At 51.3% G+C, this 53,612-nt stretch carries 72 protein-coding genes, 1 tRNA gene, 3 rRNA genes and 1 pseudogene (1 of these 77 cut by a window edge); 20 read left to right on the plus strand and 57 right to left on the minus strand.

The window, feature by feature from the left end:
• Positions 1–185 (plus strand): annotated as a pseudogene (locus tag L383_RS25235) (amino acid ABC transporter ATP-binding protein); the annotation flags it as partial.
• A gap of 106 nt (positions 186–291) precedes the next feature.
• Here L383_RS25235 and rrf read toward each other — a convergent pair.
• The 4 genes from rrf to L383_RS07685 form a co-directional block, all read right to left on the minus strand.
• Positions 292–407 (minus strand): 5S ribosomal RNA (gene rrf / locus L383_RS07700).
• A 66-nt stretch (positions 408–473) separates the two neighbouring features.
• Positions 474–3,378, minus strand: a 23S ribosomal RNA gene (locus L383_RS07695).
• A 192-nt stretch (positions 3,379–3,570) separates the two neighbouring features.
• Positions 3,571–3,646, minus strand: a tRNA-Glu gene (locus tag L383_RS07690).
• A gap of 85 nt (positions 3,647–3,731) precedes the next feature.
• A 16S ribosomal RNA gene (locus L383_RS07685) occupies positions 3,732–5,271 on the minus strand.
• The 16S, 23S and 5S rRNA genes sit together here with 1 tRNA gene alongside, the layout of an rRNA operon.
• Before the next feature lie 471 nt (positions 5,272–5,742).
• Here L383_RS07685 and L383_RS07680 point away from each other — a divergent pair.
• Complete coding sequence (locus tag L383_RS07680; RefSeq protein ID WP_023331434.1) at positions 5,743–6,297, plus strand: gamma carbonic anhydrase family protein; 555 nt, start codon at positions 5,743–5,745, stop codon at positions 6,295–6,297.
• Here L383_RS07680 and L383_RS07675 read toward each other — a convergent pair.
• From L383_RS07675 to dprA, 6 genes are read right to left on the minus strand one after another with little or no spacing between them, the layout of a single operon-like run.
• Positions 6,273–6,521 (minus strand): DUF1488 family protein, encoded by a 249-nt coding sequence (locus tag L383_RS07675; protein WP_014885456.1) that lies wholly within the window; start codon positions 6,519–6,521, stop codon positions 6,273–6,275. The two genes, L383_RS07680 and L383_RS07675, sit on opposite strands and share 25 nt — an antisense overlap.
• Complete coding sequence (aroE, locus tag L383_RS07670) at positions 6,518–7,336, minus strand: shikimate dehydrogenase (protein ID WP_014885457.1); 819 nt, start codon at positions 7,334–7,336, stop codon at positions 6,518–6,520. Before aroE ends, L383_RS07675 begins: the two co-directional genes overlap by 4 nt.
• Before the next feature lie 4 nt (positions 7,337–7,340).
• The gene (gene tsaC / locus L383_RS07665; protein ID WP_014885458.1) at positions 7,341–7,913 is read right to left on the minus strand and encodes an L-threonylcarbamoyladenylate synthase type 1 TsaC; all 573 of its coding nucleotides are present in this window, start codon (positions 7,911–7,913) and stop codon (positions 7,341–7,343) included.
• A complete protein-coding gene (locus tag L383_RS07660; RefSeq protein ID WP_023331435.1) occupies positions 7,906–8,460 on the minus strand; it encodes a DNA topoisomerase family protein in 555 nt (184 codons plus the stop codon). Before L383_RS07660 ends, tsaC begins: the two co-directional genes overlap by 8 nt.
• Positions 8,461–8,487: 27 nt before the next feature.
• Entirely contained in the window at positions 8,488–8,961 is a 474-nt protein-coding gene (gene smg, locus L383_RS07655; protein WP_008503477.1) for a DUF494 family protein Smg, read from the minus strand.
• Positions 8,933–10,057 carry a DNA-protecting protein DprA gene (gene dprA / locus L383_RS07650; protein WP_023331436.1) on the minus strand — a complete coding sequence of 375 codons (1,125 nt, stop codon included), beginning with the start codon at positions 10,055–10,057 and terminating at the stop codon, positions 8,933–8,935. The genes smg and dprA overlap by 29 nt, the downstream gene beginning before the upstream one ends.
• 128 nt (positions 10,058–10,185) lie before the next feature.
• On the opposite strand from dprA, the gene def reads away from it, so the two are divergent.
• The 5 genes from def (at position 10,186) to mscL (ending at position 14,962) form a co-directional block, all read left to right on the plus strand.
• Entirely contained in the window at positions 10,186–10,695 is a 510-nt protein-coding gene (def, locus tag L383_RS07645) for a peptide deformylase (RefSeq protein ID WP_006812188.1), read from the plus strand.
• A 25-nt stretch (positions 10,696–10,720) separates the two neighbouring features.
• Positions 10,721–11,668, plus strand: a complete 948-nt coding sequence (gene fmt, locus L383_RS07640) for a methionyl-tRNA formyltransferase (protein ID WP_023331437.1) — start codon at positions 10,721–10,723, stop codon at positions 11,666–11,668.
• Between the two features lie 51 nt (positions 11,669–11,719).
• Positions 11,720–13,006: a 16S rRNA (cytosine(967)-C(5))-methyltransferase RsmB gene (rsmB, locus tag L383_RS07635; protein ID WP_032629545.1), complete on the plus strand. Its 1,287-nt coding sequence runs from the start codon at positions 11,720–11,722 to the stop codon at positions 13,004–13,006.
• A 22-nt stretch (positions 13,007–13,028) separates the two neighbouring features.
• On the plus strand, positions 13,029–14,405 hold the full coding sequence (trkA, locus tag L383_RS07630; RefSeq protein ID WP_014885463.1) for a Trk system potassium transporter TrkA: 1,377 nt from the start codon (positions 13,029–13,031) through the stop codon (positions 14,403–14,405).
• Positions 14,406–14,551: 146 nt separating this feature from the next.
• A complete protein-coding gene (gene mscL / locus L383_RS07625; RefSeq protein ID WP_014833515.1) occupies positions 14,552–14,962 on the plus strand; it encodes a large-conductance mechanosensitive channel protein MscL in 411 nt (136 codons plus the stop codon).
• Here the strand turns inward: mscL and L383_RS07620 are convergent, their stop codons facing one another.
• The 33 genes from L383_RS07620 to L383_RS24565 all read right to left on the minus strand — a co-directional run bounded on the left by L383_RS07620 (position 14,963) and on the right by L383_RS24565 (position 31,823).
• Complete coding sequence (locus tag L383_RS07620) at positions 14,963–15,178, minus strand: alternative ribosome-rescue factor A (RefSeq protein ID WP_014885464.1); 216 nt, start codon at positions 15,176–15,178, stop codon at positions 14,963–14,965. It lies immediately after the preceding gene.
• A 57-nt stretch (positions 15,179–15,235) separates the two neighbouring features.
• Positions 15,236–15,661 (minus strand): Zn(2+)-responsive transcriptional regulator, encoded by a 426-nt coding sequence (gene zntR, locus L383_RS07615; RefSeq protein ID WP_014885465.1) that lies wholly within the window; start codon positions 15,659–15,661, stop codon positions 15,236–15,238.
• A 2-nt stretch (positions 15,662–15,663) separates the two neighbouring features.
• Entirely contained in the window at positions 15,664–16,032 is a 369-nt protein-coding gene (locus L383_RS07610) for a DnaJ family domain-containing protein (RefSeq protein ID WP_014885466.1), read from the minus strand.
• Positions 16,033–16,139: 107 nt separating this feature from the next.
• A complete protein-coding gene (rplQ, locus tag L383_RS07605) occupies positions 16,140–16,523 on the minus strand; it encodes a 50S ribosomal protein L17 (protein WP_001216368.1) in 384 nt (127 codons plus the stop codon).
• 40 nt (positions 16,524–16,563) lie between these two features.
• Positions 16,564–17,553, minus strand: coding sequence for a DNA-directed RNA polymerase subunit alpha (gene rpoA, locus L383_RS07600; RefSeq protein ID WP_002919219.1), 990 nt, complete (start codon positions 17,551–17,553; stop codon positions 16,564–16,566).
• Positions 17,554–17,578: 25 nt separating this feature from the next.
• On the minus strand, positions 17,579–18,199 hold the full coding sequence (gene rpsD, locus L383_RS07595) for a 30S ribosomal protein S4 (RefSeq protein ID WP_003863314.1): 621 nt from the start codon (positions 18,197–18,199) through the stop codon (positions 17,579–17,581).
• A gap of 32 nt (positions 18,200–18,231) precedes the next feature.
• Positions 18,232–18,621, minus strand: coding sequence for a 30S ribosomal protein S11 (rpsK, locus tag L383_RS0124175; RefSeq protein ID WP_003863312.1), 390 nt, complete (start codon positions 18,619–18,621; stop codon positions 18,232–18,234).
• Between the two features lie 16 nt (positions 18,622–18,637).
• Positions 18,638–18,994, minus strand: coding sequence for a 30S ribosomal protein S13 (gene rpsM / locus L383_RS07590; RefSeq protein WP_003863308.1), 357 nt, complete (start codon positions 18,992–18,994; stop codon positions 18,638–18,640).
• A gap of 146 nt (positions 18,995–19,140) precedes the next feature.
• Positions 19,141–19,257, minus strand: a complete 117-nt coding sequence (gene rpmJ / locus L383_RS0124180) for a 50S ribosomal protein L36 (protein ID WP_000868187.1) — start codon at positions 19,255–19,257, stop codon at positions 19,141–19,143.
• 31 nt (positions 19,258–19,288) lie between these two features.
• The gene (gene secY / locus L383_RS07585) at positions 19,289–20,620 is read right to left on the minus strand and encodes a preprotein translocase subunit SecY (protein WP_003863305.1); all 1,332 of its coding nucleotides are present in this window, start codon (positions 20,618–20,620) and stop codon (positions 19,289–19,291) included.
• A gap of 7 nt (positions 20,621–20,627) precedes the next feature.
• Positions 20,628–21,062 carry a 50S ribosomal protein L15 gene (rplO, locus tag L383_RS07580; protein WP_014885468.1) on the minus strand — a complete coding sequence of 145 codons (435 nt, stop codon included), beginning with the start codon at positions 21,060–21,062 and terminating at the stop codon, positions 20,628–20,630.
• A gap of 3 nt (positions 21,063–21,065) precedes the next feature.
• Positions 21,066–21,245, minus strand: a complete 180-nt coding sequence (gene rpmD, locus L383_RS07575) for a 50S ribosomal protein L30 (RefSeq protein ID WP_003863301.1) — start codon at positions 21,243–21,245, stop codon at positions 21,066–21,068.
• A 6-nt stretch (positions 21,246–21,251) separates the two neighbouring features.
• A complete protein-coding gene (rpsE, locus tag L383_RS07570; protein ID WP_003863299.1) occupies positions 21,252–21,752 on the minus strand; it encodes a 30S ribosomal protein S5 in 501 nt (166 codons plus the stop codon).
• Between the two features lie 14 nt (positions 21,753–21,766).
• Positions 21,767–22,120, minus strand: a complete 354-nt coding sequence (gene rplR / locus L383_RS07565; RefSeq protein ID WP_003863297.1) for a 50S ribosomal protein L18 — start codon at positions 22,118–22,120, stop codon at positions 21,767–21,769.
• 9 nt (positions 22,121–22,129) lie between these two features.
• Complete coding sequence (gene rplF, locus L383_RS07560; RefSeq protein ID WP_003863296.1) at positions 22,130–22,663, minus strand: 50S ribosomal protein L6; 534 nt, start codon at positions 22,661–22,663, stop codon at positions 22,130–22,132.
• A 12-nt stretch (positions 22,664–22,675) separates the two neighbouring features.
• Positions 22,676–23,068, minus strand: a complete 393-nt coding sequence (gene rpsH / locus L383_RS07555) for a 30S ribosomal protein S8 (protein WP_006178918.1) — start codon at positions 23,066–23,068, stop codon at positions 22,676–22,678.
• Between the two features lie 30 nt (positions 23,069–23,098).
• Positions 23,099–23,404 carry a 30S ribosomal protein S14 gene (gene rpsN, locus L383_RS07550; RefSeq protein ID WP_003863291.1) on the minus strand — a complete coding sequence of 102 codons (306 nt, stop codon included), beginning with the start codon at positions 23,402–23,404 and terminating at the stop codon, positions 23,099–23,101.
• 14 nt (positions 23,405–23,418) lie between these two features.
• Entirely contained in the window at positions 23,419–23,958 is a 540-nt protein-coding gene (rplE, locus tag L383_RS07545; protein ID WP_001096206.1) for a 50S ribosomal protein L5, read from the minus strand.
• Between the two features lie 14 nt (positions 23,959–23,972).
• Positions 23,973–24,287 (minus strand): 50S ribosomal protein L24, encoded by a 315-nt coding sequence (gene rplX / locus L383_RS07540; RefSeq protein WP_003863287.1) that lies wholly within the window; start codon positions 24,285–24,287, stop codon positions 23,973–23,975.
• 10 nt (positions 24,288–24,297) lie between these two features.
• Positions 24,298–24,669 carry a 50S ribosomal protein L14 gene (rplN, locus tag L383_RS07535; protein WP_002919748.1) on the minus strand — a complete coding sequence of 124 codons (372 nt, stop codon included), beginning with the start codon at positions 24,667–24,669 and terminating at the stop codon, positions 24,298–24,300.
• A gap of 166 nt (positions 24,670–24,835) precedes the next feature.
• Positions 24,836–25,090 carry a 30S ribosomal protein S17 gene (gene rpsQ / locus L383_RS07530; protein WP_008503489.1) on the minus strand — a complete coding sequence of 85 codons (255 nt, stop codon included), beginning with the start codon at positions 25,088–25,090 and terminating at the stop codon, positions 24,836–24,838.
• Positions 25,090–25,281, minus strand: a complete 192-nt coding sequence (rpmC, locus tag L383_RS07525; protein WP_003863282.1) for a 50S ribosomal protein L29 — start codon at positions 25,279–25,281, stop codon at positions 25,090–25,092. The genes rpsQ and rpmC overlap by 1 nt, the downstream gene beginning before the upstream one ends.
• Positions 25,281–25,691 carry a 50S ribosomal protein L16 gene (gene rplP, locus L383_RS07520; RefSeq protein WP_002919759.1) on the minus strand — a complete coding sequence of 137 codons (411 nt, stop codon included), beginning with the start codon at positions 25,689–25,691 and terminating at the stop codon, positions 25,281–25,283. The genes rpmC and rplP overlap by 1 nt, the downstream gene beginning before the upstream one ends.
• Positions 25,692–25,703: 12 nt before the next feature.
• A complete protein-coding gene (rpsC, locus tag L383_RS07515) occupies positions 25,704–26,405 on the minus strand; it encodes a 30S ribosomal protein S3 (protein WP_000529945.1) in 702 nt (233 codons plus the stop codon).
• A 17-nt stretch (positions 26,406–26,422) separates the two neighbouring features.
• Complete coding sequence (rplV, locus tag L383_RS07510; RefSeq protein WP_002919773.1) at positions 26,423–26,755, minus strand: 50S ribosomal protein L22; 333 nt, start codon at positions 26,753–26,755, stop codon at positions 26,423–26,425.
• A 14-nt stretch (positions 26,756–26,769) separates the two neighbouring features.
• Entirely contained in the window at positions 26,770–27,048 is a 279-nt protein-coding gene (gene rpsS / locus L383_RS07505; protein ID WP_001138117.1) for a 30S ribosomal protein S19, read from the minus strand.
• 16 nt (positions 27,049–27,064) lie between these two features.
• Complete coding sequence (gene rplB / locus L383_RS07500; protein ID WP_000301859.1) at positions 27,065–27,886, minus strand: 50S ribosomal protein L2; 822 nt, start codon at positions 27,884–27,886, stop codon at positions 27,065–27,067.
• Positions 27,887–27,903: 17 nt separating this feature from the next.
• Complete coding sequence (gene rplW, locus L383_RS07495; RefSeq protein WP_000617546.1) at positions 27,904–28,206, minus strand: 50S ribosomal protein L23; 303 nt, start codon at positions 28,204–28,206, stop codon at positions 27,904–27,906.
• Positions 28,203–28,808, minus strand: coding sequence for a 50S ribosomal protein L4 (gene rplD / locus L383_RS07490; protein WP_000424395.1), 606 nt, complete (start codon positions 28,806–28,808; stop codon positions 28,203–28,205). Before rplD ends, rplW begins: the two co-directional genes overlap by 4 nt.
• Before the next feature lie 10 nt (positions 28,809–28,818).
• Positions 28,819–29,448 (minus strand): 50S ribosomal protein L3, encoded by a 630-nt coding sequence (rplC, locus tag L383_RS07485; protein WP_003863274.1) that lies wholly within the window; start codon positions 29,446–29,448, stop codon positions 28,819–28,821.
• A gap of 32 nt (positions 29,449–29,480) precedes the next feature.
• The gene (gene rpsJ / locus L383_RS07480) at positions 29,481–29,792 is read right to left on the minus strand and encodes a 30S ribosomal protein S10 (RefSeq protein ID WP_001181005.1); all 312 of its coding nucleotides are present in this window, start codon (positions 29,790–29,792) and stop codon (positions 29,481–29,483) included.
• 247 nt (positions 29,793–30,039) lie between these two features.
• Positions 30,040–30,405: a hypothetical protein gene (locus L383_RS07475; protein WP_023331440.1), complete on the minus strand. Its 366-nt coding sequence runs from the start codon at positions 30,403–30,405 to the stop codon at positions 30,040–30,042.
• Complete coding sequence (locus L383_RS24565; RefSeq protein WP_157860790.1) at positions 30,402–31,823, minus strand: peptidoglycan-binding domain-containing protein; 1,422 nt, start codon at positions 31,821–31,823, stop codon at positions 30,402–30,404. The genes L383_RS07475 and L383_RS24565 overlap by 4 nt, the downstream gene beginning before the upstream one ends.
• Positions 31,824–32,024: 201 nt before the next feature.
• On the opposite strand from L383_RS24565, the gene gspC reads away from it, so the two are divergent.
• Genes gspC through L383_RS26495 form a run of 12 tightly spaced genes read left to right on the plus strand, consistent with a single transcriptional unit; the run spans position 32,025 to position 42,733 of the window.
• Entirely contained in the window at positions 32,025–32,840 is an 816-nt protein-coding gene (gspC, locus tag L383_RS07470; RefSeq protein WP_023331442.1) for a type II secretion system protein GspC, read from the plus strand.
• Complete coding sequence (gspD, locus tag L383_RS07465) at positions 32,841–34,826, plus strand: type II secretion system secretin GspD (protein ID WP_023331443.1); 1,986 nt, start codon at positions 32,841–32,843, stop codon at positions 34,824–34,826.
• On the plus strand, positions 34,823–36,298 hold the full coding sequence (gene gspE, locus L383_RS07460) for a type II secretion system ATPase GspE (protein ID WP_023331444.1): 1,476 nt from the start codon (positions 34,823–34,825) through the stop codon (positions 36,296–36,298). The genes gspD and gspE overlap by 4 nt, the downstream gene beginning before the upstream one ends.
• The gene (gene gspF, locus L383_RS07455; protein WP_023331445.1) at positions 36,295–37,494 is read left to right on the plus strand and encodes a type II secretion system inner membrane protein GspF; all 1,200 of its coding nucleotides are present in this window, start codon (positions 36,295–36,297) and stop codon (positions 37,492–37,494) included. Before gspE ends, gspF begins: the two co-directional genes overlap by 4 nt.
• 9 nt (positions 37,495–37,503) lie before the next feature.
• The gene (gspG, locus tag L383_RS07450) at positions 37,504–37,947 is read left to right on the plus strand and encodes a type II secretion system major pseudopilin GspG (RefSeq protein ID WP_014885475.1); all 444 of its coding nucleotides are present in this window, start codon (positions 37,504–37,506) and stop codon (positions 37,945–37,947) included.
• Positions 37,948–37,949: 2 nt separating this feature from the next.
• A complete protein-coding gene (gspH, locus tag L383_RS07445) occupies positions 37,950–38,450 on the plus strand; it encodes a type II secretion system minor pseudopilin GspH (protein ID WP_023331446.1) in 501 nt (166 codons plus the stop codon).
• The gene (gspI, locus tag L383_RS24570) at positions 38,447–38,815 is read left to right on the plus strand and encodes a type II secretion system minor pseudopilin GspI (RefSeq protein WP_023331447.1); all 369 of its coding nucleotides are present in this window, start codon (positions 38,447–38,449) and stop codon (positions 38,813–38,815) included. Before gspH ends, gspI begins: the two co-directional genes overlap by 4 nt.
• Positions 38,808–39,389 (plus strand): PulJ/GspJ family protein, encoded by a 582-nt coding sequence (locus L383_RS0124195; RefSeq protein ID WP_023331448.1) that lies wholly within the window; start codon positions 38,808–38,810, stop codon positions 39,387–39,389. Before gspI ends, L383_RS0124195 begins: the two co-directional genes overlap by 8 nt.
• Positions 39,386–40,345 carry a type II secretion system minor pseudopilin GspK gene (gene gspK / locus L383_RS07440; RefSeq protein ID WP_023331449.1) on the plus strand — a complete coding sequence of 320 codons (960 nt, stop codon included), beginning with the start codon at positions 39,386–39,388 and terminating at the stop codon, positions 40,343–40,345. The genes L383_RS0124195 and gspK overlap by 4 nt, the downstream gene beginning before the upstream one ends.
• On the plus strand, positions 40,278–41,486 hold the full coding sequence (gene gspL / locus L383_RS07435) for a type II secretion system protein GspL (protein WP_162269402.1): 1,209 nt from the start codon (positions 40,278–40,280) through the stop codon (positions 41,484–41,486). The genes gspK and gspL overlap by 68 nt, the downstream gene beginning before the upstream one ends.
• Positions 41,479–41,952 (plus strand): type II secretion system protein GspM, encoded by a 474-nt coding sequence (gspM, locus tag L383_RS07430; RefSeq protein ID WP_023331451.1) that lies wholly within the window; start codon positions 41,479–41,481, stop codon positions 41,950–41,952. The genes gspL and gspM overlap by 8 nt, the downstream gene beginning before the upstream one ends.
• Before the next feature lies 1 nt (position 41,953).
• Complete coding sequence (locus L383_RS26495; protein WP_023331452.1) at positions 41,954–42,733, plus strand: prepilin peptidase; 780 nt, start codon at positions 41,954–41,956, stop codon at positions 42,731–42,733.
• Between the two features lie 34 nt (positions 42,734–42,767).
• Here the strand turns inward: L383_RS26495 and bfr are convergent, their stop codons facing one another.
• From bfr to fkpA, 11 genes are all read right to left on the minus strand, one after another.
• Entirely contained in the window at positions 42,768–43,247 is a 480-nt protein-coding gene (gene bfr / locus L383_RS07425) for a bacterioferritin (protein ID WP_014885483.1), read from the minus strand.
• 72 nt (positions 43,248–43,319) lie between these two features.
• A complete protein-coding gene (gene bfd / locus L383_RS07420; protein WP_008503493.1) occupies positions 43,320–43,514 on the minus strand; it encodes a bacterioferritin-associated ferredoxin in 195 nt (64 codons plus the stop codon).
• A gap of 179 nt (positions 43,515–43,693) precedes the next feature.
• Positions 43,694–44,878, minus strand: a complete 1,185-nt coding sequence (gene tuf / locus L383_RS07415; RefSeq protein ID WP_014885484.1) for an elongation factor Tu — start codon at positions 44,876–44,878, stop codon at positions 43,694–43,696.
• Between the two features lie 69 nt (positions 44,879–44,947).
• Positions 44,948–47,062: an elongation factor G gene (fusA, locus tag L383_RS07410; RefSeq protein WP_023331453.1), complete on the minus strand. Its 2,115-nt coding sequence runs from the start codon at positions 47,060–47,062 to the stop codon at positions 44,948–44,950.
• 96 nt (positions 47,063–47,158) lie between these two features.
• A complete protein-coding gene (gene rpsG, locus L383_RS07405; protein ID WP_003861706.1) occupies positions 47,159–47,629 on the minus strand; it encodes a 30S ribosomal protein S7 in 471 nt (156 codons plus the stop codon).
• Positions 47,630–47,725: 96 nt separating this feature from the next.
• Complete coding sequence (rpsL, locus tag L383_RS07400) at positions 47,726–48,100, minus strand: 30S ribosomal protein S12 (RefSeq protein WP_000246815.1); 375 nt, start codon at positions 48,098–48,100, stop codon at positions 47,726–47,728.
• A gap of 124 nt (positions 48,101–48,224) precedes the next feature.
• A complete protein-coding gene (tusB, locus tag L383_RS07395; protein WP_023331454.1) occupies positions 48,225–48,512 on the minus strand; it encodes a sulfurtransferase complex subunit TusB in 288 nt (95 codons plus the stop codon).
• Between the two features lie 7 nt (positions 48,513–48,519).
• Positions 48,520–48,879, minus strand: a complete 360-nt coding sequence (tusC, locus tag L383_RS07390; RefSeq protein ID WP_023331455.1) for a sulfurtransferase complex subunit TusC — start codon at positions 48,877–48,879, stop codon at positions 48,520–48,522.
• A complete protein-coding gene (tusD, locus tag L383_RS07385; protein WP_023331456.1) occupies positions 48,879–49,265 on the minus strand; it encodes a sulfurtransferase complex subunit TusD in 387 nt (128 codons plus the stop codon). The genes tusC and tusD overlap by 1 nt, the downstream gene beginning before the upstream one ends.
• Positions 49,265–49,987, minus strand: a complete 723-nt coding sequence (locus L383_RS07380) for a helix-turn-helix transcriptional regulator (protein WP_014885489.1) — start codon at positions 49,985–49,987, stop codon at positions 49,265–49,267. The genes tusD and L383_RS07380 overlap by 1 nt, the downstream gene beginning before the upstream one ends.
• A gap of 163 nt (positions 49,988–50,150) precedes the next feature.
• Positions 50,151–50,972 carry an FKBP-type peptidyl-prolyl cis-trans isomerase gene (gene fkpA / locus L383_RS07375; protein WP_023331457.1) on the minus strand — a complete coding sequence of 274 codons (822 nt, stop codon included), beginning with the start codon at positions 50,970–50,972 and terminating at the stop codon, positions 50,151–50,153.
• A gap of 237 nt (positions 50,973–51,209) precedes the next feature.
• On the opposite strand from fkpA, the gene L383_RS07370 reads away from it, so the two are divergent.
• Positions 51,210–51,428, plus strand: a complete 219-nt coding sequence (locus L383_RS07370) for a protein SlyX (protein ID WP_008503009.1) — start codon at positions 51,210–51,212, stop codon at positions 51,426–51,428.
• 50 nt (positions 51,429–51,478) lie between these two features.
• Here L383_RS07370 and slyD read toward each other — a convergent pair whose 3' ends face one another.
• The 3 genes from slyD to kefB form a co-directional block, all read right to left on the minus strand.
• Positions 51,479–52,063, minus strand: a complete 585-nt coding sequence (gene slyD, locus L383_RS07365) for a peptidylprolyl isomerase (protein WP_023331458.1) — start codon at positions 52,061–52,063, stop codon at positions 51,479–51,481.
• 94 nt (positions 52,064–52,157) lie between these two features.
• Positions 52,158–52,358, minus strand: coding sequence for a YheV family putative zinc ribbon protein (locus tag L383_RS07360; protein WP_023331459.1), 201 nt, complete (start codon positions 52,356–52,358; stop codon positions 52,158–52,160).
• 13 nt (positions 52,359–52,371) lie between these two features.
• Positions 52,372–53,612: the 3' portion of a glutathione-regulated potassium-efflux system protein KefB gene (gene kefB, locus L383_RS07355; RefSeq protein WP_014885492.1), read on the minus strand. It continues 565 nt past the right edge of the window; only the last 1,241 of its 1,806 coding nucleotides appear in the window; the start codon falls outside the window, past its right edge; the stop codon is at positions 52,372–52,374.

Below are 53,612 nucleotides of genomic sequence, written 5' to 3' on the forward strand. Positions count from 1 at the left end.
GGCTGGCGCAATCCGGGATGACGATGTTGTGCGTGACGCATGAGATGGGTTTTGCCAGAACGGTGGCAGACCGGGTGATCTTTATGGACCGCGGTGAGATCGTTGAACAGGCCCCACCGGATGAGTTCTTTGCGCATCCGAAGTCGGAACGTACGCGTGCATTCCTGTCGCAGGTGATTCATTAGTCATTTGCTTTGCCGGGTGGAGGCTTTGCCTTACCCGGCCTACCGTTTTTTCTGCACATAAACGCAAAAAGGCCATCCTTTCGGATGGCCTTTTCACTTATTTGATGCCTGGCAGTTCCCTACTCTCACATGGGGAGACCCCACACTACCATCGGCGCTACGGCGTTTCACTTCTGAGTTCGGCATGGGGTCAGGTGGGACCACCGCGCTAAAGCCGCCAGGCAAATTCTGTTATCTGTATCAGGCTGAAAATCGTCTCTCTCACCGCCAAAACAGCTTCGGCGTTGTAAGGTTAAGCCTCACGGTTCATTAGTATCGGTTAGCTCAACGCATCGCTGCGCTTACACACCCGACCTATCAACGTCATAGTCTTTAACGTTCCTTCAGGAGACTTATAGTCTCAGGGAGAACTCATCTCGGGGCAAGTTTCGTGCTTAGATGCTTTCAGCACTTATCTCTTCCGCATTTAGCTACCGGGCAGTGCCATTGGCATGACAACCCGAACACCAGTGATGCGTCCACTCCGGTCCTCTCGTACTAGGAGCAGCCCCCCTCAATTCTCCAGCGCCCACGGCAGATAGGGACCGAACTGTCTCACGACGTTCTAAACCCAGCTCGCGTACCACTTTAAATGGCGAACAGCCATACCCTTGGGACCTACTTCAGCCCCAGGATGTGATGAGCCGACATCGAGGTGCCAAACACCGCCGTCGATATGAACTCTTGGGCGGTATCAGCCTGTTATCCCCGGAGTACCTTTTATCCGTTGAGCGATGGCCCTTCCATTCAGAACCACCGGATCACTATGACCTGCTTTCGCACCTGCTCGAGCCGTCACTCTCGCAGTCAAGCTAGCTTATGCCATTGCACTAACCTCCTGATGTCCGACCAGGATTAGCTAACCTTCGTGCTCCTCCGTTACTCTTTGGGAGGAGACCGCCCCAGTCAAACTACCCACCAGACACTGTCCGCAACCCGGATCACGGGTCTACGTTAGAACACCAGCCATTAAAGGGTGGTATTTCAAGGGCGGCTCCACGCAGACTGGCGTCCACGCTTCAAAGCCTCCCACCTATCCTACACATCAAGGACCAGTGTTCAGTGTCAAGCTATAGTAAAGGTTCACGGGGTCTTTCCGTCTTGCCGCGGGTACACTGCATCTTCACAGCGAGTTCAATTTCACTGAGTCTCGGGTGGAGACAGCCTGGCCATCATTACGCCATTCGTGCAGGTCGGAACTTACCCGACAAGGAATTTCGCTACCTTAGGACCGTTATAGTTACGGCCGCCGTTTACCGGGGCTTCGATCAAGAGCTTCGCGTTGCCGCTAACCCCATCAATTAACCTTCCGGCACCGGGCAGGCGTCACACCGTATACGTCCACTTTCGTGTTTGCACAGTGCTGTGTTTTTAATAAACAGTTGCAGCCAGCTGGTATCTTCGACTGATTTCAGCTCCACCCGCAGGGGCTTCACCTACATATCAGCGTGCCTTCTCCCGAAGTTACGGCACCATTTTGCCTAGTTCCTTCACCCGAGTTCTCTCAAGCGCCTTGGTATTCTCTACCTGACCACCTGTGTCGGTTTGGGGTACGATTTCGTGTTACCTGATGCTTAGAGGCTTTTCCTGGAAGCAGGGCATTTGTTACTTCAGCACCGTAGTGCCTCGTCATCACACCTCAGCGTTAAAAGGTACCGGATTTACCTGGAACCTCCGCCTACATGCTTAAACCGGGACAACCGTCGCCCGGCTAACATAGCCTTCTCCGTCCCCCCTTCGCAGTAACACCAAGTACAGGAATATTAACCTGTTTCCCATCGACTACGCCTTTCGGCCTCGCCTTAGGGGTCGACTCACCCTGCCCCGATTAACGTTGGACAGGAACCCTTGGTCTTCCGGCGAGCGGGCTTTTCACCCGCTTTATCGTTACTTATGTCAGCATTCGCACTTCTGATACCTCCAGCAACCCTCACAGGCCACCTTCAACGGCTTACAGAACGCTCCCCTACCCAACAACGCATAAGCGTCGCTGCCGCAGCTTCGGTGCATGGTTTAGCCCCGTTACATCTTCCGCGCAGGCCGACTCGACCAGTGAGCTATTACGCTTTCTTTAAATGATGGCTGCTTCTAAGCCAACATCCTGGCTGTCTGTGCCTTCCCACATCGTTTCCCACTTAACCATGACTTTGGGACCTTAGCTGGCGGTCTGGGTTGTTTCCCTCTTCACGACGGACGTTAGCACCCGCCGTGTGTCTCCCGTGATAACATTCTTCGGTATTCGTAGTTTGCATCGGGTTGGTAAGCCGGGATGGCCCCCTAGCCGAAACAGTGCTCTACCCCCGAAGATGAATTCACGAGGCGCTACCTAAATAGCTTTCGGGGAGAACCAGCTATCTCCCGGTTTGATTGGCCTTTCACCCCCAGCCACAGGTCATCCGCTAATTTTTCAACATTAGTCGGTTCGGTCCTCCAGTTAGTGTTACCCAACCTTCAACCTGCCCATGGCTAGATCACCGGGTTTCGGGTCTATACCCTGCAACTTAACGCCCAGTTAAGACTCGGTTTCCCTTCGGCTCCCCTATACGGTTAACCTTGCTACAGAATATAAGTCGCTGACCCATTATACAAAAGGTACGCAGTCACCTAACAAGTAGGCTCCCACTGCTTGTACGTACACGGTTTCAGGTTCTTTTTCACTCCCCTCGCCGGGGTTCTTTTCGCCTTTCCCTCACGGTACTGGTTCACTATCGGTCAGTCAGGAGTATTTAGCCTTGGAGGATGGTCCCCCCATATTCAGACAGGATACCACGTGTCCCGCCCTACTCTTCGAGTTCACAACCTGTGCATTTTCGTGTACGGGACTATCACCCTGTACCGTCGGACTTTCCAGACCGTTCCACTAACACACAAGCTGATTCAGACTCCGGGCTGCTCCCCGTTCGCTCGCCGCTACTGGGGGAATCTCGGTTGATTTCTTTTCCTCGGGGTACTTAGATGTTTCAGTTCCCCCGGTTCGCCTCGTTAACCTATGTATTCAGTTAACGATAGTGTGACGAATCACACTGGGTTTCCCCATTCGGACATCGCCGGGTCAAAGGTTCATATCACCTCGCCGGCGCTTTTCGCAGATTAGCACGTCCTTCATCGCCTCTGACTGCCAGGGCATCCACCGTGTACGCTTAGTCGCTTAACCTCACAACCCGAAGATGTTTCTTTCGATTCACCATCGGTTTGCGAAAATTTGAGAGACTCGAACACACATAACATGTGTGTCGTTTCAATTTTCAGCTTGATCCAGATTTTTAAAGAGCAAATATCTCAAACATGACTCGCAAGTCAGTTTTGAGATATGACGGCAGGTGACTTTCACTCACGAACCAGCAAGTGGCGTCCCCTAGGGGATTCGAACCCCTGTTACCGCCGTGAAAGGGCGGTGTCCTGGGCCTCTAGACGAAGGGGACACTGAAGTCTCAATCGCAAGACGCCTTGCTATTTACTTTTCATCAGACAATCTGTGTGAGCACTACAAAGGCAGGTTCTTTAAGGTAAGGAGGTGATCCAACCGCAGGTTCCCCTACGGTTACCTTGTTACGACTTCACCCCAGTCATGAATCACAAAGTGGTAAGCGCCCTCCCGAAGGTTAAGCTACCTACTTCTTTTGCAACCCACTCCCATGGTGTGACGGGCGGTGTGTACAAGGCCCGGGAACGTATTCACCGTAGCATTCTGATCTACGATTACTAGCGATTCCGACTTCATGGAGTCGAGTTGCAGACTCCAATCCGGACTACGACGCACTTTATGAGGTCCGCTTGCTCTCGCGAGGTCGCTTCTCTTTGTATGCGCCATTGTAGCACGTGTGTAGCCCTACTCGTAAGGGCCATGATGACTTGACGTCATCCCCACCTTCCTCCAGTTTATCACTGGCAGTCTCCTTTGAGTTCCCGGCCTAACCGCTGGCAACAAAGGATAAGGGTTGCGCTCGTTGCGGGACTTAACCCAACATTTCACAACACGAGCTGACGACAGCCATGCAGCACCTGTCTCAGAGTTCCCGAAGGCACCAAAGCATCTCTGCTAAGTTCTCTGGATGTCAAGAGTAGGTAAGGTTCTTCGCGTTGCATCGAATTAAACCACATGCTCCACCGCTTGTGCGGGCCCCCGTCAATTCATTTGAGTTTTAACCTTGCGGCCGTACTCCCCAGGCGGTCGACTTAACGCGTTAGCTCCGGAAGCCACGCCTCAAGGGCACAACCTCCAAGTCGACATCGTTTACGGCGTGGACTACCAGGGTATCTAATCCTGTTTGCTCCCCACGCTTTCGCACCTGAGCGTCAGTCTTTGTCCAGGGGGCCGCCTTCGCCACCGGTATTCCTCCAGATCTCTACGCATTTCACCGCTACACCTGGAATTCTACCCCCCTCTACAAGACTCTAGCCTGCCAGTTTCGAATGCAGTTCCCAGGTTGAGCCCGGGGATTTCACATCCGACTTGACAGACCGCCTGCGTGCGCTTTACGCCCAGTAATTCCGATTAACGCTTGCACCCTCCGTATTACCGCGGCTGCTGGCACGGAGTTAGCCGGTGCTTCTTCTGCGGGTAACGTCAATTGCTGCGGTTATTAACCACAACACCTTCCTCCCCGCTGAAAGTACTTTACAACCCGAAGGCCTTCTTCATACACGCGGCATGGCTGCATCAGGCTTGCGCCCATTGTGCAATATTCCCCACTGCTGCCTCCCGTAGGAGTCTGGACCGTGTCTCAGTTCCAGTGTGGCTGGTCATCCTCTCAGACCAGCTAGGGATCGTCGCCTAGGTGAGCCATTACCCCACCTACTAGCTAATCCCATCTGGGCACATCTGATGGCAAGAGGCCCGAAGGTCCCCCTCTTTGGTCTTGCGACGTTATGCGGTATTAGCTACCGTTTCCAGTAGTTATCCCCCTCCATCAGGCAGTTTCCCAGACATTACTCACCCGTCCGCCACTCGTCACCCGAGAGCAAGCTCTCTGTGCTACCGTTCGACTTGCATGTGTTAGGCCTGCCGCCAGCGTTCAATCTGAGCCATGATCAAACTCTTCAATTTAAGTTTGATGCTCGTGAATTAAACTTCGTAATGAATTACGTATGTTCACTCAGAGACTTGGTATTCATTTTTCGTCCGAGGACGTTAAGAATCCATGTCACTTTGAGTGCCCACACAGATTGTCTGATAAATTGTTAAAGAGCAGTGCAACGCGGCTTTCACTCACCGTTGCGAGGTGGCGTATATTACGCTTTCCTCTTTCAGAGTCAACCCGTTATTTCAGGATTTTTTCTCTTCAACCGACCGGGTTGTCTGTGAAGTGATTCACATCTGCCGTGTCGATGGAGGCGCATTATAGGGATCCCATTTTTTAGCACAAGTATTTTTTAGATCTTTTTTTCCAACTGCTGATTTTCCGCGCTTTTCGCTGAAATCCCGCCCGATCTGCTTAAATATTGACGTATTTTGCCTTGCCTCGATCCCATATTATGATCAAAGTCTTCTGTCTAGCGCTCATCCTTAGAGGTAGTTATGTCTACTGTATTACGTCCTTATAAAGATCTGTTCCCCAAACAAGGCGATCGCGTGATGATCGATGCCAGCAGCGTAGTCGTAGGTGATGTCCGAATGGCTGATGATGTCAGTATCTGGCCACTCGTTGCCATCAGGGGAGACGTTAACTCTGTGTCGATTGGCGCACGTACCAATATTCAGGACGGCAGCGTTCTGCATGTCACGCACAAATCCTCTTATAACCCGGAAGGTAATCCACTCATTATTGGAGAGGATGTCACCGTTGGTCACAAAGTGATGCTTCACGGCTGCACTATAGGAAATCGCGTACTTGTTGGCATGGGATCGATTTTGCTGGATGGCGTCATAGTAGAAGATGACGTAATGATTGGTGCCGGTAGCCTGGTCCCGCAGAACAAACGGCTGGAGAGCGGCTATCTCTATCTGGGTAGCCCTGTAAAACAGATCCGCCCCCTGAAGGAGGCAGAGATCGAAGGATTAAAATACTCGGCGAACAACTACGTTAAATGGAAGAATGACTATCTGGATCAGGTTAACCAGACCCAGCCCTGATCGTCTTCCTGCTGGTCGCGGATTAAATCGCTGGCTTCTTCTTCAAGGTCCCAGCGATTTTCACAAAATATGTCTAAAGGATCTGAACCGCCAAAACGACGTAGCAGCGTTTCCCCATGAATGGCACAGGTAAGCTGCATCCCCTGCACCAGCACCGGGAAGCAGACTGCTTGTTTATCCTCATCCCAGCTCTCTCTGTCCGGGAAGTGAATAGCCTGATTCACGCCGAAAGCTCCTGCTTTAACTTTTCTATCACCGGCTCGACTGCAGGTAACACACCATGCCAGAGCAGCACCGCATGCGCAGCCTGGCCCACCAGCATCCCCAGCCCGTCGGCTAACTGTTTCGCGCCATGTTCTTCACACCACATAAGGAAGGGTGTCTTCCCTTTCTGGTAAAACATGTCATAGAAGTACATATGAGAGTTGATAAGTGAAACGGGGATTGCCGGGATCTCACCATTAATGCCGCTGGACGTGGCATTGATGACCAGATCAAATTCACGGTCTTCGAGATCCTCAAGCGCGATGGCGCTCACGCTACCGGTATGGGCAAACAACGCCGCCAGCGCTTCTGCCCTGGAAAAGGTTCTGTTGGTAATGGTCACTGCACAGTCCAGTGAAAGCAGGGGCAACAGCACGCCCCGCGATGCACCACCCGCACCAATCAGCAGAACCCGGAAACCAGGCTTGATAAACGAAAGTCTTTCCAGATCGCTCAGTAAACCAATCCCGTCAGTGTTGTCACCCAGAAGGCGGCCATCCTCAAGCCGTTTTAAGGTATTTACTGCACCAGCAAGTGAAGCACGCTCGGTCAGTTCGTCTGCACGTTCAAATGCCTCTTCTTTAAAGGGAACCGTCACATTCGCCCCTTTGCCGCCCGCAGCAAAAAACGCCTCGAGCGTTGGGATAAATGCATCAACCGGTGCCAGCACGCGGCCGTAAGGGTGATCTATCTGCAACTGCTCCGCAAATTGCTGATGGATCAAGGGTGACTTACTGTGTGCAATCGGGTTTCCAAAAACAGCATAAGTTTCCATGAGATTACCCCTGGCGAAAACGTTCACCGGTTAATGCGTCGCGAATTTCGGACGGATTCAGGCGCCCTCCCGTCTCGCCGGCAGCAACCGGAAAATCATTCCCGAACTGTGCCAGCACTTCTTCGGTTGTCCGGCACGGAGGTAACCCGGTCAGATTCGCGCTGGTTGAAACCAGTGGTTTACCAAACGCCAGACAAAGCTCAACCACCAGCGGATGGTCAGTGACGCGCACCGCCAGCGAATCAAACCGTCCGGTTAACCAGCGCGGTGTTGTCGGCTGGGCCGGGAAAACGAAGGTCACCGGTCCAGGCCATACGGAGAAGATGGCTTCACGCTGGGCCGGGGTAAGCATGGAATCATCAATGTAAGGTTTAAGCTGCTCATAATTGGCCGCGATTAAAATCAGCCCTTTTTCGACAGGCCGTTGCTTAAGTGCCAGCAATCGGCCAACGGCCGTCTCACTGTCAGGATCGCAACCGACCCCAAAAACAGCTTCAGTTGGATAAGCGATGACTTCTTCTTTTTTCAGTACGTCCACTGCATACGCAATGGAACCTGATGGCAGGTTATTATTCACTGTTTTGATCCGCCGGAACCGGCTTTCCACATTGTTTACTGGCGCAGAAGCGTTTAATGCCTTGCGCGGTTTTCTTCTCGATGAGTAGCGGATAATGGCAATGCACGCAGATACCCGCTACCGGTTTGAAATTGATAACGAACTGGCAGTCAGGGTAACGATCGCAGGAATGGAAAGTCTTACCAAAACGAGAACGACGCTGTACCAGTTGACCACGTTGGCACTGAGGACAGGCAATAGCCGTTTCATCTGGCTTATCAATTTGTTCTGTATGCCCACATTCCGGATAACGGCTACAGCCAATAAACATACCGAACCGCCCCTGACGCAACGCTAATTCACCATCACAGGCAGGACATAACTGCCCCTCCAGAATTTTGACGATATGTCCATCCGCCTGGCTTTTCAGAGGACGGACATAATCACATTCCGGATAGTGTGAACAACCGAGAAACGGACCGTGTTTCCCGGACCGAATAACAAGTTCAGCCCCGCACTGCGGGCAGGGCTCGTTTTTATGCACCGTAAATAGTGCGGATTTGGCCATAACAACTCTTGGTGCTGCACATTTGAATTAATGCAGCATACCTTCATTCACTTCAAAGAGTAATTCTTCCATTTGCTGATAGGCATTTTCACAACCCGGGATATTAAACAGAACCATCAGGATCACCCATTTGAGATCTTCCAGTTCAAATTCTGCCGTATCCAGCGCCATGACGCGCTCTATCACCATTTCTCTCGTTTCGAGGTTTAGCACCTGAATCTGCTCAAGGAATAAGATGAATCCCCGGCAGCTGGCATCCAGCCTTTCACACTCTTCAGCGGTATAGATGCGTACTGACAATGGGTCAGAAGCAAGCTGCATCGGTTCGGCGAGGCCTTCCTGATAATCAGCCAGTTTTTCCAGCCACATCAACGCATTATAGATATCTTCCCGCTCAAACCCCGCATCGGTAAGATCCTGTGTCAATTTGTCCTGATCCACTCGCATTTCTGCTTCGTTATGGATGTAAGTCTCAAACAAATACATCAGTACGTCGAACATGGCATGCCCTCCTTAATCGGACATAGCCGCCGGGTACAGCTGCGATCCACCCTGCTAACTCCAGTTCGAGTAGCTGTGCTACCGTTACTGGCACAGGTTGGCCGGCACGTTCAGCGACAACGTCAACAGGTGTTACCTCATCTCCTACGTTAGCCAGGAGCTTAGGAAATGGCAATGCCACCTTTCCCTGATCTGACGAATAATGTCGCTTTTCGGGATCTTCCTTCAGCCATTGCAACCCATGTTGCAAATTTTCAAGAATATCCCCTACCTCGGTTACCGGCGTTGCGCCCTGCTTTATCAGCCAGTGTGGTCCTTCGCAGCCGGGGTTACCTATCGGACCGGGCAAGGCGAAAACCTCCCGCCCCTGCTCAAGTGCGCACCGGGCCGTGACCAGAGAGCCGCTTCGCACTGCCGCTTCAACGACCAAGACGCCCTGGCTTAACCCGCTGATAATCCGATTACGGCGCGGAAAGTTTGCCGGTCGGGGCTGTGCCGAGAGAGGAAACTCAGACACTATCGCCCCGTCAGATTCAATAATCTGCATCGCCAGAGCCTGATGCCGACGGGGATAAACGCTAAACAGGCCGTTCCCCAGCACGGCCACGCTACGTCCTTTTGCGGACAGCGCTGCGTGATGGGCGACACCGTCAATACCGCAGGCCAACCCACTGGTGATTGTAAAACCGCTTTGTGAAAGCTGTTCGCACAGGATTTTCCCCCACCGCTCACCGTACCATGACGGCGCCCGACTCCCCACCACAGCCATTTGGACAGTATTAAGTGTCGCTAAGTTACCTTTTACACATAATGCCCCAGGATAATCGGGAATCGTTCGCAGCAAAGGGGGATAAAAGGGATGGTTTGCCGTCAACAAATGATTTCCCGGCATTTCAAGCCACTTAAGGCTTCGCTCCAGTTCACTTTCCTCTAAGGCAAAGAAACGGATAGCCTGTTTTGCTGACAGCCCGGCGTCTATGACAGCAGGAACATCTATATTTGTCTGCTTGTGCAACCGTGCAGCGGCTTCCAGCATCCCATCACCACACAGAGAACCCGTGTGGATAAGCCGTAACCATATCTCGGTAGACGTCATCCTTTCCCCCTGCCATAAGCGGCCTGCGCAATCATTGCGATTGGTCACTGATGCTGTCAATCGAACGGGGATTTGTCTAGAATAGAAGTAATATTTTTATCAACTCCTGAACACGACTCTGGAAATTTATGGCAGTTTTGCAAGTGTTACATATTCCGGACGAGCGCCTTCGCATCGTCGCTGAACCGGTTAAAGAAGTGAATGCAGAAATTCAGCGTATCGTCGATGATATGTTCGATACCATGTACGCTGAAGAAGGCATTGGCCTGGCGGCGACCCAGGTTGACATTCACAAGCGTATTATCGTTATCGACGTTTCTGAAAATCGCGATGAGCGTCTGGTGCTGATTAACCCTGAGTTGCTTGAAAAGAGCGGCGAAACGGGTATCGAGGAAGGCTGTTTGTCCATTCCTGAACAGCGCGCTTTGGTGCCACGTGCCGAAAAAGTGAAAATTCGCGCCCTGGATCGTGACGGTAATCCGTTCGAACTGGAAGCAGACGACCTGCTGGCGATTTGTATTCAGCATGAGATGGATCATCTGGTCGGTAAACTGTTTATCGATTACCTCTCGCCGCTGAAACAGCAGCGTATTCGTCAGAAAGTAGAGAAACTGGATCGTTTGCGCTCTCGCGCATAACGTCCCCCCGGATACAAGGATCATCGTGTCTAAAACACTACGTATTATCTTCGCGGGAACCCCTGATTTTGCAGCGCGTCATCTTGACGCGCTGTTATCTTCTGGTCACCAGGTTGTTGGCGTCTTTACCCAGCCGGACCGCCCGGCAGGTCGCGGTAAAAAACTGATGCCGAGCCCCGTAAAGGTGCTGGCAGAAGAGCATGGGCTACCCGTTTTCCAGCCCGCCTCCTTACGCCCTCAGGAAAACCAGCAGCTGGTTGCTGACCTGAATGCCGACGTAATGGTGGTGGTGGCGTATGGTTTAATTCTGCCAAAAGCCGTGCTTGATATGCCTCGCCTGGGCTGTATCAACGTGCATGGTTCCCTGCTCCCGCGTTGGCGTGGTGCGGCACCTATACAGCGCTCCCTGTGGGCGGGTGATGCTGAAACCGGCGTGACAATCATGAAGATGGATGTAGGTTTAGACACGGGCGACATGCTGTATAAGTTGACGTGTCCCATTACGGCAGAAGATACCAGCGCTACGCTGTATGACAAGCTGGCAGATCTCGGCCCACAAGGGCTCATTAAGACCTTACAGCAGCTTGCTGACAATACGGCGAAGCCTGAGGTTCAGGATGAGTCTCTCGTCACCTACGCCGAAAAACTGAGCAAAGAAGAAGCCCGGATCGACTGGTCTCTCTCCGCCGCTCAACTTGAACGCTGCATCCGCGCCTTCAATCCATGGCCAATGAGCTGGCTGATGATTGATGAGCAGCCCGTGAAAGTCTGGAAAGCGTCAGTGATAAACAGCGTCACAGCAGCTGAACCCGGTACGATTATCGACGCCAGCAAGAACGGAATTCAGGTTGCGACTGCAGAAGGGATCCTGAATCTTGAGTCGTTACAACCGGCCGGTAAGAAAGCCATGAGTGCACAGGATCTGTTAAATTCCCGTCGCGAATGGTTTATACCGGGCAATCGCCTTGCCTGATCCAATATTTGCTTAAAGCCCGGTGTTCCGGGCATTTTTATTTTTACGGTTATGAAAAAACAAAATCTTCGCAGTATGGCGGCGCAGGCCGTTGAGCAGGTCATCGAGCAGGGTCAGTCATTGAGTAATGTCCTGCCTCCCCTGCAACAAAAAGTATCTGATAAAGACAAAGCCCTGCTTCAGGAGCTCTGTTTTGGCGTCCTGCGCACTCTCTCTCAACTTGAGTGGCTCATTAATAAGCTGATGTCACGCCCAATGACCGGCAAACAGCGCACCATACATTATTTGATTATGGTGGGTTTTTATCAGCTTCTTCATACCCGAATCCCCCCTCATGCCGCACTGGCTGAGACGGTGGAAGGTGCCGTTGCGATTAAACGTCCTCAGTTGAAAGGGTTGATCAACGGTGTACTGCGTCAGTTCCAGCGACAGCAGGAAGAGCTGCTGGCTGAATTTACGCAAAGCGAAACACGTTACCTGCATCCGGACTGGCTTCTGAATCGCCTTAAAAAGGCGTATCCACAACAATGGCAAAACATTGCCGAAGCCAATAATCAACGTCCACCGATGTGGCTGCGCGTTAACCGGAATCATCATACCCGCGATGCCTGGCTGAGCTTGCTCGAAGAGGCCGGAATGAGTGGATTCACACATGATGCCTATCCTGACGCCGTGCGTTTAGCTTCCCCTGCACCGGTACATGCTTTACCCGGTTTTGATGAAGGCTGGGTGACCGTACAGGATGCCTCTGCTCAGGGTTGTATGACTTTCCTTGAGCCGAAAAATGGCGAGCAGATCCTCGATTTGTGCGCAGCACCAGGCGGAAAAACAACGCACATTCTGGAAGTGGCTCCGCAGGCCAGCGTGATGGCAGTCGATGTTGATGAGCAGCGTCTTTCACGCGTCTACGATAACCTTAAGCGTCTGGGTATGAAGGCACAGGTTAAGCAGGGCGATGGACGCAAACCCGCAGGGTGGTGTGGTGAAACACAATTCGATCGTATTTTGCTGGATGCCCCTTGCTCTGCAACCGGTGTTATTCGCCGTCACCCCGATATCAAGTGGCTGCGCCGCGATCGTGATATCAAGGAACTTGCCCAACTGCAATCGGATATTCTTGACGCCATCTGGCCGCATCTAAAACCTGGTGGAACGCTGGTCTACGCGACCTGCTCCGTACTGCCGGAAGAAAACAGCCAGCAAATCGCGGCCTTCCTTAAACGCACTCCGGACGCTACGCTGCGTGATACGGGAACACCTGAAAACCCGGGTCAGCAGAACCTGCCGGGTGCGGAAGAGGGTGATGGCTTCTTTTACGCTAAGCTAATCAAAGAGTGATGTTGAGAACAGGTCACAAGATATGAAGATTATCATTCTGGGCGCAGGACAGGTTGGTGGAACGCTGGCAGAAAACCTGGTTGGCGAAAACAATGACATCACTATTGTTGATACCAACGGCGATCGTCTGCGCGTATTGCAGGACAAGTTTGACCTTCGCGTTGTGCAGGGTCACGGTTCGCATCCGCGCGTTCTGCGCGAGGCGGGCGCTGACGATGCCGACATGCTGGTTGCGGTCACCAGTTCTGATGAAACCAATATGGTGGCTTGTCAGGTGGCCTATTCGCTTTTCAACACGCCAAACCGAATCGCACGTATCCGCTCTCCGGACTATGTTCGCGATGCCGAGAAACTGTTTAATTCAGAAGCGGTTCCAATCGATCATCTCATCGCGCCTGAACAACTGGTTATCGACAATATCTATCGCCTGATCGAATATCCAGGGGCACTGCAGGTGGTGAACTTTGCCGAAGGGAAAGTCAGTCTGGCTGTAGTTAAGGCTTATTACGGTGGGCCATTGATTGGCAACGCGTTGTCCACCATGCGCGAACATATGCCCCATATTGATACGCGCGTCGCCGCCATTTTCCGTCACGACAGACCTATCCGCCCGCAAGGCTCTACCATTGTCGAAGCTGGCGATGAGGTCTTCTTTATTGCTGCCTCTCAGCATATCCGTGCGGTGATGAGTGAGCTACAGCGTCTCGAAAAGCCTTATAAACGTATTATGCTGGTCGGCGGCGGCAATATCGGCGCGGGTCTCGCGCGCAGGCTGGAAAAAGACTATAGCGTGAAATTGATCGAGCGCGATCAACAGCGGGCTTCTGAACTGGCGGAGAAGTTGCAAAATACGATCGTATTTTATGGCGATGCGTCGGATCAGGAGCTGCTGGCAGAAGAACATATTGATCAAGTAGATCTTTTTATTGCCGTCACTAATGATGACGAGGCGAATATTATGTCTGCCATGCTCGCCAAGCGCATGGGGGCAAAGAAGGTCATGGTGCTTATCCAGCGTAAGGCTTATGTTGATCTCGTTCAGGGCAGCGTTATTGATATTGCCATTTCACCGCAGCAGGCAACGATTTCGGCCCTGCTTAGCCATGTACGTAAAGCGGACATTGTCGGTGTTTCATCACTCCGCCGCGGTGTGGCTGAAGCCATTGAAGCGGTGGCGCATGGTGATGAAACCACATCACGCGTTGTGGGCCGCGCCATCGACGAAATTAAACTGCCGCCAGGCACCATAATCGGCGCTGTCGTGCGTGGGAATGATGTCATGATCGCCAATGATAATTTGCGTATTGAACAAGGCGATCACGTAATTATGTTCCTTACCGATAAAAAGTTTATTACCGACGTCGAACGTTTATTCCAGCCAAGTCCCTTCTTCCTTTAATGAGTCGGGTGCTCGCATACGAGCACCCACGCTTTAACCGCTTAATTCCTGTGCCTTTTATTTTTCATAACGTTTAATTATCCCGAATGGCAAATAGCTAATCATTTGTTAAACTTATAGTCGTCAGCTGGCACAAGGAGAACATAATGAGTTTTATTAAAGAATTTCGCGAATTTGCGATGCGCGGGAACGTGGTTGATTTGGCAGTGGGTGTCATTATTGGTGCAGCATTCGGCAAGATTGTTTCATCATTAGTTGCAGATATCATCATGCCGCCTTTAGGGCTGCTCATCGGGGGCATTGATTTCAAACAATTCGCCTTCACGCTGCGTGAAGCGCAGGGGGATATCCCGGCAGTAGTGATGCATTATGGTGTATTTATTCAGAACGTATTTGATTTCGTGATTGTGGCGTTTGCTATTTTCATGGCTATCAAGCTGATCAACAGACTCAACCGTAAAAAAGAAGAGCCAGCAGCTGCGCCAGCACCAACGAAAGAAGAAGTCTTGCTGACTGAAATCCGCGATCTGTTAAAAGAGCAGAACAACCGCGTTTAATCAGCAAATTAAAGCAGGAAGGCCAGTGGTAAATAAGCGATTCGCTTGCTTGCCACTGGCCTCCCAGTTACCCCGTTTTGCATGTTTGTTTTTACGCAGATAACTTCCCTTCCCTTTTTTATTCTTTTCAACACGCTGTCGAAAAAGCGGGTCGTGAAGTAAGGCTTCAATGGCATTGTCTTTAATTTGTCCCTTCGTATGCTGATAGTGGCTCATCTTTTCTCCTGCGCATGGTTTATGACGACGGAAGTCTAGACTCGGGTGGATTAAAAATCAACATCCCCGCGTTTCTCCACTGGCCCCCTGTTCAAGGGCTTCAAGAATTGAACAATAAATACTGCTATGGGCCGTTCCACAGCAGGCATCATTCAGCCTTTGCAGAGAACGTTGCATGGTTTGCAGCTCCTGAATACGGGCTTCAACTTCATCAAGCCGGGCCTGCACGATGCTTTTTGATTCCTGGCAGGTATGATGTTCAGGATCGATGCGGATCGATAATAACTCGCGGATCGAGTCCAGCGTGAATCCAAGCTGTCGCGCATAGCGTATAAATCTTAAACGCTGTAGATCGTTATCGGTATAAAGCCGAAACCCGCCTTCTGTGCGTACTTCATGATCGATCATCTGCTGCTTTTCGTAATATCGGATAGTATCCGGCGTTACGTTCGCGAGCTTTGCAAGTTCACCGATACGGTACATCGCTACTCCTCGTTTATTTTCTGCATCAATCTTTCACTGTATTCGCCATGCAGAAATTCAGTACTCAACCCGGCCTGACGTAACTTGAGCTCGACAAGGGCAAGCCTGCGGCTAAGTTCAGTATGTCGTGGATCGTCCCGGCGAATACCTTTTAGCAAATCGATAAGTTCAACGGCCTCTCTGCGCTGCTCAAGCTCAGGAGGAAGACAGCCGGCGTTTTTTAGTAAACGGTATCCGGCCCGCAGTTCAGGCGCAATGTGCGAATCATCTTCCAGCACAAGAGGTTCGCCGCTTCCTGGGAGATCGTCGAAATCACCTTTATTTTGGGCATCGCGAATATGGCGTTCTGCCCACTGGTCAAGCAACCACATCGTCAGCTCCAGGGGATGAACAGAATTAATACAGACATTGTAGAGAAGTGGGGATACTGCGGATATAAAAAAACCCGCCGAGGCGGGTTTTTTTACGTTACTGCAGATTACTCTGCAGCAGCTTCTGCTTTCTCTGAACGATCAACCAGCTCGATGTAAGCCATCGGCGCGTTGTCGCCTGCACGGAAACCACACTTCAGAATGCGAGTGTAACCACCGGCACGGCTCGCGAAACGCGGGCCCAGTTCGTTAAACAGTTTTGCCACGATCTCGTTATCACGAGTACGGGCGAATGCCAGACGACGATTAGCAACGCTGTCAGTCTTGGCAAGAGTAATCAGCGGCTCAACTACGCGACGCAGCTCTTTCGCTTTAGGCAGGGTCGTCTTGATGATTTCATGACGAACCAGTGAACCTGCCATGTTGCGGAACATAGCCTGGCGATGGCTGCTGTTGCGGTTCAGTTGACGACCACTCTTACGATGGCGCATGACCTTATCCTTCTCAGTAAAACCTTAACCTGTGATCCGGTTACTCGTCAGCAATGCTTGCTGGTGGCCAGTTTTCCAGGCGCATGCCCAGAGACAAACCACGTGAAGCCAGCACGTCTTTAATCTCGGTAAGAGATTTTTTACCCAGGTTCGGCGTTTTCAGCAACTCAACCTCGGTACGCTGTACCAGATCACCGATATAGTGGATAGCTTCTGCCTTGAGGCAGTTAGCAGAGCGGACAGTCAATTCGAGATCGTCAACAGGGCGCAGCAGGATCGGATCGAATTCTGGTTTCTCTTCTTTCACTTCCGGCTGACGAACATCACGTAAGTCAACGAAAGCTTCCAGTTGTTCTGCCAGGATGGTTGCCGCACGACGAATCGCCTCTTCAGGATCGATTGTGCCGTTGGTTTCCATTTCGATGACCAGCTTGTCCAGGTCGGTACGCTGTTCTACACGCGCTGCTTCAACATTGTAGGCAATACGCTCTACAGGGCTGTAGCATGCGTCGACCAGCAGACGGCCGATTGGGCGCTCATCTTCTTCCGAATGAATTCGGGCAGAAGCCGGCACATAACCACGACCGCGCTGAACTTTGATACGCATGCTAATAGCTGCGTTCTCATCGGTCAGGTGGCAGATCACGTGCTGCGGCTTGACGATTTCAACATCACCGTCGTGGGTGATGTCGGCTGCAGTCACAGGGCCAATGCCAGATTTATTCAGAGTAAGAATAACTTCATCTTTACCCTGAACTCTCACCGCCAGCCCTTTCAGGTTGAGCAGGATTTCAAGGATATCTTCCTGAACGCCTTCTTTGGTGCTGTACTCATGAAGTACACCATCAATCTCAACCTCGGTCACCGCGCAACCCGGCATCGATGAGAGCAGAATACGGCGCAGTGCGTTACCCAGAGTATGGCCAAAGCCACGCTCTAAAGGCTCAAGGGTCACCTTGGCGTGCGTCGAACTCACTTGCTCGATATCTACCAGGCGCGGTTTTAGAAACTCTGTCACAGAACCCTGCATTGTGTCCTCTCTTTGGTACTAAGCTTTACTTGGAGTAAAGCTCGACGATCAGGTGTTCGTTAATGTCCGCAGACAGATCAGAACGTTCCGGCTGACGCTTGAACGTACCTTCCATCTTGCCAGCATCAACTTCCAGCCAGGTTGGCTTTTCACGCTGCTCAGCCAGCTCCAGAGCGGCCTTCACGCGAGATTGCTTTTTCGCTTTCTCACGAATGCTAACAACGTCATTCGCTTTAACCTGATAAGAAGCGATGTTAACAACACGACCGTTTACCATGATTGCTTTGTGGCTAACCAACTGGCGTGATTCAGCACGAGTCGCGCCGAAGCCCATACGGTAAACAACGTTGTCCAGACGACCTTCCAGCAGAGCCAGCAGGTTTTCACCTGTGTTGCCTTTCAGACGTGCTGCTTCTTTATAGTAGTTACGGAACTGACGCTCCAGCACACCGTAGATACGGCGAACTTTTTGCTTTTCACGCAACTGCACACCATAGTCAGACAGACGCGGTTTACGCGCACCGTGCTGGCCAGGAGCTTGTTCAATTTTACACTTGGTATCGATCGCGCGAACGCCAGACTTAAGGAATAAGTCGGTGCCCTCACGACGGCTCAGCTTGAGCTTAGGACCCAAATATCTTGCCATTTTCTATCTCCAACTAACCTAAAAAACGAGCGTTATACGCGACGTTTTTTCGGCGGACGACAACCGTTATGAGGGATCGGAGTCACATCAGTAATATTCGTGATGCGGAAACCAGCGGCGTTCAGAGCGCGAACAGTAGATTCACGACCCGGACCCGGACCTTTAACCATAACTTCCAGATTCTTGATGCCGTATTCTTTTACGGCTTCAGCGCAACGCTCTGCTGCAACCTGAGCTGCGAACGGAGTGGATTTGCGAGAACCACGGAAACCGGAACCACCGGCTGTTGCCCAACCCAAAGCGTTACCCTGACGATCAGTAATAGTAACGATGGTGTTGTTGAAAGAAGCATGGATATGAGCCACGCCGTCAGAGACTTGTTTTCTTACACGTTTACGTGCACGAACTGGTGCCTTTGCCATTATTCAATCACCCCGATTATTTCTTGATCGGTTTGCGCGGACCCTTACGGGTACGTGCGTTGGTCTTAGTACGCTGACCGCGCACTGGCAGACCACGACGATGACGCAAACCGCGATAGCAACCAAGATCCATCAGGCGCTTGATGCTCATGCTGATTTCACGGCGCAGATCACCTTCAACGACAAATTTGGCAACTTCGTCACGCAGCGTGTCGATTTGTTCTTCAGACAGCTCACTGATCTTAACATCTTCAGCGATACCCGCTGCAGCCAGAATGGCTTTAGAACGGGTCTTGCCGACGCCGTAGATCGAAGTTAATGCGATCACAGCATGTTTCTGATCAGGAATGTTAATGCCTGCTATACGGGCCACTATGCACTCCTACTATTTAATATGTACGCACCATGCTGAAAAGCCCGTTTTCAGGATACTCAAATGGAAACGTACAGACATACAAAAGATTGGCTGGCTAATCTAGCCAGCTCAACCCAACTTTGCAAGAAAAATATGCGAAATAATCAGCCTTGGCGCTGTTTATGCTTCGGCTCGGCACTGCAAATCACACGGATGACACCATCACGCTTAACGATTTTGCAGTTACGGCATAATTTCTTGACGGAAGCACGAACTTTCATTTTTACTCTCCGTAACTTCTCAGGCGACCAATTAGCGGCCGTAGCCTTTCAGGTTCGCCTTCTTCAATGCAGACTCATACTGACTGGACATCATCAGAGTTTGCACTTGAGCCATAAAGTCCATAATCACGACAACAACGATAAGCAGTGAGGTCCCACCGAAGTAGAACGGTACTTTCATTGCATCACGCATGAACTCCGGGATCAGGCAGATAAAAGTAATATAAAGCGCACCAACCAAAGTCAGGCGGGTCATTACTTTATCGATATACTTCGCCGTTTGCTCTCCCGGACGAATTCCTGGTACAAATGCACCGGACTTCTTCAGGTTATCTGCTGTTTCACGCGGGTTGAAGACCAACGCCGTGTAGAAGAAACAGAAGAAGATGATCGCAGACGCATAGAGTAACACATAAAGTGGTTGCCCAGGCTGCAAATACAGCGAAATTGTTGTCAGCCAGTTCCAACCAGTACCGCCCCCGAACCATGACGCGATGGTTGCCGGGAACAGAATAATACTGGAAGCGAAGATTGCCGGGATTACCCCCGCCATATTCACTTTCAGCGGTAAATGTGTGCTCTGTGCAGCATAGACACGACGACCTTGCTGACGTTTCGCGTAGTTCACCACAATGCGGCGTTGACCACGTTCAACGAAGACAACAAAGAACGTCACTGCAAATACTAATACTGCAACCAACAGCAACAGGAGGAAGTGCAGGTCGCCTTGACGCGCTTGCTCGATAGTGTGGGCGATGGCTGGCGGAAGACCCGCAACAATACCGGCGAAGATAATGATTGAGATACCGTTACCGATACCACGCTCAGTAATCTGTTCGCCGAGCCACATCAGGAACATCGTCCCTGTGACCAGACTAACAACAGCGGTGAAATAGAATGCAAAGCCTGGGTTTAATACCAGGCCCTGCATACCAGGCATATTCGGCAGACCGGTAGCAATACCGATCGACTGGAATATTGCCAGCACCAGAGTACCGTAACGGGTGTACTGACTAATCTTACGACGTCCAGACTCCCCTTCTTTCTTCAATTCTGCCAGGGCCGGATGAACGACCGTCAGCAGCTGGATAATAATCGATGCCGAAATATACGGCATGATACCCAGAGCGAAGATAGAAGCACGGCTGAGAGCACCACCAGAGAACATGTTGAACATTTCAATGATGGTGCCTCGCTGTTGCTCAAGCAGTTTGGCAAGTACAGCGGCATCGATACCAGGGATCGGAATAAAAGAGCCAATACGGAACACAATCAGCGCGCCGATAACAAACAGCAGTCTGCGTTTCAGCTCGCCAAATCCACCTTTGGCACTTTGAAAATCTAATCCCGGTTGCTTAGCCATCTGCTACTTATTCCTCAATTTTACCGCCAGCAGCTTCGATAGCAGCACGAGCACCTTTAGTAACACGCAGGCCACGAACAGTTACCGGAGTAGAAACTTCACCAGACAGGATCACTTTCGCGAACTCGATCTGAATACCGATAATGTTTGCTGCTTTCAGCGTGTTCAGGTCTACAACGCCGCCTTCAACTTTCGCCAGGTCAGACAGACGGATTTCCGCTGTGATCGCTGCTTTGCGAGAGGTGAAGCCGAACTTCGGCAGACGACGGTACAGTGGCATCTGGCCACCCTCGAAACCGCGACGTACGCCACCGCCAGAACGAGAGTTCTGACCTTTGTGACCACGACCACCGGTTTTGCCGAGGCCAGAACCGATACCACGACCCAGGCGTTTACCCGCCTTTTTAGAGCCTTCGGCCGGAGACAGAGTATTTAAACGCATCTCTTACTCCTCAACTTTAACCATGAAGTAAACCGCGTTGACCATACCACGAACAGCAGGAGTATCCTCGCGCTCAACGGTATGACCAATACGACGCAGACCCAGGCCAAGCAGCGTTGCCTTGTGTTTCGGCAGACGACCGATTGCACTGCGGGTTTGAGTGATTTTAATAGTCTTTGCCATGGTCAATTACCCCAGAATTTCTTCAACGGATTTACCACGCTTGGCAGCGACCATTTCTGGAGAATTCATATTTTCCAGGCCATCAATAGTTGCACGAACCACGTTAATCGGGTTGGTGGAACCATATGCTTTGGCCAGAACGTTATGAACCCCAGCAACTTCCAGAACGGCGCGCATTGCACCACCGGCGATGATACCGGTACCTTCTGAAGCTGGCTGCATGAATACACGAGAACCCGTGTGAACACCTTTAACAGGGTGTTGCAGGGTGCCGTTGTTCAGCGCGACGTTAATCATATTGCGACGGGCTTTTTCCATCGCTTTCTGGATCGCTGCTGGAACTTCACGCGCTTTACCGTAACCAAAACCAACGCGACCGTTACCATCGCCTACTACAGTCAGAGCTGTGAAGGAGAAAATACGACCACCTTTAACGGTTTTAGATACGCGGTTTACCGCGATCAGCTTTTCCTGCAGTTCGCCAGCCTGTTTTTCGATGTGAGCCATCTTACACCTCTACCTTAGAACTGAAGGCCAGCTTCACGGGCAGCATCTGCCAGTGCCTGGACACGACCATGATATTGGAACCCGGAACGGTCAAAGGAAACATTGCTGATGCCTTTTTCCAGAGCGCGTTCAGCAACAGCTTTACCTACAGCTGCAGCGGCGTCTTTGTTACCGGTGTACTTCAATTGTTCTGAGATAGCTTTTTCTACAGTAGAAGCAGCTACCAGAACTTCAGAACCGTTCGGTGCAATTACCTGTGCGTAAATATGACGCGGGGTACGATGTACCACCAGGCGAGTTGCACCCAGCTCTTTGAGCTTGCGGCGTGCGCGGGTCGCACGACGGATACGAGCAGATTTCTTATCCATAGTGTTACCTTACTTCTTCTTAGCCTCTTTGGTACGCACGACTTCGTCGGCGTAACGAACACCCTTGCCTTTGTAAGGCTCAGGACGACGGTAGGCGCGCAGATCTGCTGCAACCTGACCGATCAGCTGTTTATCAGCGCCTTTCAGCACGATTTCAGTTTGAGTCGGGCATTCTGCAGTGATACCGGCCGGCAGCGGATGCTCAACAGGGTGTGAGAAGCCCAGAGACAGGCCTACTGCATTCCCTTTGATCGCTGCACGATAACCTACACCAACCAGCTGAAGCTTTTTAGTGAAGCCTTCGGTAACACCAACAACCATTGAGTTCAGCAGGGCACGCGCGGTACCAGCCTGAGCCCATCCATCCACGAAACCATCACGTGGACCGAAGGTCAGAGCGTTATCTGCATGTTTAACTTCAACAGCTTTGTTGAGGGTACGAGTCAGCTCGCCGTTTTTACCTTTGATCGTAATAACCTGACCGTCGATTTTAACATCAACGCCGGCAGGAATGACGACCGGTGCTTTAGCAACACGAGACATTCTTTCCTCCGATTAGGCTACGTAGCAGATAATTTCGCCACCAAGACCAGCCTGGCGCGCTGCACGATCAGTCATAACACCTTTAGAGGTAGAAACAACTGCGATACCAAGACCAGCCATAACTTTTGGCAGCTCATCTTTTTTCTTATAGATGCGCAGGCCTGGGCGGCTGACACGCTGAATGCTTTCTACAACAGCTTTACCCTGGAAATACTTGAGAGTAAGTTCCAGTTCCGGCTTGGTGTCGCCTTCAACTTTAAAATCTTCGATAAAACCTTCTTCCTTCAGCACGTTGGCAATTGCCACTTTCAGCTTGGCGGAAGGCATGGTGACCGCAACTTTGTTCGCGGCCTGACCGTTACGGATACGGGTCAGCATATCCGCGATCGGATCTTGCATGCTCATCTGTCTTTACTCCCGTGATTCAATTGGTAATTACCAGCTAGCCTTTTTCAAGCCTGGCACTTCACCGCGCATGGCGGCTTCACGCAGTTTGATACGGCTCAACCCAAACTTGCCCACATAACCATGTGGACGACCTGTTTGACGACAGCGGTTACGCTGACGAGACGGGCTGGAATCACGCGGCAGAGACTGCAGCTTGAGAACCGCATTCCAACGATCTTCGTCGGAAGCGTTCACATCAGAAATGATCGCTTTCAGTTCAGCGCGTTTAGCGAAGAATTTATCAGCTAAAGCTACGCGCTTTACTTCGCGTGCTTTCATTGATTGCTTAGCCATTCAGTAACCCTACCTTACTTGCGGAACGGGAAGTCAAAGGCAGCCAGCAGAGCACGGCCTTCTTCGTCAGATTTCGCAGTAGTGGTAATGGTAATATCCAAACCACGCACGCGGTCGACTTTATCGTAGTCGATTTCTGGGAAGATGATCTGCTCACGGACACCCATGCTGTAGTTACCACGACCGTCGAAAGACTTAGCGGACAAGCCACGGAAGTCACGGATACGTGGAACAGCAATAGTGATCAGGCGCTCAAAGAACTCCCACATGCGTTCGCCACGCAGAGTTACTTTACAGCCGATCGGATAGCCCTGACGGATTTTGAAGCCTGCAACAGATTTGCGTGCTTTGGTGATCAGCGGTTTTTGACCGGAGATTGCTGTCAGGTCAGCTGCTGCGTTATCCAGCAGTTTCTTGTCAGCGATCGCTTCACCAACACCCATGTTCAGGGTGATCTTCTCGACCCGAGGGACTTGCATGACAGAATTGTAGTTAAACTCAGTCATGAGTTTGTTAACTACTTCGTCTTTGTAGTAATCATGCAGTTTCGCCATCGTACTACTCCAAATTACTTGATAGTTTCGCTGTTAGACTTGAAGAAACGGACTTTTTTGCCGTCTTCGAATCTAAAGCCTACACGGTCAGCCTTGCCGGTAGCCGCATTGAAGATTGCAACGTTAGAAACCTGAATAGCAGCTTCTTTTTCAACGATGCCACCTGGTTGGTTCAGGGCCGGAACCGGCTTCTGATGTTTCTTAACCAGGTTGATACCTTCAACGACGAGTTTGCCGGAAGACAGAACATTTTTTACTTTACCGCGTTTACCTTTATCTTTACCGGTTAACACGATAACTTCGTCATCACGACGGATTTTCGCTGCCATGATTCGCTCCTTAGAGTACTTCTGGTGCCAGAGAGATAATTTTCATGAACTTCTCAGTACGAAGTTCACGAGTTACCGGCCCAAAGATACGCGTGCCGATAGGCTGCTCGCTGTTATTGTTCAAAATAACGCATGCATTACCATCGAAGCGAATGACAGAACCGTCAGGGCGACGAACACCCTTCTTGGTGCGCACCACTACCGCTTTCAGCACATCACCTTTTTTGACCTTACCACGTGGAATTGCTTCTTTGATGGTGATCTTGATGATGTCGCCTACGCCTGCGTAGCGACGGTGCGAGCCACCCAGAACCTTGATACACATTACGCGACGTGCACCGGAGTTGTCGGCGACGTTCAGCATAGTCTGTTCTTGGATCATTTTAGTGCTCCGCTAATGTCAACTACTACCTGAGACTCTAAAATCAGAGCCGTTAAAAAGCCCCATATCGAGGGCGCGGCATTATAACACCGCTTCTGCAATATGGGTAGAAAAAATAAACGGCTCATCGCTGAGCCGTTTATTCGTATTGAGAATGCGTACTGTATTACAGAACCGCTTTCTCTACAACGCGAACCAGCGTCCAGGACTTAGTCTTGGACAGTGGACGGCATTCACGGATTTCAACCTTGTCGCCGATACCACATTCGTTGTTCTCGTCATGTACGTGCAGTTTGGTCGTACGCTTGATGAATTTACCGTAGATCGGGTGTTTCACAATACGTTCGATAGCTACAACAATGGATTTCTCCATTTTGTCGCTAACAACACGACCTTGCAGAGTACGGATTTTATCGGTCATTACGCACCCGCCTTCTGAGTCAGTAAAGTCTTAACGCGTGCAACATTGCGACGCACTTGCTTCAGCAGGTGAGTCTGTTGCAGCTGGCCACTTGCAGCCTGCATACGCAGGTTGAACTGCTCACGCAGCAGGTTCAGCAGCTCAGCGTTCAGCTCTTCAACGCTTTTTTCACGCAGCTCTTTTGCTTTCATTACATCACCGTCTTAGTTACAAAGGTGGTTTTGATAGGCAGTTTCGCTGCTGCCAGGCCGAAGGCTTCACGGGCCAGCTCTTCCGGAACACCGTCCATTTCATAAAGGACTTTGCCCGGTTGGATCAAGGCAACCCAGTACTCCACGTTACCTTTACCTTTACCCATACGAACTTCCAGCGGCTTCTCGGTGATCGGTTTGTCCGGGAATACACGGATCCAGATCTTACCTTGACGCTTAACTGCACGGGTCATTGCACGACGTGCTGCTTCGATCTGACGTGCAGTCAGACGACCACGGCCAACAGCTTTCAGACCGAAAGTGCCGAAGCTAACATCCGTACCCTGCGCCAGACCACGGTTGCGGCCTTTGTGCACTTTACGGAATTTTGTACGCTTTGGTTGTAACATCAGCGACGCTCCTTATTTACGGCCTTTACGCTGCTGCTTTTTAGGTTGAGCAGCCGGTTTTTCCGGTTGTTCAACAGCAGCCATACCACCCAGGATCTCACCTTTGAAGATCCATACCTTAACGCCGATTACACCGTAAGTGGTGTGCGCTTCAGAGGTGTTGTAGTCGATGTCAGCACGCAGAGTGTGCAGCGGTACGCGACCTTCACGGTACCATTCGGTACGTGCGATTTCCGCGCCGCCCAGACGGCCGCTAACTTCAACTTTGATACCCTTAGCGCCCAGACGCATTGCGTTCTGTACAGCACGCTTCATAGCACGACGGAACATAACACGACGTTCCAGCTGAGAAGTGATGCTGTCAGCAACCAATTTAGCGTCCAGTTCAGGCTTACGAACTTCAGCGATATTGATCTGTGCAGGAACGCCAGCGATATCCGCTACGACCTTGCGCAGTTTTTCTACGTCTTCGCCTTTCTTACCGATAACGATGCCAGGACGAGCAGTGTGAATAGTCACACGGATGCTCTTAGCTGGACGCTCGATAACGATACGAGATACAGACGCTTTAGCCAGTTCCTTAGTCAGGTACTGACGTACTTTAAAATCGCTGTCCAGGTTGTCAGCGAATTCTTTGGTGTTCGCAAACCAGGTAGAGTTCCATGGTTTTACAATACCCAGGCGAATACCATTAGGATGTACTTTCTGACCCATTGCTAGTCTCCAGAGTCTCAGCGATCGGACACAACCACAGTAATGTGGCTGGTGCGCTTCAGGATGCGATCTGCACGACCTTTCGCACGCGGCATAATGCGCTTCATGCTTGGGCCTTCATCTACGAAAATTTTCGCGACTTTCAGATCGTCGATGTCAGCGCCATCGTTGTGTTCAGCGTTAGCAATGGCAGATTCCAGTACTTTCTTGACCAATACCGCAGCTTTCTTGTTGGTATAGGTCAGGATGTCCAGGGCCTGCGACACTTTCTTACCGCGAATCAGGTCAGCAACAAGGCGAACCTTCTGTGCAGAAGAACGAGCATGGCGATGTTGAGCTAAAGTTTCCATCTCTTCCTCCTACCTTATTTCTTCTTCGCTTTTTTATCAGCAGCGTGGCCGCGATAAGTACGAGTCGGTGCGAATTCACCCAGTTTGTGACCAACCATTTCGTCGGTAACAAAGACTGGAACGTGCTGACGACCATTATGGACAGCGATGGTCAAACCGATCATGTTAGGAAAGATCGTTGAACGACGGGACCAAGTGCGCAGGGGCTTCTTGTCTCCGCTTTCCACCGCTTTCTCTACCTTCTTCAGCAAGTGCAGGTCAATAAAAGGACCTTTCTTGAGAGAACGTGGCATGGCTTATCCTCTAAAATTATTTGCTACGGCGACGTACGATAAATTTATCAGTACGCTTGTTGCTGCGGGTCTTCTTACCTTTGGTCTGAACGCCCCACGGAGTTACCGGGTGCTTACCAAAGTTACGACCTTCACCACCACCATGTGGGTGGTCGACTGGGTTCATCGCAGTACCGCGAACGGTAGGACGAACACCACGCCAGCGTGCAGCACCTGCTTTACCCAGAACGCGCAGCATATGCTCAGCATTGCCAACTTCGCCCAGAGTAGCGCGGCAGTCTGCTTCGACTTTACGCATTTCACCAGAACGCAGACGCAGGGTGACATAAGCACCGTCGCGCGCAACGATCTGAACGTAAGTACCCGCGGAACGCGCCAGCTGACCGCCTTTACCTGGTTTCATTTCTACGTTATGAACGGTAGAACCAACCGGGATATTGCGCATCGGCAGGGTGTTACCTGCTTTGATTGCAGCATCAACGCCAGACTGAATCTGGTCGCCAGCTTTCAGGCCTTTAGGGGCCAGGATGTAACGGCGTTCGCCATCTTTGTACAGAACCAGCGCGATGTTCGCGGAACGGTTCGGATCGTACTCAAGACGTTCAACAACTGCTGGGATACCGTCTTTGTTGCGTTTGAAGTCAACAATACGATAAGCCTGCTTGTGGCCACCACCGATGTGACGAGTGGTGATACGGCCATTGTTGTTACGACCACCGGATTTGCTGTTTTTTTCCAGCAACGGAGCAAAAGGTTTGCCCTTGTGCAGCTCAGGGTTAACCACTTTAACTACGTGGCGACGACCCGGAGATGTCGGTTTACATTTAACAACTGCCATTGTATTACTCCTCCGACTTACTCAGCGCCGCCAACGAAGTCCAGGTTCTGGCCTTCTTTCAGGGTGACGTAAGCTTTTTTCCAGTCGCTACGACGACCGATACGCTGTCCGTGACGTTTAACTTTCCCTTTAACAACCAGGGTGTTAACGACTTCGACTTCGACTTCAAACAGTTTCTGCACAGCAGCTTTGATCTCTGCTTTGGTCGCGTCTTTAGCAACTTTGAGAACGATGGTGTTTGTTTTTTCCATCGCAGTAGACGCTTTTTCAGAAACGTGCGGTGCGCGAAGCACCTTCAGCAGACGTTCTTCACGAATCATGCCAGCATCTCCTCAACTTGCTTAACAGCATCAGCAGTCATTACGACTTTGTCGAAGGCGATCAGGCTAACCGGGTCGATACCAGTCGCATCGCGTACGTCAACCTTGTGCAGGTTACGTGCGGCCAGGAACAGGTTCTCGTCCAGCTCACCGGTGATGATCAGCACATCTTCCAGAGCCATGTCTTTCAGTTTCTGAGCCAGCAGCTTAGTTTTAGGCGCTTCTACAGAGAACTTCTCGACAACGATCAGACGATCCTGACGTACCAGTTCGGACAGGATGCTTTTCAGCGCGCCGCGGTACATCTTTTTGTTAACTTTTTGACTGTGGTCCTGTGGACGCGCAGCGAAGGTCACGCCACCTGAACGCCAGATCGGGCTCTTGATAGAACCTGAACGCGCACGGCCGGTACCTTTCTGGCGCCATGGCTTTTTGCCAGAACCAGTTACTTCAGCACGAGTCTTCTGAGCACGAGTACCCTGACGAGCACCAGCTGCATAAGCAACAACAACCTGGTGAACCAGCGCTTCGTTGAAATCACGACCGAAGGTAGTTTCGGAAACAGTCAGCGCGCTCTGCGCGTCTTTCAATACTAATTCCATTGCTATCCCCTTACGCCTTCACAGCTGGTTTAACGATCAGGTCGCTACCGGTTGCACCCGGGACCGCACCTTTAACCAGCAGCAGGTTGCGCTCAGCGTCAACACGTACTACGTCCAGGCTCTGAACGGTTACACGTTCGTTACCCAGCTGACCTGCCATTTTCTTGCCTTTGAACACTTTGCCCGGAGTCTGGTTCTGACCGATAGAACCCGGAACGCGGTGAGACAAAGAGTTACCGTGGGTAGCGTCCTGGGTACGGAAGTTCCAGCGCTTAACGGTACCAGCAAAACCTTTACCTTTAGAGGTACCGGTTACGTCAACTTTTTTAACGTCAGCAAACAGCTCAACGCTAATGTCCTGACCTACGGTGAACTCTTCGCCTTCAGCAAGACGGAATTCCCACAGACCACGGCCAGCTTCTACGCCAGCTTTAGCGAAGTGACCCGCTTCTGGTTTGGTTACACGGTTAGCTTTTTTAGCACCAGTGGTAACCTGAATAGCGCGGTAGCCATCGTTAGCCAGATCTTTAACCTGAGTAACGCGGTTTGCTTCAACTTCGATTACGGTTACTGGGATAGAAACGCCATCTTCAGTGAAGATGCGGGTCATACCCACTTTTTTACCGACTAAACCAATCATTGTTTCAACCTCTCAATCGCTCGATGACCTGATTAACCCAGGCTGATCTGCACGTCTACACCGGCAGCCAGATCCAGACGCATCAGAGCATCAACGGTTTTCTCAGTTGGCTCAACGATGTCAACCAGACGCTTGTGAGTGCGGATTTCGTACTGATCACGCGCGTCTTTGTTAACGTGCGGAGAGATCAGAACGGTAAAGCGCTCTTTGCGGGTCGGCAGCGGGATCGGACCACGGACTTGCGCACCAGTGCGCTTAGCAGTCTCGACGATTTCCGCGGTTGATTGATCGATCAGACGATGATCAAACGCTTTAAGGCGGATACGGATTCTTTGGTTCTGCATGAGACCAGAGCTCCAATTATTTTATAAACGAAAATGATTACTCCTCAAACCCATTACGATTGATGGGAGAGTGTAACCGTTCTTACGTAGCTCCCCAATTGGGAGCATTGTTGAGTAACAAAATGCGCTACCCAGGTTCATATCGAACCAGCCGTCAATTACGACAAGCCCGCGCATTATACGTATTTACAGGCTTAATGCAAGTCGACTGTGTCGATAATAACCAACCTTTTGCAAGACACGTACACTACTGGTCAATATCTGCTATCGCCTGCTTAACACGCGCTTCAAGATCGCCCTTTCCTCCGGCAGCAACCGGATGCTCAGCGTCGCTTTCCTCCGACACACTAACATCCGTCTCTTCCACCGGCACCGGCAAGGGACGCTTCTTATAGATATAGTGCTCCTCAGAAAGCCGATAATGCTGAGGCTCTGGTGATGAAGACGCGTGCAGAGCAATCCCGCGGTACAGGTAATACCCTACGATCGCGCAACCCACACTATATAAAAGCCAGGACAATGCGATGCATATCCCCGCCCATAGCGGGCGCGGCATATCTGGCCGGACAAAGCGTACTTTGGGCTGCAAAGAGGTTACCGTTTGCTCGCTCATATCGCCCCTCTTTCCTGAATCAACGTTGGACTTTCACCCAGGGCTTGCCATAGCCTGATAAGTGACAACTGTCCCATCACACCATCGACTTTAATCTTATTTTGCGCCTGAAACTGGCGGACCTTCTCAGTTAGCAGCGAACTCCATTCTCCCGTCCCTTCCGCCTCGACATTCAGCACGCGGCTCAGCATCGTATCAAGCCAGACAATGTCATCGGTGCTACTCTTCTTTGTTATGCTTGCGTTGCCGTCGGGCGATGGCTTCCACATTCGCGTCACATTCCCTGTCCAGACATGGCTGAACCATGCCTTATCAAGGATCCATGTTTGATTTCCTGACAGCACGGTAAGCGTGTTCTCTCCTCCCCCGATCACGACGACAGGGAAACTGGCGCTACCTGCTTTCAGGGTGGCGACCCAGGGAAGTCCGTCAGACAACAGTGTTTCAAGCGTTTCGGTGCCGGAAAGGCAGGCCATCCCGCCCCGGTATGCCTGATCGCACCAGGCTTCCCCTTTGTCGACCTCATACCCCCAGACGCTAAACAGTAAACTGAGCGATTCATTGGTAGACATCGTCTCTGCCATCAGTCGCGCATGAGTTGAGACAGGTCTTGAGAATTCTACAGGAAGCAACGTTGTGAGCGGTGGCAGCCACTGGGAAAGAGGCCTGGCGAAGTATGCGCCTCCACCACCACATAGCACCGTTAACACCAACAGCAGCAACCAGGTTACGCCCTGACGGCCCGGTGCGGGCAGGTAACGCAGCGCCTCACGCTGAAGTGAAGCGTCAATAATGGAGGCGGCGTGTTCCTCCCCCTCCATCTTATTACGACGAATAACCCCTCCCAGTCGCGCGGCAAGATGAAGATTGCCATCGCAACGTCTCATGCATCGTCTGATAAATTGTTCCGGAAGAGTGTTGGTTGTCTCAGGGCCAATGCCTGCATGAGAGGAGATCACCTTGCGGTAATCTTTACTGTCCGGCGCGGGTATCTCAAACCATACCGACTGTAATACCCGTAACTCGCGCTGCTGACGACGGTTGAATATCCCTGTAAGTAGCAATCGGGCTTGCGGCATCATGGTCATAAACGCCAGAATCGTTGAAACAAGCCCCCTGGAGATTCGGTGTCCATCTTCCAGGACAAACAGCGGCATACTGCCGTGTGTCACGGTCCCCGCGCTGTACAGCTCCTCCCAGAGCTTCTCAACAGGGAATATTTTTCCCGCCAGACTGTTATCCGTCTGCGAATCCGCAATAATCACCCACTCCCACAGGTAACCTTTTCGGTTCAAAGGGCTGATGGTGAGCGCGCGATAAGGCCACGCGCTAATCACCCCTTGCGCAAGCACACTTTTTCCTGACCCTTTACCGCCCTGCAATATTAGCCATTGTTCCTGAATTAACGTGGAAAACATGCTGTCCCGAATCAGACAATGCCGCGTAGTATAAAAAGTATTTAGCTCATCCATGAATAGCCGCATTACCTCGAAAATTATTCTATTCCTAAAACAGGGATATATATTGCATATGACTTGCTGCGTGCCAACAACTGATTATATTATGACGGACTTAAACAAGAAACACGTTCACTCTTAGTCATTCTTAAAAGTGATTTCATGGCAACCATCTCTCCCTTAGTGAAAAATGCGTTATCGTATCGCACCCTGAGCCTTATGATTATATTGACTAGCGCTATGGGTATCTTTATCTTCATTTACTCAGCATATATACAGTGGGGTAATAACAAAGCGTCGCTGATTAATGAGGATATCATCACGCCATTGAATAATTTTAATGAAAAATATAAATGGAATTTATCATCGTCAGTCAATAATCGCATTGACGCGCCCCCATTAGTGAGTGGCAACGTAGATACTCTGTCCCATATCCATTTAAGCGGTATTATTCATAGTTCGGATAAATTATCGTCCCGGGCCATTCTGCAGGAAGGGGGGGAACAGAATGTCTATTCTATTGATGATGTGCTTAAATCATCCAACAGCACGCGCATCATTGATATCACTAAGAACCAGGTGTTTTTCTCCTCAGGCGGAAACACCGCGCAGCTTACGCTGCTTACCGAACTGACGCCACCTGCCGCAACGCCAGAAAAAGTGAACGAGCAGCCGGCACCAACAGATGTCACATTGTCAGATTTTATTGAAGCGATTCCTGTCGTTGATAAAAATGTCTTGCGTGGATTGCGCCTTTTACCTCGCGGTAATACAGAATTATTTTCACGGACAGCCATTGCACCTGGTGACATTGCTATTCAGCTTAACAATATGTCTTTAACGCAACAGGCGAATATAACCCATGCGCAGGAGGCACTTAGACATCTGCAGACGGCGCAGATTACCCTCTTGCGAAATGCATCACCAAAACTAATTAATGTTGCCGTTCAACAATTCCAGGACGGTCAGGATAAATAAATGGATGGAACCTCCGCAAGCCAGCGACTGAAAGCGCTTTCGCTGTTTTTTTTGCTCATCGCCACCGCTAAGCCCGGATATTCAGCTGATTACACGGCGAATTTTAACGGTGCGGACATTCAAACGTTTGTCAACATCGTGGGACAAAACATGGGGAAAACGATTCTGATTGATCCCGATGTTAAAGCATCCATTTCCGTCAGAAGCGTAGATACCTTTAATAAAGAGGAATACTATCAATTTTTCCTGAGCGTACTCGACCTTTATGGCTTTTCACTTATCACTCTTGATAATGGCCTGCTGAAAGTCGTGCGTTCAGAAACCGTGAAAAATCTTCCAGGAAAGCTTACCAGTAATACGCAACCCGGCAAGGGTGATGAACTGGTGACACGTATTGTTTCTCTGGAAAATGTTCCAGCGCGATCGCTGTCTCCTCTGCTTCGTCAAATGCTCGATGGCGGTAATGTCGGTAACGTCTCGCATTATGAGCCCTCTAATGCGCTGGTCATTACCGGCAAAGCATCAACCGTCAATCGCATGCTGGAAGTCATTAAACGTGTCGATGTCATGGGTGACGAGCAAGAGCAAATTATCCCGCTGAAATATGCTTCCGCAGTCGATCTTGCCGATGTCCTTAACACGCTGTCGCGTGAGAACGCAAAAGAGGCACAACCTGCGACACTCCAGACGCACATCGTTGCCGATAAAAGAAGCAATACGCTGATTATCAGAGGCTCAGAACGCGCCCGCGCAAGAATTACTGAGTTGATAAAACGTCTTGATACCCAGGAGCAAGGGCAAGGAAACACGCGGGTATGGTACCTGAAATATGCCAAAGCGGATAAGCTTGTTGACGTTTTAACCGGTGTCACACAAAAACTGAAAGAGGGCAAAAGTGGCACAACCAATACGGCAACCAGCAGCAGCCGCGATATCTCTATTACTGCAGATGAACAAACCAACTCACTGGTTGTGACCGCCGATCAGGGTATTCTCCAGCAACTCGATGAGGTTATCGCTAAGCTGGATATTCGTCGTGCACAGGTTCTGGTGGAAGCGATTATCGTTGAAGTTCAGGACGGTAAAGGTCTGAACCTGGGTGTGCAGTGGGCTGAGAAAAACGTTGGTGGACAACAGCTTACAAAAACTGGCCTGCCAATCTTTAACGCGGCACAGGGCGTGGGTGAATTCAAAGCAAACGGAGGGATCACCAGCGATAACCCAGCTTACAACCTCTTCAGTAATTATAACGGCCTTGCGGCAGGTTTTTTCAACGGCGACTGGGGGGTGCTCCTCACAGCACTCAATACCGACAACAAAAACGACATCCTGTCTACGCCCAGCATCGTTACGCTTGATAATAAAGAAGCAGCCTTCAACGTCGGGCAGGATGTGCCCGTACTTTCCGGTTCCCAGACGACCTCCGGCGATAATATTTACAATACCGTCGAGCGTAAGACGGTGGGGACCAAGTTAAAAGTCACCCCGCAGATTAACGAGGGTGATTCTGTTCTGATGGAGATCGAGCAAGAGGTTTCCAGCGTCGACACATCGACAAGCTCTTCCTCGCTCGGCCCAACCTTCAACACCCGAACAATACAGAATGCCGTCCTGGTGAAAAGTGGCGAAACCGTTGTGCTTGGCGGTTTGATGGATGACGCCAGTAAGCAAGAAGTTTCAAAAGTTCCCCTACTGGGCGATATCCCTTTGGTGGGACAGCTTTTCCGCTACACATCCAATGAGAAAAGCAAACGTAACCTGATGGTCTTTATCCGCCCGACCATTATCAGAGACGATGAGGTCTATCGTTCACTCTCACGTGAGAAATACACCAATTTCAAAGATCTGCAAAAAGAGAGACGAGAAAAGCAAAGTGAAACACTGATTAACGTCGACAACATCAAAGAGCTTGAAGATCGGGCTTTTAATAATGCACCGGCAACACCGGACGCCAAAAATCCGTTCAGGGAAGGTCGAACGGAATGAGTCAGCACGCATGGAAAAAAGCGCAGCGCTATGGCATTGCCTTACAAGGAGAGACTCTCTTCTACTCGACAGATGCCACACTTGAGCATCTGCTCGAGTTCGCATCCGTTGCGCCAGAGTGCACCTGTTTTACCCGGCTCCCCCCGCAGCAGTTTGCCGAAAAGCTGGAACTTATTTACCAACAGAACAGCGGGTCAGCCCAGTTAATTGCCGAAGATATTAATAATTCCGACGATCTCAATACTCTCTCTGAAGAGATCCCAACGAATGAAGATCTGCTGAACGAGCAGTCGGACGCGCCGGTTATCAGGCTTATTAATGCCGTGCTCAGCGAAGCAATTAAAGAACACGCCTCAGATATTCATATTGAAGTGTTTGAAAAAGCGATGAGTATCCGCTTCCGGGTTGATGGCATCTTGCGCCCGGTGGTTCAGCCGAATAAAAAACTGGCGGCCTTACTCATCTCACGTATCAAAATCATGGCCAAACTGGATATTGCCGAAAAAAGGCTGCCGCAGGATGGACGCATTACCTTAAAAATTGGTCAGCGAAATGTGGATGTCCGTGTGTCGACGCTCCCGTCGCAGCATGGCGAACGTGTTGTTCTGCGTCTGTTGGATAAAAGTAGTCTGCGCTTATCCATCGATAAACTGGATATGTCAGCGGCAGACACACACAGTCTGAAGAATCTGCTTGCCCTTCCCCACGGTATTATTCTGGTCACGGGGCCAACGGGCTCCGGGAAAAGCACCACGCTCTACGCCATTCTCTCCGCGCTAAATAGCCCAGAACGCAATGTGCTTACGGTAGAGGACCCAATTGAATACGAACTGGAAGGTATCGGACAAACCCAGGTTAATAGCCGCGTAGATATGTCATTTTCCCGCGGACTACGCGCTATTTTACGTCAGGATCCTGATGTCGTCATGGTAGGAGAAATTCGCGATAACGAAACCGCTCAAATTGCGGTTCAGGCTTCTTTGACCGGGCATCTGGTGCTTTCCACTCTCCACACCAATAGCGCGTGCGGTGCCGTAACGCGATTACGGGATATGGGCGTTGAGCCGTTCCTTCTCTCTTCCTCGCTCGTTGGGGTGATTGCCCAACGTCTGGTCAGACGGCTATGCCCTCACTGTAAAACGGCTCACGCCGTGCGGCCTCAGGAGCAACAGCTCCTGCAAGCCCATGGGATTAATGCATCTCATCTCTGGCAAGCAAAGGGTTGCACCGCTTGCAGACAAAGCGGCTATCAGGGGCGCATGGCTATCCATGAACTGCTGCTCGCCACACCAGAACTGCGTGACGCTATTCACAATGAGCGCCATGAAAGGCAGTTGGAAGAGATCCAGCGTCGTCATCACCTCAGCCTGCTGGCAAACGGTCTTCGCGTAGCGGCAGAAGGGATGACCTCACTTGAAGAAATTCTGCGGGTGACCTCTGAAGGTCAGACTCCAGCGGATGGGCGCCAATGAAATTTCACTGGACGGCGACGGACGCGCGGGGAAACCGCCATACGGGGCTGAGTGAGGCCGCGAGTGAAAGAGATATGGTCGCGCAGTTGCGTAGCCAGGGGTTATTACCGCAAACGCTAAAACGGCAGCGGCCCAGGGTCACCCTCAGGGCTTTTTCGACACGAATCAGCCACAGCGAATTAACGCTTTTTACGCGTCAGCTGGCGACGCTGATCGCCGCGGCGTTGCCGCTGGATGAAGCGCTCGCCGTTGTTCAGCAGCAAAAAGAAAATAAAAAACTGGCCGACGTCATCACTTCTCTGCATCTCGCCGTTCTGGAGGGACAGCCCCTCTCTGTGGCCATGCAAGCCCACCCTCGTCTGTTTGATACGGTCTTTTGCACCCTGGTAAAAGCGGGAGAGACGGTCGGCCAGCTGGGCGCCGTTCTTGAAAGGCTGGCCGAATATAATGAAGCACGTCAGCAAATGCGCAGCAAACTCACACAGGCGTTGATTTACCCTGCCCTGCTCACCACGGTCGCCATTCTGGTCGTTATCATTTTGCTTACCACGGTGGTACCGAAGGTCGCCGCGCAGTTCACTCATCTTAAGCATGAGCTACCGCTTTCCACCCGAACGTTACTGGCTATTAGTCACTTTCTGTCGACATACGGTCCCTGGATCGCACTGACGCTGATCTGTGGTGGAACGCTATTCTCTTTCTGGCTGAAGCGCGGGAAAAACCGGGATCATTTTCATCGCTGGCTCATCGCGTTTCGCATTACCTCCCCGCTGGTCTGCGCGATCAATAGCGCCCGTTATCTGCGCGCCCTGAGTATTCTCAATCGCAGCGGTATTCCACTCCTGGAAGGGATGTCGCTCTCAGCAGAAGGTGTGGGCAACCGTGAAATTGGACAGCGGCTCAGCGACGCAGCAGAAAGTGTGCGCCAGGGAAATAGCATCAGCCAGTCCCTGAAGCAGACGCAAATATTTCCCCCCATGATGATTTACATGATTGCTTCCGGGGAAAAAAGCGGCCAGCTCGGGGAACTCATGCAGCGTGCAACAAATAACCAGGAGGTGCAGCTGCAAAATCGCATTTCGCTGACCCTGGCGATTTTTGAACCGGCGCTGATTGTTGTCATGGCAGCGATCGTTTTGTTTATCGTTGTCTCGATCATGCAGCCCATATTACAACTCAACTCATTGATGAATTAAGGAAAAATCATGGAAGCGCAGAAAAAGGAAAGGCAGCGTGGTTTCACGCTTATGGAATTGATGGTCGTCATCGTGATTATGGGGGTTCTGGCCAGCCTGGTGGTGCCTAACTTAATGGGCAATAAGGATCGGGCAGACCGGCAAAAAGCCGCCAGCGATATTATTGCTCTCGAAAATGCGCTGGATATGTACAAGCTGGATAATCATCGTTATCCCACAACAGAACAGGGCCTGGAGGCGCTTATTACCGCCCCAGCGCAAGCTCCCCGGGCTGAAAACTACAACCCGGACGGTTATATCCGCCGTCTGCCCGCCGATCCGTGGGGGAATGACTACATCCTGATTAGCCCGGGTGAGCATGGCGCGATCGATATCATGTCCACAGGTCCTGATGCTGAAACCGGCACCGAGGATGATATCCACAACTGGGATAACGATAAAAAGTCACGCTAAAAATGGCCCATCAGAAAGGATTCACACTGCTGGAGGTGATGCTGGTTATGGTCATCATCGCCCTGGCGGCAGCCGGCGTTGTCGCTATGCAAAGTGACAGGCTGAGCGCTACCGGAAAGCTACTGCGGCAGATCGATGTCCTCAGACAGACAGCAAAATACATGTCAGACGTGGCGCTACTGGAAAAACATACTGTCGGCCTTCAGCTCACTACTGACGGCTGGCTTTTCTATGCACCGAAAAAGGATCACACCGGTGAATGGCAGTGGCAGGAAATAGCAAACAATGACAATTTGCCGTTACGCGGCGATTGGGACGCACCGGCCAGGCCTGACGTGACACCGTCGTCGGAGGAGGCCAAGCCGCAAATCGTCATCCTGCCCGATGGACAAGTCACTCCCTTTTCAGTGGTTTTCAACGCTAAAGATGGCGAAAAAATCGCCATTCTGCAATCACACGGCGCGCTGCCGCTTGAGGTCATTCGCTTTAAGGAACCGCAATGAAACAACAAAGCGGAATGCTGCTGCTTGAAGTCTTGCTGGCAATGGCTATTTTTGCGACCGCCATTATTGCACTCCTCAACAGTATGCAATGGCAGCTTTCAGCACTGGAAACGTTAAAACAGGAAACGCTAGCGCTTTGGGTTGCAGACAACGTACTCGTGACCTCGACTTACGGACAACTCGCCGCCAAAGAGGGAGCCTCTTCTCAATTAAATGAGACCTTCTCCTGGCAACTGGTTGAAGGGAAAAAAAGTTCGTCTCCTTTGCTTCAGAAAGAGGCCAGGGTGATAACGTCTGATGGCCGAACCCTCAGCCTGTATGCCTGGTCTTCAGATAGTAAGAAAACGGAGGCGAAGCATGAGTAAAGTCCCCAACGGCTTTACGCTTCTGGAAGTGATGCTGGCGATCGTCATTTTCTCAACGCTCAGCTTTCTGGCCTCTCAGGTGTTCTCCCAGGCAACCGAACAGTACCAGCGAGCCAAGAAGACTGGCGATGATTTTGAGGCCATCCAGCACACCGTGCTCATGCTTGAAAATGATTTAATGCAGTATGTCCCGCGGAAAAACCGGCAAACACCGCTCCCCTTCTTGAGTGAAAAAGAGAGCGTAATTTTCACAACACAAACCCGGGATCCCGCAATGCCTTTTGGGGCAACTTTCGTTTTGACGACCGTCCACTGGTATGTCGAAAACGACACATTATTCCGTGCAGTACGCTACTCATCCGACAGTGAAAAGGACGTGGCACCACAGCCCCTGCTGGATCATGTCTCCCATTTTTCTGCAACAATGACGCCGGCGGATGAAAAGAGCGTGTCAACGACAGCCACGATAACGCTGGAGCGTGACGGTAAAGCGGAAATAACCCGACGCGTTGTCCTGCCCGGCTGGTTTCCAGAAAAAAAAGCCGCCAGCCAACCTGCAGGAGCGACGCAATGAATGCGCAAAAAGGTTCTGCATTGCTGATTGTTTTAATGATTCTGGCGCTGATGGCTGCGCTGGCAGCAGAGATGACGATAAGTTTTCAGGTTCAGCTCCAGCGCACCCGGCGCATCAATGATAGCCTGCAGGGGAAATACGCTCTGCTCTATGCTGAAGCACAATCTATGGCGCGTTTTCAGGAGAAGCCTCGAGACGTACTCACCCACTCGGAGAGTCCTGGCGACGACACCGACGTCAGCTGGCAGATAAACGATCTGCACCATTGCTACAACCTGAACGCACTGAAGAATACGCCGGAAGAACCACTGGCGACGCCACCGTATGAAATCAGCGTGTTTTACGCCCTACTGGAGAAGCTCGCCGTTGAAAAATACCGGGCAGAAGAGATCGCTCAATCCATCGCAGACTACATCGATGATAACGACTCAACGCGCGTTAAAGGTGCAGAAGACGAATACTATCAACATAGTCAGCCAGGCTACCTGACCGCCGGTCAGGTGCTCTTTTTACCCACAGAAGTGCGCAAAATTAAAGGGATGACTGACGCGCTTTATCAAAAACTCGCCCCTTTTATCTGCACCCGATTCAGCAGTGACCTCGCCATTAATATCAATACCCTTACTGAGCAGCAAGCGCCGCTTCTGGCAGCCCTCTTCCTCAACAATATCAGCTTGTCAGATGCAAAAATGCTCCTGAAAAAACGTCCTGTAAATGGCTGGGAAAAGGTAGAGGATTTTCTTTACCAGGCCCAACAGGATTTCAGCGCAGCAAAACCGCTGGTGGATTCGCTTAAAAAACAGATTACAACCAGCAGCAGTTATTTTTTGACCACATCCACGGTTCATGAGGGTGACCTTACCTTTGGTATGCGCACATTTTTCATTTATGACGAAAAAACTAAAACACTCAAACTCTATTTACGCCAGCTTACGGATGGCAGTAGCGAACAATAAAGCAGTTAACGTCCCTGCGACGAAACTGCTTATCCGCCTTTCTGGATCGACGCCGAATGCCCTTGAATGGGTGGAATATGATGGATGTGGCTACAGCCAGGTTCAGAGTCTGACAACAGAACAGTTGCCGGAGATTGCCGCACGCCCGGCATCAGGATGCACTCATCTCGTTATTCCGGCCCAAAAGGCAACGAGCAGAATAATCGTCATCCCAGACGAAAATTACGAACTGACCGATCAAAAACTTCAGTGGCTTGCGGATGAAACACTGGACGAAGGCATGCCCCCGCTGCACTGGACGCTACTCTCTCGGGAGGGAACGCGAGTTTCCGTCATTGGCGTTGACGCCGACTGGCTTATGTCCCAGCTTCGTCTCTTTGCCGGGGCTGGTTTTAACGTCACGCATGCGACGATTGACGCCCTTCGCTTGCCAGCCTGTGAAAGCGGCTGGACGGTATTATCAGACAGCGGTGGATGGTTGCTCAGAACGCATGAGAACAGTGTTGCCCATCTGACAGAACCCTGGCTAGCACAGCTGCTAGCGCATTATCCCCCGCAAGAGGTCGTCAGCTACGGTCCACTGCCAACTGGCCTTTCCGCGAAGGAAACGCGTCCCGCATGTCATAGTTTGATACTCCATCCACAGGAACCACCCGCTAACCTTTTGCACGGGAAAATGCGCCCGCCTGCCCCGTGCTCTTTCTGGACCACCAATATCAAACGCGTGGCGCTTTGCAGCATTTTACTGTTAGCCGTGAGTGCGTGTCTGGCTCAGGCTGTCGTGTATTTGCAACTTCGGGAGTATGAAAAACAGCTGAGCCACATACTGACGCAGCAATGGCAACGTTATATTCCAGAAAACAGGCATACCCGTAATCTGCGTACCTATTTACCCAGGCAGCTACAGCAACGATCGCCTGCCCCCTATTTGCTCTTACAACAGCTTCAGGCTCATCTGTCCGCTTTCCCGGGACTGGCGCTGGAAGGGGTGAGTTATAACCCGGCACGTAATGATTTACGTCTTTTTATTTCTACCCGCGATGACCAACAGATCCAGGCGTTTTTAAATCAAAAACTGGCTGGCTACTCACTCAAAGTCGATAAACATGAACAGGGATTATGGACGATTCGAAATGATTAAACGCGCTCAGGAATGGTTTCACCAAAAAGATCCGCGTGAACAGCGGCTGCTACTCGCACTGCTTGTCTGCGGTGTCAGCATTCTTTTCTGGTTTGGGCTCTACCAGCCCCTGAAGCAGGCTACAGACATCATGCAATCCCGCTATGCTAAGGTGCAACGCGATCTGCAGTGGTTGCAGAAACAGGTTTCGGCTGCAGCTCTTCTTCCGGAAAAGAGACCATCAGGCTCCCTGGAGAATCAGGTTAAAAGCAGTTTGCACATGCTGGGCACTGCCGCAAAACTCCAGCGCACCGATAGCGGAGAACTGACTGTATCGGCCGACGCTCTCAGGATGGACGCTTTTATGAACTGGCTGGCGGTGCTACAGGGAGACTACGGTCTGCGGATTGCGGAACTTGAATTCCACGCCAGTGAACAGGGTACGGACACTATAATCCTGACGCGCCTGACGCTCGGAGTGAAATAAAATGGATAGCTCACTGGTTACTCTGTTTCTCATCATTGGCCTGCTGTCAGGAACCGCAATGGGTATACTCACCTGGCGTTTGCCTGCCGAGATTTTACGACCGTCTTCGACAGGCGAGGCGGGTTCAACGTCAGAGTTTACGTTCTCTGGCTCCCGGTGCTGCCAGTGTCAAACCCCACTGTTCTGGTACGACACGGTTCCCCTGCTCGGCTGGATGCTTCTCAAAGGGAAATGTCGCCACTGCGGCCAGCCTGTTTCAACACGCTATCCCTTGCTGGAAGGGTTTTGTGCGATGATGGCCGTCATTTGCTATGCCCTCCATCCAGCATCAATGATAATGTCACTGGCGCTTTTTCTGTTCTTTTGGTTTGTACTCGCACTCAGCGTGATCGATCTGCAGCATTACCTTTTACCCGACAAGCTCACGCTACCGTTACTGTGGGTTGGCCTGTTGTTTAATGCCTTTTTTGGCCCTGTTTCCTCCCAGGACGCCATTGTGGGTGCCGCTGCCGGCTATTTAATTCTGTGGCTGCTCTACTGGCTGGTCCGCTTAATCTGTCACAAAGAAGGGATCGGTTACGGGGATTTCAAGATGCTTGCGGCAGTGGGCGCCTGGTGCGGCTGGCGAGAGGTACCCGTGATCCTTTACGTAGCGGCAATCGCAGGGATCTTTTACGGGCTTCTGCTGTGGGTAAAAAAAGGGCATTTCGGTGACCCGATACCTTTCGGTCCGGCGCTGGCACTGAGCGGCTGGGGCTGTTTCTGCTGGGCAACGCTGTGAGGAGGCAGGAAGGAGGATTTCCTTCCTGTATCAACTACTCTTTTTCTTCGCGGATTTGCGCCTGCAGATAGTTTTGAATACCCAGCTTATCGATCAAATCCAACTCGGTTTCCAGCCAGTCTATATGGCCTTCTTCATCGGCAAGGATCTCAATCATCATGTCACGGCTGACATAATCAAAAACGCTGTCGGCATAGGCAATGGCTTCACGGAGATCTTTGGCACCTTCAAGTTCCAGCCTGAGGTCGGAACGTAGCATCTCCTCGACATCTTCACCGATGCCCAGCTTGCCGAGATCCTGCAGGTTTGGAATACCTTCAAGGAATAAAATGCGCTCGATATATTTATCGGCGTGTTTCATCTCATCTATAGATTCATGGTACTCAACGTCGTTCAGACGTTTAAGTCCCCAGTTTTTGAACATTCTCGCGTGAAGAAAGTACTGGTTGATTGCGACAAGCTCATTTCCCAATAATTTATTGAGATAACTTATGATTTTAACATCACCTTTCATTATATAGTCCCTCCGCTTCCACTCATTGAAGCGTAGATCGGGCTACGGGGATGTCAAAAAAAAGATGGGCGCTTACGCGATCTCTTTGTATTCCGGGATCTGCATCAACTCGTCCTGCATGATTTCACGTGCAGCACGTACACATTTACCGCATTGATTTCCAACCGGAACAAATTTGCGAAGCTGCTGAAATGACTGTGGCTGAAACTGGCGAACGGCCTGACGTATTTTTTTGTCGCTTACACCATTACATAAACAAACGTACATAGAGACTCCCGTTCAAATTATGCGCAAAGTGTAAGTGAGAATGGTTATGATTACAATAGCACAAACGCCAGAATACGGGGCGGGTGCAGGCAAAAAATGCGAAAGTTTGTGACAACACCTGAGCAGCACAAAACAAAAAAGGACGCCGAAGCGTCCTTTTTTAATTCGGGGATAATTAATTAGCCCAGAACTTTAGCAACAACGCCCGCGCCAACGGTACGGCCGCCTTCACGGATTGCGAAACGCAGACCGTCGTCCATCGCGATTGGGTGGATCAGAGTCACAACCATCTTGATGTTGTCGCCTGGCATTACCATCTCAACGCCTTCTGGCAGTTCGATGGTACCGGTCACGTCAGTTGTACGGAAGTAGAACTGTGGACGGTAGCCTTTGAAGAACGGAGTATGACGGCCGCCTTCGTCTTTGGACAGGATGTACACTTCAGATTCGAACTTGGTGTGTGGCTTGATTGAGCCTGGCTTCGCCAGAACCTGACCACGTTCGATTTCTTCACGTTTGATACCACGCAGCAGAACACCAACGTTCTCACCAGCACGGCCTTCGTCCAGCAGTTTGCGGAACATTTCAACGCCAGTACAGGTAGACTTCGCAGTCTCTTTGATACCAACGATTTCAACTTCTTCACCAACTTTGATGATACCGCGCTCTACACGACCGGTAACAACGGTACCACGACCGGAGATGGAGAATACGTCTTCGATTGGCAGCAGGAATGGCTTGTCAATCGCACGCTCTGGTTCTGGGATGTAAGAATCCAGGTAGCCAGCCAGTTCGATGATTTTCGCTTCCCACTCAGCGTCGCCTTCCAGCGCTTTCAGCGCGGAACCACGAACGATTGGGGTGTCGTCGCCTGGGAAATCGTACTGAGACAGCAGTTCACGAACTTCCATCTCTACCAGTTCCAGCAGCTCTTCGTCATCAACCATGTCACACTTGTTCAGGAACACGATGATGTAAGGAACGCCTACCTGACGACCCAGCAGGATGTGCTCACGAGTCTGAGGCATTGGGCCGTCAGTCGCAGCAACAACCAGGATCGCGCCGTCCATCTGCGCAGCACCGGTGATCATGTTTTTAACATAGTCGGCGTGGCCCGGGCAGTCTACGTGTGCGTAGTGGCGAGTCGGGGTGTCATATTCAACGTGAGAAGTGTTGATGGTGATACCACGCGCTTTTTCTTCTGGTGCGTTATCGATCTGGTCGAATGCACGAGCAGCACCGCCGTAGGTTTTAGCCAGAACGGTAGTGATTGCAGCAGTCAGGGTAGTTTTACCATGGTCAACGTGGCCGATAGTACCAACGTTAACGTGCGGTTTTGTACGTTCAAATTTTTCTTTAGACACGGCTATATTCCTTACTATAGTGCTCTCCCCTTCGGAGAGAGCACGGGACTTAGGTTTTAATCCTGTGGATTACTTACCACGGGCTTCAATAACGGCCTGAGCAACGTTGTTAGGCGCATCATCATACTTCAGGAATTCCATGGTGTATGATGCACGACCTTTGGTCAGAGAACGCAGCTGAGTTGCATATCCGAACATTTCAGACAGCGGAACTTCAGCGTGGATCTTAACGCCAGTTACTTCAGATTCCTGACCACGCAGCATACCGCGACGACGGCTCAAGTCACCGATAACGTCACCGGTGTTCTCTTCAGGAGTTTCTACTTCAACCTTCATGATTGGCTCAAGCAGAACTGGTTTTGCTTTCTTAAAGCCTTCTTTAAAGGCAATAGACGCAGCCAGTTTAAACGCCAGTTCAGAGGAGTCAACGTCGTGGTAAGAACCGAAGTGCAGACGAACACCCATGTCAACAACCGGATAGCCAGCCAGAGGGCCCGCTTTCAGCTGTTCCTGGATGCCTTTATCAACGGCTGGGATGTATTCGCCAGGAATTACACCACCTTTGATGTCGTTGATGAACTCGTAACCTTTCGGGTTAGAGCCCGGCTCCAGTGGGTACATGTCGATCACAACGTGACCGTACTGACCGCGACCACCAGACTGCTTAGCGTGTTTACCTTCAACATCGGTAACTTTCGCGCGAATCGCTTCGCGGTAAGCAACCTGAGGTTTACCCACGTTCGCTTCAACGTTGAATTCACGCTTCATACGGTCAACGATGATATCCAGGTGCAGTTCACCCATACCAGCGATGATGGTCTGGTTAGATTCTTCATCAGTCCATACGCGGAATGATGGGTCTTCTTTCGCCAGACGGCCCAGAGCCAGACCCATTTTTTCCTGGTCAGCTTTGGTTTTTGGTTCAACCGCGATGGAGATTACCGGCTCTGGGAATTCCATACGCTCCAGAATGATCGGGTGATCCGGGTCACACAGGGTGTCACCAGTGGTCACGTCTTTCAGACCGATAGCTGCAGCGATGTCGCCCGCACGAACTTCTTTGATCTCTTCACGTTTGTTAGCGTGCATCTGTACGATACGGCCAAAACGCTCACGCGCCGCTTTCACGGAGTTCAGGATGGTGTCACCGGAGTTAACCACACCAGAGTAAACGCGGAAGAAGGTCAGGTTACCCACGAATGGGTCGGTAGCAATTTTGAACGCCAGTGCAGAGAACGGCTCGTCGTCGCTTGCGTGACGCTCAGCCGGAGTATCTTTACCGTCGTCCAGGATGCCGTTGATCGCAGGAACGTCAACCGGGGATGGCAGGTAGTCAACTACCGCATCCAGCATCGCCTGAACACCTTTGTTCTTGAACGCAGAACCACAGGTTACCAGGATGATTTCGTTGTTCAGAACACGCTGACGCAGAGCTTTTTTGATCTCTTCTTCAGTCAGTTCTTCACCACCCAGGTATTTCTCCATCAGCTCTTCAGAAGCTTCAGCAGCGGATTCGATCAGGTTCTGGTGCCATTCGTCAGCCAGGTCCTGCATCTCAGCCGGGATGTCTTCGTATTCGAAGGTCACGCCCTGGTCTGCGTCGTTCCAGTTGATGGCTTTCATTTTCACCAGGTCGATAACGCCGGTGAAGCCTTCTTCAGCACCAATTGCCAGCTGCAGCGGAACAGGGTTCGCGCCCAGACGGGTTTTGATCTGACCAACAACTTTCAGGAAGTTAGCACCCATACGGTCCATTTTGTTAACGAACGCGATGCGTGGAACTTTATATTTGTTCGCCTGACGCCATACGGTTTCAGACTGTGGCTGAACACCACCAACTGCGCAATAAACCATTACCGCGCCGTCGAGCACACGCATGGAACGTTCTACTTCGATGGTGAAGTCAACGTGCCCTGGGGTGTCGATGATGTTTACGCGATGCGGTTCGTACTGCTTAGCCATACCTGACCAGAATGCAGTAGTCGCTGCGGAGGTGATAGTGATACCACGCTCCTGCTCCTGTTCCATCCAGTCCATGGTGGCTGCGCCGTCATGAACTTCACCGATTTTATGGTTTACACCGGTGTAGAACAGAATACGTTCGGTAGTAGTGGTCTTACCGGCGTCGATGTGCGCACTGATACCGATGTTACGGTAGCGTGCGATGGGTGTTGTACGAGCCATTTGATTCCTCGTTTGTTTCTTTAGGCGTTCAGTTAAGTTACCCAGAGCGGGCGGCTTCTCTGAAGCGCCCGCCTGGTGACTAATACTCCGAAGGGATTACCAACGGTAGTGTGCGAACGCCTTGTTGGCTTCTGCCATACGGTGAACGTCTTCACGTTTCTTAACTGCAGTACCTTTGTTTTCTGCAGCATCAGAAAGTTCGTTCGCCAGACGCAGAGCCATGGATTTATCACCGCGTTTACGAGCAGCTTCAACGATCCAACGCATTGCCAGAGCATTACGACGAACCGGACGAACTTCAACTGGAACCTGATAAGTAGAACCACCAACGCGGCGGGACTTAACTTCTACAGTTGGGCGAACGTTGTCGAGAGCGACTTCGAAAGCTTCCAGTTCATTTTTACCAGAACGCTGAGCCAGGGTCTCAAGCGCGCTGTATACGATGGCTTCTGCAGTAGATTTTTTACCATCTACCATCAGGATATTTACAAATTTTGCCAGCAGTTCTGATCCGAACTTCGGATCTGGAAGAATTTTACGCTGACCAATGACGCGACGACGTGGCATGGGAATACTCCGTTGTTAATTCAGGATTGTCCAAAACTCTACGAGTTTAGTTTGACATTAAGATAAATCAGTTTGGCCTTACTTAACGGAGAACCATTAAGCCTTAGGACGCTTCACGCCGTACTTGGAGCGAGCCTGCTTACGGTCTTTAACACCTGAGCAGTCCAGCGCACCACGAACGGTGTGGTAACGAACACCCGGAAGGTCTTTAACACGACCGCCACGGATCAGGATCACGGAGTGCTCCTGCAGGTTGTGACCTTCACCACCGATGTAGGAAGTCACTTCGAAACCGTTAGTCAAACGCACACGGCATACTTTACGCAGTGCGGAGTTTGGTTTTTTAGGAGTGGTGGTATATACACGAGTACATACACCACGTTTCTGCGGGCAGGCTTCCAGTGCAGGCACGTTGCTTTTTGCAACTTTGCGTGCACGTGGTTTGCGTACCAGCTGGTTAACTGTTGCCATTAAATAGCTCCTGGTTTTAGCTTTTGCTTCGTAAACACGTAATAAAACGACCTCATACAATATGAGGACGCGAAATTTTAGGGCTACGTCGAAAAGGTGTCAAGAAATATACAGCGATCTCGGATCACCAGTTCATTTGACTGGCGTGCGTCACAGTAAGATTGACGAAATCAGTATAGCCAACCACGTCAATTTTGGCTGAAATTTGACCAGAAAGACCTCGCGCGTCCAGATCGTCCTTCAGCGCAGAGACTGTTATGGGGGCATTCGTGAGAATTTCAACGAAACGGCTGCCTTCCAGAGCGGAAAGCACGCCGTCCTGAATGAGCAGCAAATCATCACCTTCGCGCAGCATGCTCAACAGTGTGTCGATATCACATTGCCACGGTGAGTGGCTCAGAATATGGAGCATGGCGGCCTCAGAACGTCAAAACGGTGTCGTAGTGGGAAAGGTGTTCACGCAGATCAGAGGAAGGTAAGATCGTCACATCCAGCACAAAAGACGACTTATCACTCAAACCGCGCGCCGTTAAGGAGTCGGCACAGACATAGCAGGTTTCGATATCGTACAGCGGCAGCACTTTGAAGGTTGCGATGTAATCGCGCGCCAGGATGGCCTGAGGCTGTTGGCCCGCGAGCAGTTGAAACACCCCGTCCCCCAGAAAGAAGACGCCGATATCTTCTGTTAATGCCGATGTCGCAAGTAACGCATCCAGCCCTTCGCGGCCCGAGGCGCTACCGTGCGGTGCAGAAGTAAAAACAAATGCCACGCGCTTCATCAGAATTGCACCACTCTGTCGCAGGTTAGCGCCGCCTGAGCCAGCTCGCCCAGACCACTCAACGAAAAGCCAGGCTGAAGGTTAGCGCCCGTTAACCCCAGGCGATCGGCTTCGGTTGCATCCGTCACGCCGCGACGCAGTGCCGCCGCCACGCAGATGTTCAGCTCAACGCCCTGCTTTTCATTTAACGCCTGCCACGCGCGGACCAGATCAAACTCATCGCTCGCCGGTGACGTAAACTGGTTCGCGTTATACACCCCTTCCCGATAGAAAAAGACGCTCGCCAGTTCATGTCCGGCCGCCAGTAGCGCATGCGCAAACTGCAGCGCGCTGCTGGCCTGCTGAGTGCCGTACGCCGGGCCTGTCACCATTAACGCAAAACGCATTACTTATCTTGCCCTACGAAGTCGCCGCTTTTGAACTGGCGGATGTAGAGGTAGACCGTATGCTTGGAGATATTCAGACGATCGGCCACCTGGTTAATGGCGTCTTTGATATCAAAAATCCCTTTCTCGTAGAGATTGAGTACGATCTGACGATTCTTGGCATTGTTCGAGACGTTGCGATCGGCATTCACCTCTTCAATCGTAAACTCAAGCGTTTGAGTCACCAGATCTTCTACGGAGGAGGCAAAGTTAACGGAGGAGCCAACGTCTGGCGTTTCAGGCGGAATAAAGGTGCTCATGATCTGCGAGAAAGGCACATCAAGGTTCATGTTGATGCACAGCAGCCCAATCACACGATGTTCGCGGTTTCGAATCGCGATAGTTTCTGATTTCATCAGCACGCCGCTTTTGGCGCGGGTGAAATAACATTTGGAGACGCTGCTGTCCGCGCCGGTCATGTCATGCAACATACGCAATGCAAGGTCGGTGATTGGCGAACCAATTTTACGGCCGGTATGCTCACCATTAGCAATGCGGATGGCGGAACACTTCAGATCTTGCAGGGAGTGCAATACGATTTCGCAGTGGGAACCAATGAGCATCGCTAACCCGTCCACCACCGCCTCATAGGATTTAAGAATATCGAAGTCGGTCTGGTCAAAAGGACGTTGATCCAGCAAATCAAGTTCACTGGTTTCGTTGGTTAAAAGCGACCTGGACATGAAAAAAACACTCCTTTTCAGGAGCCTGTCGTTAGGTTTTCAGGGCAGGCTCATTATCTACACGGACAACTAAATTAATACAGCGTACCAGACGCTTTCCAGTGTTAATTATATCTGCCCCGCAATAAAAACCGCCGCCTTAAAGGCGGCGGTTTTTATTACATTACTTCTTAGCGTCTGTCGCAGCTTTCTGATCTGCCTGCGCTTCCGGTTTCGCATCCGCTTTCGGTGCTGGTTTAATGTCCAGCAGCTCTACGTCGAAGACCAGCGTGGAGTTAGCCGGGATACCCGGAACGCCCGTTTTGCCGTAGGCCAGATCCGGTGGAATAACCAGCTTGATCTTGCCGCCTTTCTTGATGTTTTTCAGGCCTTCAGTCCAGCCAGGGATCACACCGTCCAGACGGAAGGAGAGCGGCTCACCGCGGGTGTAAGAGTTATCGAACTCTTTACCGTCGATCAGCGTACCTTTGTAGTTTACGACAACAGTATCGCTGTCTTTCGGCGCATCACCGGTGCCTTCTTTCTCAACTTTGTACACCAGGCCAGTAGAGGAGGTCTTCACACCCTTCTCTTTAGCAAAGGTATCGCGGTAGGCTTTGCCTTTCGCTTCGTTGTCTTTCGCGTCCGCTTCCATCTTGGTCTGAGCGGCACCCTTCACGCGTGCTTCGAACGCCTGCAGCGTCTGCTCAATTTCCTGGTCAGACAGCTTGCTCTTATCCGCAAATGCGTCCTGTACGCCTGCGATCAGCTGGGCTTTATCCAGTTTGATGCCCAGTTTCTCTTGTTCTTTCAGAGAGTTTTCCATGTAACGACCCAGAGATGCGCCCAGTGCGTAGGCGGATTTCTGGTCGTCATTTTTGAACGCCGCTTTGCTGTCTGCAGTGGCAGCAGGCTTCGCAGCAGTATCAGCAGCGAATGACAGCGGCGCGTTCAGCGCAACAGCCATCGTCGTCGCCAGCAGCGTTACTTTAAACAGTGATTTCATCCATATCTCCAGGGCCTGGGGACTCTCACCCCAGCGTTAAACGTAAATGAGTGACGTACTATAAAACGTTGCAGAAGAAATCTACAGACAGACACTCCCAATTCTCACCACTTTTCAGACTATTTTTGTTTAAATAAGTTTCTTGCCAGCGGGATAGAGACTGCACTTAAGGATAAACTCAGTTAAACTGCGCCGCCGCTGGACCATCAGGTAAATCAGACATAAACGAGGTGAATGATGAAGGATACAACGATAGAAGCGAGAATGGCTGAGCTGGAAAGCCGCCTGGCTTTTCAGGACATCACCATCGAAGAGCTAAACCAGACCGTCACAGCACATGAACTCGAAATGGCGAAGCTGCGGGATCACATGCGTCTGCTGACGGAAAAGCTAAAGGCAACGCAGCCGTCAAACATTGCCTCTCAGTCTGAAGAGACACCACCACCTCATTATTGAGGCGTAAAAAAAGCGGGGTCACCCGCTTTTTTATTTTCCGCTTAGCGGAATTAGTGGCAACCGCAGCCGCCGTTACCGCAACCACCTTTGCCATGGTCATGACCATGGTCGTGACCGTGACCACCGCAGCAGCCGTCGTGGCCGTGATCGTGGTCATGGTCGTGACCGTGCGCACCGTGAACGTGGCCATGAGCCAGCTCTTCTTCGGTCGCTTCACGGATCGCAACAACTTCTACGTTGAACTTCAGGTTCTGGCCAGCCAGCATGTGGTTGCCGTCAACCACAACGTGGTCGTCTTCAACTTCAGTGATTTCAACAGGCACTGGACCCTGGTCAGTTTCAGCCAGGAAGCGCATGCCAACCTGCAGTTCGTCAACGCCCATGAACACGTCTTTAGGAACGCGCTGAACCAGGTTGTCGTCATACTGACCGTAAGCGTCGTTCGCGCCGACAGCAACGTCGAATTTGTCGCCAACTTCATGACCTTCCAGCGCAGTTTCCAGGCCGGAAATCAGGGAACCGTGGCCATGCAGGTAGTCCAGCGGCGCACTCACCGGAGACTCATCAACCAACACACCGTCTTCTGTACGTACCTGATAGGCCAGGCTGACCACCAGGTCTTTTGCTACTTTCATGATATCTCCTGAGCGTGGGAAAATTGCTGGCGCAGATTGTAGCGGAAATCTGCACCCGTGTACCCTTTAGCTTAAAAAAACTCAGGGCATATCGCTAGTCCGGATGAAAAATGCCGATCACTTGCTCTTCTTTGCGAACATGATCGCGGGCCTCTTTATCGGCCTCACGCATCTGGTGACCACACTTAACACACTCAACGATATCAGTATTATTTTCTCGCCACATCGCCAGAGTATCTTGCGCCTGGCAGGACGGGCATTTTGCACCTGCGATAAAGCGTTTACGGACAGCCATCTTTCGTTACCCTTCATTCAAATTCATCCCAGCCATCAAGCTGGCGTCGTTCCTGTTGCATCTCTCGCTGGAAGATCTCCTCCAGCTCGCGACGCGCTTCCCGCACGCGGGAGATCTGCGCCGTGTCGGTATGTACCGGCATCAGTTCGCGCAGCATTCGCATATCCAGCCGACGGAAGTGCATCTGGGCACGTTGCGCCTGATGAGGATGCATACCCAGCGAGATCAACGCCTTACGGCCTAACTCCAGCGCACTGGAGAACGTCTCACGGGAGAAGTGTTTCACACCCGCCTGCAACAATTCGTGAGCTTCAACACGTCCCCGGGCACGCGCCAGTATATGCAGGTGCGGGAAGTGCTGTTGACACAGCTCCACCAGTTTCATCGTGTCTTCCGGATCGTTACAGGTGATCACGATGGACTCGGCGGCCTCAGCGCCCGCCGAGCGCAGCAGCTCAAGCTGGGTCGCGTCGCCGTAATACACCTTGTAGCCATATTTACGCATCAGGTTAACCGCACTGATATCGCGTTCCAGCACCGTAATGCGCATCTTATTCGCCATCAACAGGCGACCAATCACCTGCCCGAAGCGGCCAAAGCCCACCACTATCACCTGGGGTTTATCGTCTTCTACCCATGGCGCTTCATCTTCATCGTCCGTCGGGTTTAAGCGGCGCGACAGCAGTTTATCCACCAGCTTCATCAGCAGCGGCGTGGTCATCATCGACAGCGTCACCGTCACCAGCAGCAGCGCCATCTGATCGTCCTTAAACAGCTTCTGAGAGGACGCGGCGGAAAACAGCACAAACGCGAACTCTCCCCCCTGGCTTAACACGCTGGCAAACTGCATGCGTTCCGAACTGCGCAACCCGTAAATACGCGCCATGACGTACAGCACCAGCATTTTCACCGCCACCAGGATGGCGACGCTGACCACAACCCAGAGCAGATGGGTATAAAGCACGCCGAGATTGAGCGCCATCCCCACCGAAATAAAGAACAACCCTAGCAGCAGCCCTTTGAAGGGATCGATGGCAATTTCCAGTTCGTGACGATACTCGCTCTCCGCCAGCAGCACCCCGGCGATAAAAGTACCCAGCGCCATTGATAGCCCCAGCGCGTCCATAAACAGCGCCGAGCCAAGCACCAGCAACAGCGTCGCAGCGGTAAACACTTCACGCACGCCCGATGCGGCAATAAAGCGGAACACCGGACGCAACAGGAAGCGTCCGCCAATCAGCATGCCCGCAAAAG

The sequence above is a fragment of the Enterobacter sp. MGH 37 genome (assembly GCF_000534515.1).
GTDB classification, from domain to species: Bacteria; Pseudomonadota; Gammaproteobacteria; order Enterobacterales; family Enterobacteriaceae; genus Enterobacter; species Enterobacter kobei.

What these genes read in the sequence shown, in the direction of transcription:
- L383_RS07680 (WP_023331434.1), top strand. Translation starts at nt 5,743, where the DNA reads ATGTCTACTGTATTACGTCCTTATAAAGATCTGTTCCCCAAACAAGGC.
- aroE (WP_014885457.1), bottom strand. Translation starts at nt 7,336, where the DNA reads ATGGAAACTTATGCTGTTTTTGGAAACCCGATTGCACACAGTAAGTCA.
- L383_RS07660 (WP_023331435.1), bottom strand. Translation starts at nt 8,460, where the DNA reads ATGGCCAAATCCGCACTATTTACGGTGCATAAAAACGAGCCCTGCCCG.
- smg (WP_008503477.1), bottom strand. Translation starts at nt 8,961, where the DNA reads ATGTTCGACGTACTGATGTATTTGTTTGAGACTTACATCCATAACGAA.
- dprA (WP_023331436.1), bottom strand. Translation starts at nt 10,057, where the DNA reads ATGACGTCTACCGAGATATGGTTACGGCTTATCCACACGGGTTCTCTG.
- def (WP_006812188.1), top strand. Translation starts at nt 10,186, where the DNA reads ATGGCAGTTTTGCAAGTGTTACATATTCCGGACGAGCGCCTTCGCATC.
- rsmB (WP_032629545.1), top strand. Translation starts at nt 11,720, where the DNA reads ATGAAAAAACAAAATCTTCGCAGTATGGCGGCGCAGGCCGTTGAGCAG.
- trkA (WP_014885463.1), top strand. Translation starts at nt 13,029, where the DNA reads ATGAAGATTATCATTCTGGGCGCAGGACAGGTTGGTGGAACGCTGGCA.
- mscL (WP_014833515.1), top strand. Translation starts at nt 14,552, where the DNA reads ATGAGTTTTATTAAAGAATTTCGCGAATTTGCGATGCGCGGGAACGTG.
- L383_RS07620 (WP_014885464.1), bottom strand. Translation starts at nt 15,178, where the DNA reads ATGAGCCACTATCAGCATACGAAGGGACAAATTAAAGACAATGCCATT.
- zntR (WP_014885465.1), bottom strand. Translation starts at nt 15,661, where the DNA reads ATGTACCGTATCGGTGAACTTGCAAAGCTCGCGAACGTAACGCCGGAT.
- L383_RS07610 (WP_014885466.1), bottom strand. Translation starts at nt 16,032, where the DNA reads ATGTGGTTGCTTGACCAGTGGGCAGAACGCCATATTCGCGATGCCCAA.
- rplQ (WP_001216368.1), bottom strand. Translation starts at nt 16,523, where the DNA reads ATGCGCCATCGTAAGAGTGGTCGTCAACTGAACCGCAACAGCAGCCAT.
- rpoA (WP_002919219.1), bottom strand. Translation starts at nt 17,553, where the DNA reads ATGCAGGGTTCTGTGACAGAGTTTCTAAAACCGCGCCTGGTAGATATC.
- rpsD (WP_003863314.1), bottom strand. Translation starts at nt 18,199, where the DNA reads ATGGCAAGATATTTGGGTCCTAAGCTCAAGCTGAGCCGTCGTGAGGGC.
- rpsK (WP_003863312.1), bottom strand. Translation starts at nt 18,621, where the DNA reads ATGGCAAAGGCACCAGTTCGTGCACGTAAACGTGTAAGAAAACAAGTC.
- rpmJ (WP_000868187.1), bottom strand. Translation starts at nt 19,257, where the DNA reads ATGAAAGTTCGTGCTTCCGTCAAGAAATTATGCCGTAACTGCAAAATC.
- secY (WP_003863305.1), bottom strand. Translation starts at nt 20,620, where the DNA reads ATGGCTAAGCAACCGGGATTAGATTTTCAAAGTGCCAAAGGTGGATTT.
- rplO (WP_014885468.1), bottom strand. Translation starts at nt 21,062, where the DNA reads ATGCGTTTAAATACTCTGTCTCCGGCCGAAGGCTCTAAAAAGGCGGGT.
- rpmD (WP_003863301.1), bottom strand. Translation starts at nt 21,245, where the DNA reads ATGGCAAAGACTATTAAAATCACTCAAACCCGCAGTGCAATCGGTCGT.
- rpsE (WP_003863299.1), bottom strand. Translation starts at nt 21,752, where the DNA reads ATGGCTCACATCGAAAAACAGGCTGGCGAACTGCAGGAAAAGCTGATC.
- rplR (WP_003863297.1), bottom strand. Translation starts at nt 22,120, where the DNA reads ATGGATAAGAAATCTGCTCGTATCCGTCGTGCGACCCGCGCACGCCGC.
- rplF (WP_003863296.1), bottom strand. Translation starts at nt 22,663, where the DNA reads ATGTCTCGTGTTGCTAAAGCACCGGTCGTCATTCCTGCCGGCGTTGAT.
- rpsH (WP_006178918.1), bottom strand. Translation starts at nt 23,068, where the DNA reads ATGAGCATGCAAGATCCGATCGCGGATATGCTGACCCGTATCCGTAAC.
- rpsN (WP_003863291.1), bottom strand. Translation starts at nt 23,404, where the DNA reads ATGGCTAAGCAATCAATGAAAGCACGCGAAGTAAAGCGCGTAGCTTTA.
- rplE (WP_001096206.1), bottom strand. Translation starts at nt 23,958, where the DNA reads ATGGCGAAACTGCATGATTACTACAAAGACGAAGTAGTTAACAAACTC.
- rplX (WP_003863287.1), bottom strand. Translation starts at nt 24,287, where the DNA reads ATGGCAGCGAAAATCCGTCGTGATGACGAAGTTATCGTGTTAACCGGT.
- rplN (WP_002919748.1), bottom strand. Translation starts at nt 24,669, where the DNA reads ATGATCCAAGAACAGACTATGCTGAACGTCGCCGACAACTCCGGTGCA.
- rpsQ (WP_008503489.1), bottom strand. Translation starts at nt 25,090, where the DNA reads ATGACCGATAAAATCCGTACTCTGCAAGGTCGTGTTGTTAGCGACAAA.
- rpmC (WP_003863282.1), bottom strand. Translation starts at nt 25,281, where the DNA reads ATGAAAGCAAAAGAGCTGCGTGAAAAAAGCGTTGAAGAGCTGAACGCT.
- rplP (WP_002919759.1), bottom strand. Translation starts at nt 25,691, where the DNA reads ATGTTACAACCAAAGCGTACAAAATTCCGTAAAGTGCACAAAGGCCGC.
- rpsC (WP_000529945.1), bottom strand. Translation starts at nt 26,405, where the DNA reads ATGGGTCAGAAAGTACATCCTAATGGTATTCGCCTGGGTATTGTAAAA.
- rplV (WP_002919773.1), bottom strand. Translation starts at nt 26,755, where the DNA reads ATGGAAACTTTAGCTCAACATCGCCATGCTCGTTCTTCTGCACAGAAG.
- rpsS (WP_001138117.1), bottom strand. Translation starts at nt 27,048, where the DNA reads ATGCCACGTTCTCTCAAGAAAGGTCCTTTTATTGACCTGCACTTGCTG.
- rplB (WP_000301859.1), bottom strand. Translation starts at nt 27,886, where the DNA reads ATGGCAGTTGTTAAATGTAAACCGACATCTCCGGGTCGTCGCCACGTA.
- rplW (WP_000617546.1), bottom strand. Translation starts at nt 28,206, where the DNA reads ATGATTCGTGAAGAACGTCTGCTGAAGGTGCTTCGCGCACCGCACGTT.
- rplD (WP_000424395.1), bottom strand. Translation starts at nt 28,808, where the DNA reads ATGGAATTAGTATTGAAAGACGCGCAGAGCGCGCTGACTGTTTCCGAA.
- rplC (WP_003863274.1), bottom strand. Translation starts at nt 29,448, where the DNA reads ATGATTGGTTTAGTCGGTAAAAAAGTGGGTATGACCCGCATCTTCACT.
- rpsJ (WP_001181005.1), bottom strand. Translation starts at nt 29,792, where the DNA reads ATGCAGAACCAAAGAATCCGTATCCGCCTTAAAGCGTTTGATCATCGT.
- L383_RS07475 (WP_023331440.1), bottom strand. Translation starts at nt 30,405, where the DNA reads ATGAGCGAGCAAACGGTAACCTCTTTGCAGCCCAAAGTACGCTTTGTC.
- L383_RS24565 (WP_157860790.1), bottom strand. Translation starts at nt 31,823, where the DNA reads ATGTTTTCCACGTTAATTCAGGAACAATGGCTAATATTGCAGGGCGGT.
- gspC (WP_023331442.1), top strand. Translation starts at nt 32,025, where the DNA reads ATGGCAACCATCTCTCCCTTAGTGAAAAATGCGTTATCGTATCGCACC.
- gspD (WP_023331443.1), top strand. Translation starts at nt 32,841, where the DNA reads ATGGATGGAACCTCCGCAAGCCAGCGACTGAAAGCGCTTTCGCTGTTT.
- gspE (WP_023331444.1), top strand. Translation starts at nt 34,823, where the DNA reads ATGAGTCAGCACGCATGGAAAAAAGCGCAGCGCTATGGCATTGCCTTA.
- gspF (WP_023331445.1), top strand. Translation starts at nt 36,295, where the DNA reads ATGAAATTTCACTGGACGGCGACGGACGCGCGGGGAAACCGCCATACG.
- gspG (WP_014885475.1), top strand. Translation starts at nt 37,504, where the DNA reads ATGGAAGCGCAGAAAAAGGAAAGGCAGCGTGGTTTCACGCTTATGGAA.
- gspH (WP_023331446.1), top strand. Translation starts at nt 37,950, where the DNA reads ATGGCCCATCAGAAAGGATTCACACTGCTGGAGGTGATGCTGGTTATG.
- gspI (WP_023331447.1), top strand. Translation starts at nt 38,447, where the DNA reads ATGAAACAACAAAGCGGAATGCTGCTGCTTGAAGTCTTGCTGGCAATG.
- L383_RS0124195 (WP_023331448.1), top strand. Translation starts at nt 38,808, where the DNA reads ATGAGTAAAGTCCCCAACGGCTTTACGCTTCTGGAAGTGATGCTGGCG.
- gspK (WP_023331449.1), top strand. Translation starts at nt 39,386, where the DNA reads ATGAATGCGCAAAAAGGTTCTGCATTGCTGATTGTTTTAATGATTCTG.
- gspL (WP_162269402.1), top strand. Translation starts at nt 40,278, where the DNA reads ATGACGAAAAAACTAAAACACTCAAACTCTATTTACGCCAGCTTACGG.
- gspM (WP_023331451.1), top strand. Translation starts at nt 41,479, where the DNA reads ATGATTAAACGCGCTCAGGAATGGTTTCACCAAAAAGATCCGCGTGAA.
- L383_RS26495 (WP_023331452.1), top strand. Translation starts at nt 41,954, where the DNA reads ATGGATAGCTCACTGGTTACTCTGTTTCTCATCATTGGCCTGCTGTCA.
- bfr (WP_014885483.1), bottom strand. Translation starts at nt 43,247, where the DNA reads ATGAAAGGTGATGTTAAAATCATAAGTTATCTCAATAAATTATTGGGA.
- bfd (WP_008503493.1), bottom strand. Translation starts at nt 43,514, where the DNA reads ATGTACGTTTGTTTATGTAATGGTGTAAGCGACAAAAAAATACGTCAG.
- fusA (WP_023331453.1), bottom strand. Translation starts at nt 47,062, where the DNA reads ATGGCTCGTACAACACCCATCGCACGCTACCGTAACATCGGTATCAGT.
- rpsG (WP_003861706.1), bottom strand. Translation starts at nt 47,629, where the DNA reads ATGCCACGTCGTCGCGTCATTGGTCAGCGTAAAATTCTTCCAGATCCG.
- rpsL (WP_000246815.1), bottom strand. Translation starts at nt 48,100, where the DNA reads ATGGCAACAGTTAACCAGCTGGTACGCAAACCACGTGCACGCAAAGTT.
- tusB (WP_023331454.1), bottom strand. Translation starts at nt 48,512, where the DNA reads ATGCTCCATATTCTGAGCCACTCACCGTGGCAATGTGATATCGACACA.
- tusC (WP_023331455.1), bottom strand. Translation starts at nt 48,879, where the DNA reads ATGAAGCGCGTGGCATTTGTTTTTACTTCTGCACCGCACGGTAGCGCC.
- tusD (WP_023331456.1), bottom strand. Translation starts at nt 49,265, where the DNA reads ATGCGTTTTGCGTTAATGGTGACAGGCCCGGCGTACGGCACTCAGCAG.
- L383_RS07380 (WP_014885489.1), bottom strand. Translation starts at nt 49,987, where the DNA reads ATGTCCAGGTCGCTTTTAACCAACGAAACCAGTGAACTTGATTTGCTG.
- fkpA (WP_023331457.1), bottom strand. Translation starts at nt 50,972, where the DNA reads ATGAAATCACTGTTTAAAGTAACGCTGCTGGCGACGACGATGGCTGTT.
- L383_RS07370 (WP_008503009.1), top strand. Translation starts at nt 51,210, where the DNA reads ATGAAGGATACAACGATAGAAGCGAGAATGGCTGAGCTGGAAAGCCGC.
- slyD (WP_023331458.1), bottom strand. Translation starts at nt 52,063, where the DNA reads ATGAAAGTAGCAAAAGACCTGGTGGTCAGCCTGGCCTATCAGGTACGT.
- L383_RS07360 (WP_023331459.1), bottom strand. Translation starts at nt 52,358, where the DNA reads ATGGCTGTCCGTAAACGCTTTATCGCAGGTGCAAAATGCCCGTCCTGC.